Below are 57,671 nucleotides of genomic sequence, written 5' to 3' on the forward strand. Positions count from 1 at the left end.
TTTGGTTGAAATGAATAAAGGAAAAAATTATATCAATAATGCCGAAGTTGACAACATCATAGAAAAGTTATTTGAAAAGGCAGAGCAAGCTATTTATCCTTTAAAAATAACAGTTGACAAGACAGGAAGCTTTTCCAAAATTGAAAATGAAGCGGAAATACAAGAAAGATGGGAAAAAGATTATTTCCCAAAACTGAAGGAATATTATGTGGGAGAAACAGCAGAGGAAATTCTGAAGAAGATGGATTTAACCTTTAGGAATTTGAAGTCGAAACAGACTTATTTTTCTCAAAGTATTTTTTTTAAACTTTTTTTTCTTCCAGTTTATCAATCGTATTTCAATTATAGTAAAGATGGAAGTTTTTATTTTTATTTTGCTAATATACAGAGTAATATAGCGTTTAATGTAAAATATACTTTAGATAAAAAATATACTCGAGGAAATAAGATCGCTTTACGGATTGTAGGCAATGAAGGAGACCATGAATGGGTTAAAAAAGAACAAAAAGGAAGTGTCAATTGGTTGTATAAATTCCATAAAGATACACACGATTTATTCTCTATAACAGGTTCTGTTTCCACTTTTGACAAAGGAAAAGAACTAAAGACTGAAGTACAGATATTTGAAATTTAATATTCTGAATTAATCAGAATAAGTACCAAAAAACAATATTATGAGTGAGAAACATCTGGTTTGCCAAGGCGCACTTTGCCGCTGCAATTTCGGGACAGCTCCTGATAAATTGAAAGTCTTAACTCAGAGCAAACGTTACATCAATGATAAAGGTGGTGGTCAAAAACTGATGGCTACCAACAAAGATATCAACAAAACTTTCGAGAAAAATATGTTCGGAAACTGTTCCAAACTCAATAATAATCCTTGTCAGGTTACTGTAACACAATGGAGTGGCTTTTATGAAAAAATAACCCTCGAGGAAAATAGCGGCAAAGCATTATTGGAAAGCAGCAAAGCGACTTGTCCAATCGGAAGTACAGATTGTATCACGATTATCAACCACGGACAAACTGCCGAAGTTTCCCAGCAGAATGTGAAAAATGCGGATAAAGAAGTATTGATGGAGTTGTTTCCCTTTATCAGTGTCGGAAAATATATTAGGAAAACAGATCAGTTAGAACTATAAAATCAGTAAAAATGGAACAAAAGACTTTAACTGCAATTGTTTTAAAACCTGAGAATGCTGATTTTAATGAGCAGTATCGCGCACTCACAACTCAGGAAGGCCAGGGATTTACTATCGGGATCAAAGAATATATTGATGGCAAAAAAGGGATTGATGATAAAATCGCAAATCTTGAGAATGAAAAGCGAAATATAGACATTGAGTTGCAGAATGAAGAAAAAAGGCTTTTTGAACAAGCGCAACAGAGATTCAATGAAGGAGGTAAATGGACCGAAGCTGAAACCCATAACGGTAAACAAGTAAGTCACGCTCAAGTAAGTTTAGACGAAAATGTAAGACTTGCGAGAAACAGAGCAGAAAGGCTTAAAAAAGCAAAAGACGATCAACTGAAGGCTGCTAAAGAGGAATTAAAAAACTTTGATAAAGATTATGCTTCAGTTGTCTGGGCGTGGAATCTAGCCCATAAAAGAAGCGACAAACCCAATGGCAGAAATGAAATAATCCAAACCGGAACTAAGGAAGTTAGTTTGGTTTTAGGACAACATTTGTATGGTGGCGGTTTTGCTTGGATTGAGCCGTTTTTTGACGGGGCACAACCAACAGGAAGTACTAAAAATGGTTTGTTCATTCATACAGCAGGTGCTTCTATGCAAATCATTACGGCTGAGTGGTACGGTTTTGATAAAGATCAGAATCCTGTGAAGATTGATAAGCCAGTTGCGCCGGGATCTCAAGTCCAATTACATATTTATACCAAAAGTATGTATGGTCATAACATTAGAGTTGAACTGAAATCTAATGGCAAAACACTCAAAGCCAATACATATGGAACTTCAGTTGTTATTAATCCTGATAAAAAAGACGAAGATCCCAAGACTGAATACGGGATTACAGATTCTAAAGATTTATTTTTAACCGAGGTAGAAATCCACGACTATTCTGATCCGAAAAGCGTGCAGCCACCATCCGGAACGCAGACTGGAACTATGGTAGGCTCTGATGGTAACGATCCTCCTATTCCTAATGTTCAGAAAGCATTAGTAAATTTATATATCGATCCGGCTTGGTGCGCTGGTCAAACACAAATCCTCATTAAGCCTACCATTCATTTCAGCAATCAAAAACAAGATTTGGATGTTGGTTTGTTGGTTAATTGTAGAGCTGCGGTAGATGTTAAAATTCCTGATATGGGTAACATGCCTGTATTTGTAGATAAAATTGAGACAAATATTGAATCATTTCATCCTTGTGGATATAGCAAATTTGAAATTAATGATGGATCACGTACTGTTGATTTATTGGGAGAAAAATCTCTGCCTCCATTAAATCTTTTTGAATTAGTTGCCGGACCAGAAAGTAATACACAAGATATCACTATTGATCTTGATACAGATACTACAGAATGCTCATTTGATGGTACTGAAAATGACCACGAAAAACATGCATTATCCCTAATTGAATATCCTGAAAAAGAAGTTGAAAAGGATGCTAAAAAAGAGGAGGAAAAAAGCAGTACTTCCAGAGATCATAAGGTTAAAGTTCAAATTGGAGATAAGACCAATGTAAGCCATGAGCAGCTTGTAGCCTTTAGTGGAAAATTGGAAAAGTACACTGCAGACGGCAATGATAAACAACTAAAGTTTAAAGCCCGTTATATTTATAATTATGCGCCTATTAATCTGATGGGTGTTGCTGTACATCCCATTTTCAGATATTTCTGGTTAGGAAACGGAGTTCCTACGAACACTTATATGGTAAAAACAAATACTTGCCGTTACCAACAGAATGTGGCTGTCAAAACTTACCCCGATGTTGCGTGGAGTTTAAAATTATCTTACACCAATACGACTATTGAAAAGGAGCTCTGGGGAAACCAAAGATATGCTAATACAAGCGCTGCTAGATTTCAGAGACAACCTCAGAAATGGATTGCTGCAGGAGATGGTAAAAACATTGGGATTTCTTTGGGTGCAAAATGGGACAAAGACAATCAGTTTGATGCCACAGCAGATATCACAAAGCAAATCAAAGCCTTAATTGATAAATTTGGTGTTATTGGCAGATTTGTAAATTCTGTTTTTTTAGGACAGGAAAATAGCGCCAACAGTAATCAAAGGCAGCCAAGTGCAGAAGATCGGGCGGCATTGGAGAGTGTTGCCCAACAAAGGGAAGCGAGAGAGAACCGCGAGCTGGCTAGGACTAGAGATTTTCTCAACGACGCAAGAACACGTTACAGAAACGCTGATAACGATGCTGATAGACGTAGAGCTCAGAAAGACATCGATAATCTGCAACGTAGGATGGATCGTCAATCTCAGACATTTAATCGCAAATTAACACGATCTGTTGCTTCTATTAGCGTGCAATGGCCACAGATAGAAGCTCAGTTTGAGTGGAGTCTGGAAAATATAGACCAGGTTGGTCCTTATCATAATCAAGTTGGTGTTATTTTACAAGGCGTTTTGGAATTGACGCCATTAATTGGACTTACTGCAACTTTGGATTTTCTTGCATTGGCTCAACGTGCGCATCCTGTGGCTTTAGCAGTTATAGCCGCTGCAGATATCACAATGGCTCTCATTGGAGATGGTAGTAAGATTACTTGTGATCTGAGTGCTACTGGAAATTTTGGTGGAAAATTGCAGGGTTTTCTTAATACAAAAACAGGCGAGAATAGTTTCAATAGAAACGATCGGAACGCTAATGATAAGCAAGTAGCGGAACTGAAATGTGATCTGGAATTCAAATTGCAAATCTCTATCAAAATTAAAATCGAAAAGAAAAGATTATTTGTAAAGGTGACGCTAACAGGCGATGTTGGAGCAGAAGCAACTGCAAAATGGGAAGGTAAAGCCCCTATTGATGCGGATGATTTTGGCTGGTATCTTGCTCCGGAATTAACTTTTGAAGGATTAGAAGTAAAAGCTTATGCTAATTTTGAAGGGCAAATTGGAGACAAAGATGACACTTGGGGATCAGCAAAATCCACCAATGAATTTACCTGGCAAGCAATTGATGCCTGGAAAGAACCAAAAAAATGGGGAAAATTCTATTTTTCCAAAAAGGATTAAAAATATAAAAAATGATTAAGTATTTCATTGTAATAATCAGCTTAATAAGTCTGCAAAGTTGTGGTCAAAACAAAGAAACTATGGATGCAAAAGCAACAGAAAAATTAGGAAATTTATATAAAGATGTTAAATTTCGAGAACAGGAAATCAATTACCATGCGGACATTTTTATTGGCGGCTGTAATTATGAGGTTTTGATTAATGATCTTCCTGTAGATTCTTATTACGGACCAGGAAACGGCGCTATGAATACCAGCATTCCAATCAATACAGCCATTATGAATAAAGGCGAACAAACCTGGAAGATCAGGGTTTATCCGGTGCACGACAGTAAAGAAATCAATGGTGTTGCTACAATGGTTCCCAGACCTGCAATACAGGATGGTGCAAGAGTTGAAATCAAAATCGAAGGTTTTAAGTTTTCTGACAATGGTGATATCGAAAAAAGCTTCGGGAATGTTGTCGATTTTAAAGCTCCGACTAAGAAGGATGAGAATTCTGGGAAAAATATCTTTGCGGATGAAGGCAAACCTTACGTTGAGTACTCCGGAAAATTCAAAACTGACACGCCTTATACTTTGGAAGGCTGGAAAAATGGACAGGATCTTACGAAATTAGATCAATCATCGCTTCAGCAAAAATTAATCAAAGAATATGAGAAGTTCCGTCAATGGATCAAAGATGGCAATATGGATGCGATTGCTAATGCTACTTTAAAAGAGAAAAAAGAATATGCTCAGGCTCTTTTATTTGATGAGAAAGATAATAAAGCTTTAGTCAAAAGTTTTGAAAATGGTTGGGGGCAAAAAGGTCTCACAATGTATCCGCTGGAAAATTACAAGATGAAATTCTATGGTGATGGAAAATTAGTAACCCTCGAAAGAAAAGATCACGTGGGAGATCCGGCTTTGGCAGGCTGGTATGTGAATGAAAACGGCCAACGCAAAATGAAAACCTTTACTCTATATTTTCAAATTCCGAAAGGAAAAACAGAGTTAGAAGTCATTAGATAAAATTTAATGTCAATAAAAAATTAATTCAGGATTTAATATTTTTCCAAATCGGAGAATGTTAGATCCTGAATTTTTGGTAGTGGTTTAGGTGTCGTTTTCTGTTTGAGTTTATATTTTTTGGTTGTTCCAAAATCCTGATCAAAAACAACTTTGGTTCCTTCCAGCAAGTCAATTTCGGTTTCCGTAGTTATCTCTCTTCCGTCCGAAATAACCCTCGAAATGTGGGTCAATTCAAAATTACCGTCTTTAAATCTGAAGATGTAACGGCTTTTCAATTCGTTGACGTCTGTTAGTATGACCAATTTTCCTTTTTCAATAAAAAAATCCGGGATTCTAAAATTTCTTTGTTTTCCTGAAGTTTCAACAGGATATTGATTTTCAAAAATCTGGGTTGAAGAAACTTGTAACTTCAGATTTTTGCTATTGGGCTGTGACAAAAATATCTGCAGTCTAAAAGGTTTGATTTCTCCGGTTTTAGTCGTAGTTACAACAACCCGATCAGGTTTTTTATCGTTGTTAAGATCGCCTTTTTCTTCGCCAACTATTTCGCTGAAATTATCTTGATTCCTAATGTTTTGGGAAAATAAGTCTGTATGCGCAAAAAGTAAAAATAAAATATAGAGAAATGATTTTTTCATCTTTTTATAAAATTTTAGAAATGGAGTAGAGCTGATTTTAAAGATACTTATTTCATCAACGGATTATCAAGCAAAGCACCTGATATCAGGTATATAGAAAAAAACAAGCTGACAAAGTACATTATGGCAAAAAAAACAACGCATCTGGTGAGGTGAAGAATCCATTTTGTCTTTATTTTTTGAATCAGAATATCAATCAGGAAAAACAATATAGTTGTTGGAATACTGATTATTAATCCAAATTGTTTTATGATTTTGAAGATCACTGTCAGATTAACAGATTCCGATGAACTGCTGAAGAAGAATATAAAATACAGCGTAACAAATAAATTCGATAAAACAAATATTATCAGGAATTTAAGGGATATTTCAGATGCACTTTTCATGATTAAGTTGGTTTGTAACGTGCACTTTTTGGAGAACTAAAAGCTTCTTTCAATCCATTTTCTACTTCTTTCCAAAATTGGGTGTGGCTCAAGCTGTGAGATGTTTTTGCCAAGTAAACGAGTGAGCCAGGTTTTTTGTCTAATTCTTTTATACCCTTATCCTGCTCTGCAACCAGTTCCGCATTATATTTGGTAACCAGTTCAGAGTATATTTCAAAGTTTTTTCTTAATGTAGTGACTTGGGTATCTAACTTACCAAAGACTAGAGGCTCTATTCCCCAATCTATCACTTTTGTTACTGTTGAAAAATTCTCAGGATCTATAAACTGACTGAATAATCTCATCAATAAGTCTTCCAAATTATTGGCATTTGCAGCATCCTGAGCACCTTTTAAGAAGGTTTTAAATTTACTTTTTTTATTTCGTGAGTTGTAAATGTCTTTATCAAATATAGGAACTTGCAGTATAGACAATCCTTTCGTTTGTTTTGCAGGTGTCCAGGCTGTAGAATCTATAGTATCTGTAATTCCTCTGCTTTCTTCAAAAACATTAGCCAATAAACTCAGTAAGTAACTGTCTTTTGGGCCGCTTTTTATAGCAAACAGAATATTTAAAACTGTTAATCCTTGTGTTAAATTTAGGTTTGAAACAAATGTTGCTTTAGCATAACTTTTACTTCCACTGGCGTAATTTTTATGGACATCAACTGTCCACTGTAAAAAGTTTGTCAACAGATTGATAAACGAGGCCTTTTCTTTCTGGAGACTAGAATTATTAATTTTTATCGAATTAATATAATTGATTATTTCATGTGTTATCATATTAATTGCCAAAGAAGCATTTGCCATTTCCTGCCACGCTTTTCTCCCTTTGTTTGCAAAATCCTGCCAGATCAAACTTTTCAGATAAGTTAATATGACATCTGTCTTAACATTTTTAAGCATTGTGATACCGCGCTCAAATTTATCTTTAGAAAAAGCTTGCAATAATCCTTCGAGATTCAATAAACTAAAATGGGCAACAAGCTGTTGTGTCAAATCGTACTCATTATGAACATTGATGATTTTACATTTTGGATGTAGTTTACCGTGATTGAGCTGATGTTTCTTCTGAAAAAAAGGAGTTGATAGATAGGTGATACTTTTTATTTTCCAATGTTCAGGAAACTCTGTGATTTTTCTGGACTTCAAAAACTCAGATTTCGCAATCATCTCTTTGTTGGTAATCAATTCTGTAAATTGATTAATGACATTGCCGCCGTGTGAATGCCCAATCAGATGCAGACTGACTTCCTGATTTTTTTTAAATTTGTAAACGCGCGACAGCAGGTCTAATAAACGTTCTGCTGCGAGATTTCTTTCTTTAGTATCATTATCTCCGGACCAGCTAAAAAATTGCCCTTCGATATATAGGTTTTGAAACTGAGGGCCTAGCTCTTTCAGTTTTGCCCAAAAATTAGCTTTGCTTACATTATTTTTTTCGTCTTTACCTTGCCAATAATCCGTATTTGCTTCGTGTTTTTTACCTGTTATATTCACTGGATCTGTTGTCCCTGCAACGAACATCACGACATCATATATTTTATCGTTGGTTTTTGGAGGTGATTTTGGTGAACCCCAATATAAGCCTTTCTCAGTACCTTCTTCGGTAACAGTTCTTGTTGCATTCGTAACAATGTTTTCGTTAGAATACATACTGTGCCCTTTTTCAGATACTTTAGTGTAGGTGCCTTTTACAATTCTGGTTCTGCTCATTGTTATTTGGTTTTTATTACATCACATTTCTGTCAATGAATCATTTAAAACTTAATTATTAACATATTGCGATTCTCTTTTCGATAAAACCTTACCGGAAATACCATCCAAAATAATTGTTTCCAAAACATCAGGTTTCTTTTTCCATTGTATTTCCCAGATTGGTTTTTCTTTTTCTATTCTTCTTCTGATAGTGGTATGATAGCCTGTGCTTTGTAATACCGGACCTTTGGAAAGTTTTATGTTTTCTGCTTTACAGAATGCCAAAACCTCTTCAAATGTAAATTTGTAAGGTTCATCATAATCTGTTTTTTTTATAAGTTTCCCATCTTTATCAAATTCATACCAGATTCCTAACGGAAATGTAGTCCAAGGCAAATTGAGTGTAATGCCTTTATTGTAAATCATATGATTGAGATGATAAACTTTCACAATTTTATATAAAGAATCATTTGGGGTGAACTGATAAGAGATATTAGTTTGATTTCGCATAATCTGGATGTAACCGGAGTCTGTTTTTTTACTAAAGCTTTCCAATTGATTAATATTACCAAATAGACTGGTGTCCAAAGTCTCCATTTTATCATCTAAGTAAAGTGTCATAGTATTTTTTTTTTGCGAGTGACAGGAAATTAAAATCAAGAAGTTAATAAAAAGAATCAGCTTTTTCATAATTTTATTTTACGTTGTTATTAGCAATCATCCATTGCCACTTCCACAGATTGAATCGATCCTGTGGAATATGATGGGAATAATCCATTATGTTTTCTGTCTTAGCATATTCGTAAGTATATTCTGCTTTGGGGTCTGCTTCAGAATTGGTAAAACTATGAGGCAATTCGAAACTGTGTAAAAATTCGTGTGCTGCAGTTTGATCATTTTTAGTTGGAAATAGAACTACAAACTTTCCTGAACTGTAGCCATTTAATCCATTGATGTTTCCGGAAGAATCTACACTTCCACCGGGTTCAGGCAGATAGACTGCAATATAATGATTGTCATATTTCGTTTCAGCTATCTTTTTGGATTTTAATGTTTTTTTTAATTCGCTGTACACGTATTCTTGTAAACTTATAAATCCTGCAGGAGTATTGGATCTTGATGAATAATAGGCTGCAATCTGTCCGCCTACAACATATCTTCCGCTTGGTTGAAAATGGCTGTCGCCAGACACATCTACAATTTCTGTTTCTACTGTTGCTTCTATCAGTGCTTGTCTCAAATAGTTCTCAAATAATTCCTTTTGTCCGGTAGAATTTCCTTTGATTTCACTGCCAGGAATTCCGGATATATTTGTTTTTAATTCAATAATTAGGAATTTGGTTTTCTTTCTTCTCGGTTTGTGATTTGCCCAGACTTTTAATCTTCCAGCAACTTCAGAAACTTCTACACCTGCTGAATTTTTTTTAGTTGCAATCACTTCTATAATTTGATCTGTGGAAAATTCTTCCAGACATTCTATCGTAACAAAATCTTTGAGAGTATGCTTTCCTTTTGTTTTGGTAGTGATTTCTATTGGCGAAATGCTGAAAAGCTTATTTTCTTTAAATTTAAGTGTGTCCGGTTCTTCATCTACTTCAATATTGAGAGTCAATAAGGCTTTTGTATTTTTATAATTCGAAGCTTCTAATTTTTGTGTTCTCGTATTTTTAATTTTGGCGGGATACAAAGAAACCCAAGGACAGTAATATTTTTCCGCTGTTCCGTCTGCTTTCTTTTTCCACGGAATGCTGTAAACACCATAAACTCTTCCTAAATTGGAATATAAAGTAGGGGATTTTTGAAAACTTCCGTTGTAAGCATTAATATCAGTTACTAGAGTAGTATGAGTAGAATCTGTATACTGTTTAGCGATGATATCTTCATAATTTTTATCTCCGAAAACCGAAGTTTCTCCAAGTCTCATCCAATCAAATCCGTAATCTTCGCCTTTCCAGCCATCCTTACTGCGAAAATGAACAACACATTTTGCTTTTATTTCGGTTGGAGGAGGATTAGCGGGAGTTCCATAAGATATGCCAAGTTTTTCTCCAACTTCTGAAATCCATTTCACGGCATTGGAGATGATACTTTCATTAGAGTACATCGTATGACCTTTCTCCGACACTTTGGTATATGTTCCTTTGACGAATCTGGTTCTGCTCATTTTAATTGGCTTTAGATTTCTCTCCGCTGTTGTTCTGAACTTCTTTTTGTGCGTGCTTGTGAATGGATTCGTTGGATTGGATATTCATAGATTTCTCACTCACTTCCGTTCTTTCCATTTTTGTTTCGCTGTGAACGTCGCCATCAATCATTTCGGTTAATTTTCCTGTGATGAACATGCTGGCGTCACCAGCAACAGATGTCAGTTTCATAGCACCGACAGTTTGAGTTGAGTTCATTCCGATACTTTGGGTGTTATTCATACCGATAGTTTCAGAAGCATTTTGTCCCACACTAGTGGTCATATTTTCTGTAACATTGATGTTCATATTCTTACAATTCAATGTCATTGTTTCCGGAGCAGTAATGTTGATGTTGCTTCCTGTAGTATCCAGATGAATTTCGTTACCACTTTTATCGGTAATGATAATACTTTCATCTTCCGTAAAAACCACTTTGTGTCCGCTTCTGGTCATAATGGATTTGACACGGTTATCAACACCACCACCAAGTCCAACACCGCCGTGGAACATTCCGCCCATTACGAAAGGTCTGTCGGGATGGTTATGGACAAAACCGACCATTACCTGATCTCCAACTTCTGGAATAGCAACGTAGCCTCTGTTTTGAGTAATCTGATCTGTCCCACCAGCATCAGGACTCATCATTCTGATAAAGTTAGTAGTGTCGTGCAATTGCCAGTCAAATTTAACTGTGATTCTGCCTTGTCCCTGTGGATCTGTATTGCTGATAACAGTAGCAATTTGAGGTTGTGCTGTCGGAACTGTAAACTCCGGTTTTGGAAGGAATCCCGTATCGCTGGCAATGGCTTTGAAAGTGCCTTTATAATTCCCTAATGTATCGACATCGTGCGAAGCCTCAATAACCATTATTCTGGTAAAATAACTGGTTTGATTGCTGTCTGGTTTTCTCATTTCCAAATCTGCAACACAGCCTGGATATAAGAAAGGAATCGAGATATTTCCTGTAACGGTAAAAACTTCTACAGCTTTGCTTCCTGCCGCACTTTCTTGAGAATTAACTACATCTTTATCCGTAACCGCTTTTATTGGTGAAACCTGTAAAGATCTTGTGTTGAAAATCCCGTTTTGGGTCTGACTATAAGCATTTTTTGCCAGATCACTTTTATGTTTAATCGGCGTTTCTCCGGAAGTCAGTTTGCTGTTCTGACTGCTGTTGTAGCCGTAGAATTCGGGTTTGGTATGAACCGCTTTGAGTTCTACACGGATGTCGCTGACATTACTTCCATAGATTAATTTGAGCGGTGGATTTTGTGGTGGCAGTTTACCAAAATGTAATACTTCACCATCGTAATAGAATTGTTCCCCATAAGCTTCCGCCATTCTTGCAAGGTAATTGTAATGGGTTTCGTTATACTGAACACTGAAAGGAATTTCAGAGAAATCATTCGCATCCACACGTACATCATACTTGCTGCTTCCCAAACCTTCCTTGATTAATTGTGAGGCAATAATACTCATATTCACTGGAGATTCTCCACCAAAGCTCTGGATTGTTGGGGCTGCATCCAGCAAAATCGTTGGACTGAAACCGCCAAGAACAATATTCGGAAGACCACCTTTTTCCTGACTGTATCCAACTCTGGTAATAACGCCTACAAAAGTCCTTTCCGGACTATCCTGGATGTCTTTGTATTTTTGGACAATTGTAATTCTTTTTCCTAAAAACTCCTGACTGGATTCCAGATTATGGTTTTCCTTATTTCCTAAAGTGTCGTGCGCCAGAATCAGTTCAAACTCGTGATGTTTAGAGCTGTTTTGTGAAAGCGTGAAATGTTTGTAATGCGAGATTACTTTCCCTTCAATCACAATAATAAGTTTGACAAGACGGTTAATTCCAAAAATCTGGCTTGATGAGATGGAATTGGCGCTATTGTCCGGTTTGAAACTTTTGGTAGGAGTATTGGAAGTAGCCATATTTTGTGATTTTTTAGTATTAAATATCTATTACTTTGTTTAAACTAAACTTGGTCTATGCTTCTATGAAGGCTTTTTTTTGAATATGGAATTTAAAATCAATAATATCAAATCGATAAAAAATTATCATTCGCAATTATTTATTGATAATTAATTCGCAACAATCTTCCTGAAATCATAGCAATAATAATGCAATTGTCATCCAAAAGATTGTTAATTAATCAAAAATCCTGATGAGTGTGTCCGAAAAGGATGTTCATCAGGATTATTTTTTATTTTAAAGAGAAATAATCAGATGATTATTTAGCACCTGGCCAAACTCCATCGTAAGCTGAGTTACCATAATCTATTTTCTCTGCACTTACTACAAAGCTGATGAACATATTATCTTCGTTCAAAGCATCATAATCTACTTCGTGCTGGATAACGTATCCGTTTTCCCACTTCAATGTCGTTAAAGTTCCTTCTTCGTGAGACTTGTTGAAAGTGACTTCACCACTAGTTGGCTTGTACTTTCCATTTAATAAACTTTCCAAAATTCCTGAATCTTCAGTTGCTTCTACAGTGATTTTGATCAATGCGTTAGAAGGATCTGACGCAACTCTACCGGAAACGTCTGTGTTTCTTGATACACCGTAATTCAGTTTAAGGATTTTTTGTTCTGCACCGCCGTTGAATTTTAATACGGCTCTTGAATTGTTTGCCATGATTTCTAAAATTTAATTGTTAATATATTGTATTGTGTATTAGTGTGTTCATTAACTTTTGTATACCAAAGATAGAACCACCTTCCAAAAAAATCAGTAGTAGAATTACTACAGTTTTAGAAAATATTCGAAAGGAAAAAATAATTTATTATCAATTTTATTGAGAAATCTGAGCGGGTAAAGTCTGATAATCAACTCCCATATCTTTTACTAATAACTTATAGGATTGCGGATTGATAAGGTAAACAGCCATCGAGTCTTTATCAGAATCATTAATCTTCAAATCATAATTCGAAATAATCCTGATTGGAAACCGAAGAGTGTCTTTTGCGGATTTTACGATTGTGCCAGAATTGATTTTATAGACATTAACATTTTTATCTTCGATTTTAAAATTGTTAATCAACTCAATTGTGTTAGTTTTTATAACAAATAAACTTTTGTCTGAAGCTTCTTGTGGAGTTAATGTTTTTTTAGGCTGTTCATTTCTTTGATTTTCAAAAAGATCTATCGAATAATGATCGGGTCTTTCATATTTTTTCTTGCAGGAAATTGTGAACGATAATAAAATTATCATGTAAAGAATGTAAAAGTGCGCTGTTCTCATCTCGGTAGATTTTAAATGAAAAAGGGAATTCATAACTTATTGTTGCAAATTCCCTTTGTTGTTAATTTTTGTTGGGTTTATTCCTGTTGGTATTCAGCATCCCATTCGTTACCGTCGTCTCCTTTGTGTCCATCCAGCTTTATGACAAAACTTTTTGTTGGGAAGTAAGGTGTCATTCTGATATCCAACCAAACGCGGTCTTTATTCACTCTGTCTTGTTCAAATCTTACAATTTTGAATTTCTCAATCAATTTGTCCGGACCTTTGATTCCGTCAAGGAAAGTTACGATTTGTCTTCTCAAATCATCTTCGTTTCTCGGGTTCCAGTTTTCAAATGCCCTTCTGTTAAGGAAATCGAGTAGAACCTTGGTTACATAATCGAAAACTCTTACAACGGAATAAGTTTGTAAACCAATGTTATCTCCTGTAAATAATGTTTTTGCGGAGAAAGCCATAATTTTTCCGTACTCATTCACCATTGGAACTAATCCCATTTTTTCAAGTTGAGAAATTTCACTTTTCTTAAGGTCAAATTTCACGGCATCCACTTCATTGATATTTCCGTGTTTTTTACCAGCGGCAACTTGTGACATCAATGTTTTATAGATTTTTCCAGCCATAGAAGTAGAAGGCGGAAGATCCACATTTTCCTCTTCACCCACTTCCTCAGCTCTGCCTCTTCCTACAAGCCAGTTGGTCGTCATAATCACATTACTTCTGTGAAGTTCGCCACCAGTAAGATTGGCTGAATGGAAAAGATCCACAACATCATCTGGTTTGTCAAGATTAGCAAAATCTGTTATCAACATTACTTTGTTCTCGTTACAGATTTTCGCCCATTTTTCAACGACTTTATTAGAACCCAAATATCCTGGAATTGCTAGGATAGAGTAGTTGTCTCTCAAATCCAGGCGGTCATAATTTTGCTTGAATTCATCCGCAATAGCATCGATGAAAATCGGATTATCCAAATCTTTCATTTGCTCCAAAGATGCATTCACGATACTTACGTTATCGACTTTGTCCAATTCTGTATTCTTGAAGAACTGAGCCATCGTTCTGTACGACGTTTCCAATTCGCGAATCGCAGCAAGACTATTTTTGAGGTTGGTTTTAAGGTTTTTTTCTGCACTCTGCGCTTTTGTTTTACAGGCTTCTGCCATTTCTTCAGCGGTAGCATTATTTTCCAAAAGTGAAATCCATAAATTCAGTTTTTGAGCTAAATCTTTTCTTTCGGTTTGTTTATTAGTATCATTTAAGAAGATTTCTTTACGTGCTTTTCTCGTCGGATTCATATTGGCAATCCCGTCTACAACGGTTTCTATAAAATTGAATCCCCCAACTTTGTTGAGATCGTTAATCGCTGAACCTCTTCTTTGATCTTGCTGTTGTTCTGCAGCCTGCTGATTTTGCGGTGCTGCTTGTTGTCTATTGTCCATAGTTTTTGTGTTTATTATTTTTCAAGTTCACCTGCTACTTCTTTCAAAACTTCTATCAAAGCATTTTTGGTTTGAGGATTTTCAAGAATATTTTTTAGAATTTTATTATTCTTCAGTTGTCTCAGTATTTTATTGTACTGTTCTTGTTCGATGCTTAGAGTTTTCAGATATTCTGAGTTTTGAGTCAGATTTTTCGGAGTGAAATCTCCCAATTGCTGAAACCTGAATTCTTCATCTATGTAAGTTCCGTCTTCTGTCTCATGCTGAACAGAAATAGAAGGTTGAAAGTGTTTGAAGACATCGTCTACCGATTTCAGACCTTTTACAATTTCCGGAACAAATGGTTCATCTGCTGTAAGTTGACTTACAATCAGCGATCTGTTTTCCTGAATTTCTTGGATTGCTTCGTTGGCGTCAACTTTTACTTCGTTTCCCCCAACACCATAATTAAACATTGCCATATTATTTATTTTTTGTGATTGATTTTCTGATTTTTTACTGAAATATTTTAAAATCTTATTGAATGAAAACATTACAGAGATTCTACTGGTTCGATGGTTGGCATAAAGAATCTGTTAAGCCAATAAAACTTTTCTCCGTTCTGATCTATGATGATCTTTGGGTTACTTTTATTATTTAGCAATCTGTCTGCCAATGTTTTATATTGTTTGAAATAGTTTCTTACAATCTCATTGGAAACGACTTTCGGTTGTTTCCATCCACTCAGCTTATATGTAGAAAGTGTTTCTTCCGCTGAGTTATCAAATCCTGTACTGACAGCGACAGAATAAGCCATAGACTGATTTCTCAGTTTTGATTTATCAAATTTTGTATCGCCGGAGTAATACTTTTTAAGTGTTTTCAGGTAAGAGTTAATTGCTGATTCCTGACTGAAAGTAGGTGTGAAACTTTTTGTTTCCTGATAAATTTCCTGATAAAAAGCTCTTAGTTTATCGTATTCGGTTTCAGACAAAAGAATTCCTTTTTCAACGGCCGGATAACTTTCCTTTAACTCATTGGAAAAAGTCCCTTTGGTTATAAACGGATTGTTATAAGTAATCAACTGCGTTGTAGTTTCCGTTGGGATAGGTGTTGGTGCATTAGAAAACTGATTTCTGAAATCTGGCTTCACAACCGTTTTGGAACTTCCGACAGCTGATTTGAAATAGTTAGTCAAAGAAGTATTGACTGTTTTATTATAATCAATAACCTGAGTAATTAAACTATCTAATGATTTAACAAGCAGATTACTGGAATTAATTTCGCCTTTTCTAGGATAAACAACAAAACCCTGAGCCATACTTGCTTTCGGATAATCCAAAGAATAAACGCCGCCTTCTCCCATTACAAGGTTGTAATTGTTCTTATCCATAATCATTTTTTGATCAACGATTCTGGCTTTGTCCAATTCTGCAATATTTCTGGCTGTACCTGTTAAAACATTTTCTGAGAATAATACGAAGTTGTTGTAATAATCAGAAGAGCCTGAAGCGGATTGAAAGAATAGCATTTTTGCACGTGCTTTAGTTAGGTTTCGCATAGCCTCGCTAAGTCCTCCAAAGCTGGAAGCTGTAGATCCCACAACAATAACGATATTGGTTTCGTCTGAATTATTTTTGATTAATTCTCCAGTAGTTGAAAGTGCTTCTAACAGAGGTTGTGCGCCGCTATTACTACAATTTTGATTAGATGTTTGCAAGTCTATAAAAGAATTGATTTCCTCAAAATTATTGCTCAAAGCTGATGGTAAAATATCTTCTCCACAGTTGTTATTTTTGTAAAGAACAGCACCGTATTTGATGCTTTTAAAATATTTTAATTGGTCTAATTTCAACTGGATATCCTGAAAAACAGATTTAGCCAAAGCAGAATTCTGAATATTATCCCGGCTGATATCAACAGTGAAGACAATGTTCAGATTTTTGCTTCTGTTAGTTATTTCTTTGAATCTGTCATAATAAACAGGTTGTCCCAAAACATTATAAACAAAGTTTTTGCTGTAATCCAAAGCATTTGTGAAGAATCTTGCTTTGTTAGAATTATCAACCGTGGAAGGCGAAACCGAAACCAAATTTTCTATAGCGGTTCTGTTGATTCCGTCAGAAAGTGGAAAGTTGGTTTCTGTAAAAGATCCATCCGGATTTTGTTTATTGATAGCTAAATTATTTTCATCAGCATAATTGAAATCTGATGAAACTTTCAAAGCAGTTCTGTCGCCCCAATTGGCAATCATATTGGAACTAATCCAACCGTAAACATCTTTGGAAATGCTATCGATTTTTAGATTTGGTGATTTTCCGATTAAGAATCTGTTATTAGCTTCGGATTGTTTGTAGATGTAAACTAATTGTCCAACGGCAATTTTTTTGCTGATAGGTTTTGTGAGATCCGGCGATGAGAAAATCAAGGCAGAATCGCCTTTCATATATTTTGAACCGTTTTTCAAAACATCAGAATTATTTGGAGAAATAACCGCTTTTACGTTAAAACCATTATCACTTCTTTTCAAAGAATTGGTCCAAAGCAATAACTGGTCTTTCGGGATCCAACCATAAGTTTTAACTGACTTGGAAGGGATTTTTTTCATCAAAGCATCAGGATTATATTCTGCAACTTTGATCAGATTTTTAGATTCTTTTTGCTTAACAACTAATAAGGGTTCCAAGAATTTGATTTCTTTAGGTGATTTTTCTTCACCCTTATCCATAAAAACAGTGTTGTTGGCACGATCAGAAATTACCACCCAAGGTTCAGCTTTTTTAGGAAATCCGTCATTCACTTTTACTTGATCTACGTAGCCGTAAAAATCAGAATCTGGTGTTTCCTGAGAAGGAATCCTGACTTGACATCCAATCAAAATATATACAGAACCAAAAAGGTAGGCAGCGCTAAGGAAGTTATTTTTCATAATTTATTTTTTTAGTTTATTTACTTGCTTTGCTTTACTTCTACTTTGACAACGCAATTTTGATTGGTGTCCAAAGTGGTTTTCACTTCCTGTATAGAATTATTTTTATCGAACTGCAAACCCATGCAATAGTTGTAGAATGAGTTGTTTTTATCATTCACAGTTAGTCCAATGTTATCTTTATTACATAGATAAGTACTGAGAAGATAATTGTAATGACTGTTGAAATTGTTGCCATTGGCAATTTGCTGAAGGTGATATTTGAAATCATCATTGATTTTGCTGTAGATATCCGTCACTGTTGGCGCTGTAGCAACTTCGTCATCCAAATCTTCATAAGCCGGAAGAATTTTTATCATATGCTGAATAGGCTCATTATCAATATCAGTATATAAAGTCACAATATAATTTCCCGGATTTTTGAAGGCGTAAGTTGCCATTTTTTCTTTAGCATCAATGTTTCCGGTTTCTCCAAATTTCCAAGTAAATATTTTAGCATCGGGAGAATCTGCACGGAAAAACACATTTTCCAATTGCATTGCCTGGGTCGGAGCATCTATTCTGGTAGCCGCTTTTGCAGTGTCTGCAGGTTTGGAATAACCTCCTGAAACCAAAACAGGAAAAGACTTGGTGTACTTGTTGTCGATAATTACAGAAACTTGATAATATCCAGGTTTTTTGAAAAAGTGAGAACCTTTGTTTTTGTCAGAATTAAATCCATCTCCAAAATCCCATTTTCTTGTTTTTCCGAAAGTGGTTTTGTCTTCAAATGTCAATGTATCGCCCACATTGAGAGATGTTGGATAAACTGCTGCAACAATATCGTCTGAGCTATGGATGACTTTTCTCTGTAACCACAAAATAATAATGGCCGCTAAAAGCAAAAGACTTATTACTGCAATAATAATGTTCTTCCTGTTTTTTTGGATGTAATTCATAATTAAAAGTTGTTAGTTATTTTTCATAAGTAATGCGTTATCTCTTTGCAATTTTTGATTTTTTCTTTCCTTGAAACCAATAGAACAATCTTCAAACTGTTTGGTGAAAATCTTGATGTTTTCATTTTTTTTACCCGCGATATTTTTGTCTTCCACATACATTTTGTAGAACTGGGCAATCTGCTTGTAAGATTCTTTTCTTGGATCCGTGATATTCACAGTTTCGAAAATGTTAGCAATATCATTAATGCTATATCTGATTTCGTTTTCCAAGAGAGGATTTTGATTCTCTACAGACACTTTTTCGATTTTGTTAAAAGTGCTGTCGATAACAGGTTGCGCAATTTTTTGACGATCATCGAATTTTACTTTTTCTTCCAAGGTCTGGATTGCCAGAATATCAGAATTGTTGAAGGGCGACTCATAACGGTACAGAATAATTACTGAAAGCAGCAAGACTGCAAAAAAGAGTAGTCCCAAAAGGTACAAGAAGTAGTATCTTTTTTCTTTGTTAGAAAGGATAATTTTGGCTTGCATAGTTTTTTAGTTTATTTTAATCGTCTTGCTATTTTTCCACCTGGCTCATTATTTTTGATTTGGGTATTGATTTTTTCTACTTTCCCCATACATTCATTTAGGTTTCTTATGGCATTTCTTTCTTTAGCAGTTACGTTAATGAGTTCATTTTTGAAAATGGTCATTTTTCCAATGTTTTTAGTCAGCGTAGAATATTGTTTGAAAGCTTTGCTGCTATCCGCTCCCATAATATTTTTAGTGTCCTGAAGATCTTCCAGAATTGAGTTTCTAAGGAAAATGTCATTCTGTACCCTGTCTGTATTTAGCAAAGCCATTTTATAGTAAATGGTATCCATTTTAATTTTCAGAAGTTCATTCCTGCTGAGAACATTTTTATAGTCATTCAGTTCTTTTTGAATTTGTTCTCTCTGAATTGTTGAGCTTTTGAAAAACAGAAAAACAGTTGTTAAGCTGATCGATATTAAAACAATGAATGAAAATATGAATCGGATAATTCCGTTTCTTACATCATCTGAGTTCAGTCTTTTTTGTCCTTGTGTAGCCATGATTTCTAAATACTTGAATTGTAATATCCGTTTTCTACACAAAATCGGGCAAGATCCAATTTGCTTTTAAGTCCCAGTTTTTCAGTCAATCTATTAATATAAGTATCAATTGTTCTTGTGCTTAAGCTTATTCGGTCGCCGATTTCTTTATTGCTGAATCCTTCATAGCACAGCTTAATGATATGAATCTCCGTAACGTTCAGTTCGTCTTGTTGTTTTTTCTGGCGATCCATGTAGCTTTTCACAACTTCTTCCTGCGACGCCCATTCTTTTTTATACTCCTCATAATCAGAATTTTTACTCAGAATACAATTTCTAAGAATATCTTTTATAATAATGCTGTTTTTTTGACAATAGAAAGTGTTAGGAATTTCGCTAAGAGTAGCGGCCATGTCATCCTGATAAGTTGTGGAGTAAGTAAGAATTGGAACATCCTTATTGTGTTGACGAATATATTTTATCGCTTCGATTCCGCTTAGGATTGGCATAAACAAGTTGATGATGAATACATCTTCTTGCTTTCTGTAAAGCCTGTTAATTAATTCGTTACCATTATTACAATCATTAACAATAGAAAACAAAGGGTTTTCCAAAAGCATTTTAACCAAAAACTGCTTAAAATAGAAATCGTTTTCTGCGATTGAAAAGCGTATCGCTTTTGTAGAAGTATTGTACATATTGAATATTCAGGGATTTTAGTTTTTAAAAAGGAGACCAAAAAGTTCAAAATATTTAAATCAATCGATTTAATAAAAAGCTAAATCAGAAGAATATTCTGCTGGGAGGAATTTTCCTTTTTGCAGAGCAGCAAGAGGAAATGATAAAGTGATAAAGTAAGCTATTCGATATAATCATTAAATAATTTTTAATAGAGTTTTACCCAAATTCTAAATCCGTTAATATTATTATTTGAAATAGTATCGAAAAATTAAACATCAAATATGTTGCCAATAAATTGTTAATAACTCAAATATGTTATGTATTGGTTAATTGTATTGTACTATTGTTGACTAATTAATATTTAGTTAAGATTATGTAAAATACAGATATAATGGGAGTTTTGAAGTTATTTTGCTTCCTAAGTAGTGACTTATTTTTTTCTAAATATTATGCATAATGATTTTTTTAATATTCAAAAACCAGAATAGAGTGTTTAGAGCCTGTTTAAAATATGAATTTTAGGATTTAAAAAAATAAGTTTATATAGACACAGATTTATTTTATTAATTTTATCTGATACAATTTTTAAATGGCAAGAGAAATTCTTTATCAGAAAATCGCAAAAATTATAGAAGAACAGATTCTTTCCGAAACCCTTCGGATTGGAGACAAATTACCTTCGATACGTTCGATACAAAAGAATTACAACGTTGGACTGAACACTGCGAAACAAGTATTTTTGGAGTTGGAAAGCAAATCGTTGGTAGAATCCCGACCAAGATCTGGATATTACGTAAGCAGAACTTTTCAGAGAAAAATGGCGCTTCCTTCTGTTAGTGAACCAAGGCTTGCTAAGAAAGAAAATACTCCGGAAGAGTTAACCCGAAAGGTTTTCGACTCACTTCAAGATAAAGATATTACAAGATTTTCATTAGGAATCCCAGATCAAAATTTGTTGCCGGTTGCCAAGTTAAATAAAGGGATTGTAAGAGCAATGCGAAGTCTTCCTGAAAGCGGAACCGAAATAGAGCCTGCACAAGGAAGCATTAATCTTCGCAGAAATATTGCCAAATGGTCGTTGGTTCTAGAAGGGAAGTTGACGGAAGATGATATTGTCACAACACATGGAACAATGAGTGCCATTTATTACTGTCTGCTTGCAGTTACAAAGCCCGGTGATACCATTGCTACAGAAAGTCCGATGTATTTTGGGATTTTACAGTTAGCAAAATCGATGGGGTTGAATGTTATTGAACTTCCGACACATCCTGTCACCGGAGTCGATTTGGATGCTCTGAAAAAAAATATTCATAAAATTAATGCTTGCTGTTTTGTAACCAATTTCAGTAATCCTTTGGGAAGCCTGATGCCGGATGAAAATAAAAAATTGCTTGTAGAGTTGCTGACTTACCACAATATCCCTTTGATCGAAGATGATTTGTTGGGAAACCTTTTCTTTGGAAATTCTCGCCCAAAGCCTTGTAAAGTATATGATGAGGCAGGAATTGTGATGTGGTGTGGCGGAGTTTCCAAGACTTTGTCTCCCGGTTATCGTGTAGGCTGGGTTGCTCCGGGAAAATTTAAAGAAAAAATTATTTGGCAGAAATTGGTACAGACCGTTTCAATGCCTTCACTGTTTCAGGAAGTGATTGCTGATTTTATGGAGTTTGGAAGATACGATCATCATTTGAGAGGCTTGCGACAGACTTTACATACTAATTGTCTGAAATTTCAGCGAACTATTGAAGATTATTTTCCGGAAAATACAAAAATTTCTCAGCCTCAAGGTGGTTTCTTTCTTTGGCTTGAGCTGGATGGAAAAATGGATACTTCTGAGCTTTATGAGATTGCTATGGCGCAGAAAATCAGCTTTGCGCCAGGAAGATTATTCACTCAGCACAATCAGTTTAATAATTGTATGAGGCTAAGTTTTGCATTGAATTGGAATGAAAAAGTTGAATCAGATTTAATCAAATTAGGAAATATTATTAAACAGAATTTCTAAAATCTGTATCCATAAAAATATTAAAAACTATGTCTGTGTTCATTCGGAAATTGTAAGGAGATTTGTTCTTATAATTTTTACTAATGTCAACTTCAACCAATCTTACAACAAAACATCTGCTTTTAGCTTTACTTACTGTTTTTATCTGGGGAACCAACTTTATTGCAATCTATATTGGGCTAAAAGAATTTCCGCCATTCTTATTGTGTGCTGCAAGATTTGGATTGGCAGCCTTCCCTTGGATTTTTATTTTACCGAGACCTAAAGCGTCTTTCAAATTGATTTTAGGCTTCGGAGTTTTTAATTTTGCGATGCAATTTGGATTGATGTTTACAGGAATTCATTTAGGATTATCTCCCGGATTATCATCATTGGTCTTACAAGTCCAGGTCTTTTTCTCAATGGCTTTAGCCTATATGTTTTTCCGTGAAAAACCAAGTTTATTCAAAATAATAGGTTCTTTGATTTCATTTATAGGAATTGGTATTGTAGCATCTCATATCAATGGTTCAGCAACTTTGATCGGATTGATTCTTACATTATTTGCTGCTTTATCTTGGGCTTTTGGGAATATATATACTAAGAAAATCAATTCAGATTCTCCGCTTTCATTAGTCGTTTGGGGTAATCTTGTGGCATTTCCGTTTATGATGATTTTATCATTTATTTTTGAAGGACCAACTGTGATTATAGATTCGGTACAAAATGTTTCCTGGCCAACTATTGCTGCTGTTTTCTATATCGTTTACCTTTCCACGCATTTAGGATACGGACTCTGGGGTTATTTGATTAAAACTTATTCTACTTCTGCTGTAGTTCCTTTTACTTTATTGGTGCCTGTGGTTGGTTTTATTACTTCGGCTTTAGTGTTGAATGAAGAATTGACTTCCTGGAAAATCATTGCATCATTATTTATTATGGGAGGATTGGTTTTTAATTTATTTGAAAAGAGCATTCGAAAAATCTTAAATAAAATTACGAGAAAGGGATAAAACTAGAAAAACTGGTTTGTAAACTAATTCTGAATCTATTCCAAAACATTGAAATTACAACGTTTCATTTGCGTATAAACAGAATTATTTATCTTTGCGCTAGTAAAATTATGACAATACAAAGAGCACATATCAATGCAAATCTATGCGATAGCCCTTCAACAAAGGGACTATTCGGATATGAATGGGTGATGTGGAATGAGGCAAAATGTGCTTGGTTTGAAAATTATTTACTTTAAAACCGTAAAAATTTAATCAAAATACAATCTAAACGCCTCGATAATCGGGGCGTTTTTTGTGTTTTTAGAGTGGAAATTATTTAGAATGAAAAAAAATAACCATAAAAGTGAAAATAATTTAATTAAAGATGAACAACTAATTAGAAAATAAGACGTGATAGAAAAACCAATGAGAGACAGTCATTTAGGTAAAATAGATATCTGTAAAATATTACGGACAGGATTTCCTTGTTTTTAATTTAATGTATAATTGATTGGTAATCAGTAATTTAATTCGAAAATAAATTTGCGGATTCGAAAAAATCATATTTACTTTGCAACCGAAAATTGAAAGCAACAAGTTTTCAATCTTTAAAAAAAGATATTTTAAAACAACAAGAATATAATGAAACAATTACATCACATAGCTAATCAATATTCAAGACTGCTCGGAGAAGAGCCGAAAGGATTGCTATGTATTCTTGGGAGTGAATTGGTGTATAAAAGGTGCTTATATAAATGGGTCAGCTAATAAACTGACACGTCAAAAAAATATAAAAGCGCCTCCCAAAAAGAGGCGTTTTTTTTATGGTTTCTTTAGCTTATTTGGTAAAGCATCGGTTTGTGGCACCGAAGAACAGGGTTCGATTCCCGAAGAAACCCAAAGTTAATCTCATAGCTCAAAAGGTTAGAGCATCGACCTGATACGTCGAAGGTTGAAAGTTCGATTCTTTCTGAGATTACAAAAGATTCACGGAAAAAATTTGGCTCCGACTGTCTCTCGGAAAAGAATTTTGAAGTGAGTCTGAAAACTGGAAAGATAACGGTGGTTGTTTACCCGCCTTGGACGCGGGAGGTCATAGGTTCGAATCCTATTTTCCAGACAATTGCTCCATTCGTCTAACGGTTAGGACGTCTGCCTTTCGAGCAGGGAACAAGGGTTCGATTCCCTTATGGAGTACAATTAATTAATGTTAATTGTTTCAAAGAGAGAAAGAAAAGGTTTGTCAAGAGCAGGAGTTCTTTAAACAAAACACAAATTACAATAGACAGACTTTTTCTTAACTCGAAATTAAAATATAATTGAGAAATCTATTATCGTTCATCGATTATCATTTATAAAACTGATGGTTCGCCGAAGTGGGAGAGTCGGGACAGTCTGCAACACCGTTGTGAAAACTGAGTGGGTTCGAATCCCATAGCCATCTCAAATAACTAAAATGAGATTAGTTCCGAAGAAAAAAAAGTTTGTCGAGCGCAGAAGTTCTTACATCATACCAAAAATTAAAGACAGGCTTTGTTTTTCTTCAAAAAAATAGTTGGATAAAATTATTTATCAACTTTCAATATGTGGAGGTGGCGGAACTGGCAGACGCACTTGATTTAGGCTCAAGAAATTGAGGGTTCGACTCCCTCTCTCCGTACAATTTTGTTGAAATAGAAAATAATAATTAAAAATTTAAATTTAAAATTAAACAAAAACAAATTCAAAAAATGTAGAAAAATGGAAACGCAACAACAAAAATGGCAGAATATGAATGGAAAAATCTTCCGAAATTCTATCACCAATTTGGTAGAAGAAGCCATCATCCGCGAACTAGCCAACGGACACCGACTGAAAGTTTGTGTGGGTTCAGATTCCCACGTTTACGGCGATACAATCAGTTATGCAACGGCAGTCGTTGTTATTCGTGAGGGAAAAGGAGCGTTTACATTTATCAGAAAACAAAGAGAGTTTCAAACAATCAGTATCAAAGAACGAATGCTGAACGAGGTTAACAAATCTGTAGAAATCGCTTATGCAATCTGTTCTATTTTGGAAACTTATAATGTGGAAATGGAAGTTCACGCCGATATCAATACGGATCCGGATTTCAAATCCAATATCGCTTTGAAAGATGCAATGGGCTACATTTTGGGAATGGGCTACACTTTTAAGGCAAAACCATTTGCATTCGCAAGTTCCAACTGTGCTGATATGATGGTGTAAATAATTCAAAATATTTTTTTTCTACGCAAAAACATTGCGCACTAACGTTTTTAATTTGCATCAGAAATTAGAGAGGCGATAATCTTCCTAATGTTTAACTAAAAAAACAGTAATTATGAAATTTAATTTTTTAAGAAAATCAAATAGAGTAGTAACCAACTACGAAGGTGCAAAAGCTTACACGATGACACCTGCAGAAGAATTGTACAGTGCTGTTGTTACAACAGGATTATCCAATACTTCTTATGAAAAAGGAAATGAGAGATTGACGAGAATTCAGTCCTTAATCCAAAAAAACGACCCGGATTTCGTGGCGAAATTAGCAGTTTATGCAAGAAAAGATATGTATTTGCGTTCGATTCCGCTGGTTTTGACAACCGAATTGGCAAAGCAGACTTCAGGTACAGACTTGGTAAGTAGAACCGTTGACGGTGTTATCCAAAGAGCGGATGAAATCACAGAATTGTTGGCATATTACCAATTAGCAAACGAAAGAACAGATGCTAAAAAGTTGAACATGCTTTCAAAACAAATCCAGAAAGGTTTGGTAAAATCATTCAACAAATTTGATGAATACCAATTCGCAAAATACAACAGAAAAGCGGAAGTAACTTTGAAAGATGCTTTGTTCCTGGTTCATCCAAAAGCAAAAGATGAAAATCAACAGGCTATCTTCAACAAAATTGTAAACGACTCGTTGGAAACACCTTACACTTGGGAAGTTGAACTTTCGGTTTTGGGTCAGACTAAATTTGCGGATGATGCGCAAAGAAAATCAGCTTTCAAAAGCAAATGGGAAGAATTGATTTTCAGTAACAAATTGGGTTATATGGCGACATTAAGAAACCTTAGAAATATCTTGGAAGCCAACGTTTCTTCTGAAGCAATGTACAAAGTTTGCAATTATTTGTCGGATGAAAAAGCGGTTAGAAACTCAAAACAATTGCCATTCAGATTTTTGTCAGCGTACAGAGAATTGAAAAACATTGATTCAAAGTACATCTCATCAATCTTGGAAGCATTGGAAGATGCAGTGATGGTGAGTGCAATAAACATCAAAGGTTTTGGTTTCGAAACTTCGGTTGTGATTGCGGCAGACGTTTCCGGTTCTATGCAAAAACCGGTTTCTCCGAAGTCCAAAGTTTTGCTTTATGATATCGGTTTACTGATGGCGATGATGTTACAGTCGCAATGCAAAAACGTGATTACGGGTATGTTTGGTGACATTTGGAAAAGAGTTCCGATGCCGAAAAATGGTATTCTGAGAAACGTAGATGCTTTCTACAAAAGGGAAGGTGAAGTTGGTTATTCCACAAACGGTTATCTTGTGATTGAGGATTTAATCAGAAGAAACGAAAAAGTGGACAAAGTAATGTTGTTTACCGATACTCAATTGTGGAACAGCAATGTAACCAATGATTCTTTTGAATATTCCTGGAATCGATATAAAAAAATCAATCCAAATGCGAAATTGTATATTTTTGATTTGGCCGGCTACGGAAAACAACCGTTGGATATCAGAAAAAATGATGTCTATCTTATCGCAGGCTGGTCCGACAAAATCTTCGATGTACTGAATGCTTTGGAAGACCGAAAATCTGCAGTAGAAATGATTAAAAAAGTAGTGCTGTAAAAAGCACTGCTTTAATAATGATCAATTATAAGTGATAAATGATGAATGATTTTATGCTGAATATTACTTTAGTTTAGGAGCTATTTCCCGTTTTCCACTATATCTTTTTCTTTTTTGAGAAAAAAGAAAAAGGATGCCGTTGCAATCGGGGCTAGTGAGCAATTCTCTGTTTAATAATTATTTAAAAACTTAAAAATAACCGATGCCGTAAGAAAAGAAATCCTTCGACTTCCAATTGAAAAAAATGAGTCTTTTCGCAAATTGCTCGGTTTGAACTAACCAATGTCGTATATAAGAGTTCCATCGTCAAACTCGTAACTTGAATATTAAAAGCTCTTATAGCTTATTACTTGGTTTTAATTAAAATACAAATTATGGGAACTATTTTCTATAGAATAGATGAAGACCTAAAAGCAGGAAGAAAGAAAAAAGCCTGTGATAGACTGAGAAATCTGATTAATGAATTTCCTGATGATATTTCTTTAAGAGAAAAACTAGGACAAATTTACTATGATTCAGGATTTAAAGATGAAGCTGGAAAGTTTTGGATTTTATCTGAAATTCAGGGCTTTGAAATGAAAGAAGCTGTTGATATTTACAGAAATTCTTTAAGCAATTCGGGAAATGCTATTTTAAAAGATATTGTTTTCCGTGGAGATAAAAATCAACTTTCAGAATACTCAAAAAATATTTTAAATGAATTAGAATCTGACAGTTTTAGAAAAACAAGACACATTCCTGAATTTAAAAGAAAAGATAGAGAAAAAAGGAAATTATATAGAATCTAAAGAAAGCTTTTTAAGTACAGTGGGATTTTATCTGCTTATTGGAGGACTTATTTTACTGCCATTTTTAGGACTTATTAAGCTCTACGATATTATCCATTGCTTCTTTAAATAATTTTCAATTGCGCAAATAGAATGCGTACAATACAATAAATTTGTAACATCAAAAAAACAATAACCATAAAAAACTTAAAAAAGTAAGTGTCGTAAAAACAGAGTTACTTCGTTGGATGATAAAGCAGGTTCGAATCCTGTAGGTCTCTGTTTGATTTTTCACCTTACTTATAATCGATGCCGTAAGAAAGAGTTACTTCGTATCCAAATTGTTAAGCCTCTTTCAAATTTGTTGCTCGATTTTTAAAAAAAATAAAAAATAATCAAGTGTCGTCTTAGAATCATACTTCGTATCCAAACATTGTGTCGCAGGTTCGATTCCTGCCTTTTCTTCGGGAAAGTAGCTCAGCTGGTAGAGCAAATGAAGATTCTTAACTTATTACCTTGATTTAATTTAAAAAGACTTAGAAATAATTTCCTGTAAATATTCCAACAGATTAGTGTTATAAATTGAAATTATTTTGAAGCTGGTAAAAGTGGAGCAGTCGTTTGTATTAATTCCCTAGGTTCATCTTTTTTCTCGTATTCTATAAAACCGTTGTATTTATAAGATTTTTCAGAACCTTCCCCACAAGTTGTAAAAAAAATGCTTTTTGTTGAAATGTTATTTTTATTGACGTTTTTATCAATATTGTTCTGTCCTTCAACTTTCAGATATTGTCTTAAATATCGGTCGTCATTGTATTGGTTGTCTCTGAAATAAGCTTCATTGTCACTCGCATTTTTACTGATAAACTGATTGGATTTCTTATCAAAAATATAAGCTGATTGATCCGCCATTGGGAAATTATGATAATGTTTGTTGAAGAAAACTCCGGTTTTGTTGATGTCTTTAGATTTGTCGTACTCGGCTTTCATCTCAAGAATTTCTCTCCAGTTGGTATCGTTTTTATCCTCATTACTTTTTTTGAAGCCTCTGTCAAACATAGAGATTGTGAGAACCTTTGTTTTGCCTTCAGATTTTATCATTCCAGAGAAGTTTTCCTCATACTCACTTGGTTTGTTATAAACAATGGCGAGATCATTATAATCCTTTGGAATAGTAAATTTACTTTGATTCCAATGATCATTCACCAATGCTGAAAGTATAATTTGCGCAGGTTTTGTCTTCGTTTCAAAAACATAAGGAGCACCGAAGCAATTTGCATTGTCATTGAAAACGGGTTGCGGTTGTGATTCATCAAATTGAATCAAAGTTCCACCATCTTCAAAACCAGAAAAATACATTCTAGAAGAGTTACCAACTGTAGGATTCTGACTTCCAAAAATCATAAATAATTCCTGCTTGTCTGGATAAAAATTGATGTAATCTTTCTCAAACGTATAAGTTCCAAAAAGAGCAGTTGCATAGCCGTAAAGCATATATTTTCCGTCTTCAAAAAGACAAATTCCATCGTTTCCGCCGTATCTTCCTGCGACTTCTTGATAACGTTTGTCAGCATTTTGTTTTTGTGAAAATAGAAATGAACCCGCAAATAATAGTAGCATCAAATATTTTTTCATAGTTTTTGTTTTATTCAATTTTTATAAAATCACTGTTTAAAGCTTGATTCAATTGGTATCTATTGTCAGTCTTGCTTTTTATTAGCTTCAAACCTTTTTCGTTTTTAATGAATTTCAAACCCGTAAAATCAAAATAGTTACCATAAGCTCTTGTGAAAAAATGAAAAGCCGAATATGGGATTTTATTAAGATCAAAGTAAAAACTTTCACCTCTTTCACCAGTGATAATTAATTGGTTGTTTGCAGGTTTTTCAATAATTAAATAATGAAAGAGAAAGAAATTGTCATTTTTTGTTTCAATTAATTTTGGTTCTTCCAATTTCTTTCTTTCGAGTATTTTTAAGGATTTTAATTGATTGTTTATTATGGTAAAAGCTTTATAATCTTCAATTTCCGCAATATTATCAAAGTAGATTTTGACTTGATTATCATTTAATTGTTCATCAATCGGGTAGATGTAAGAGAATTTGTTTTTAAGAATTTCTTCATCTGTTAAATTAAGGATTGTGAAAGATCCGTTATCAGGCATTTCAGAATAGAAAATTACCGTGTCTTTTTCAATTTTGAATTGACCTTTGGATTCTATGTCATAGCCAACATCGTCACCTGGCTTCATCAGATATTCTTCGGAATAAGTATAGGTAGAATCTGAATAATTGAGTTTGATTTCTGTGATTGTGTTCTTGTCTTTGCTTTTGTAATGTTCGATTTTGCTAAATATTGTTTTCAAATGATCTGTTGAGCTTTTTAATTCGGATTTTGATAATAATGCGGTGAAAGATAATGTCCCAATAAAGATGAGCACAAGAACTAAAATACTTAATAAAATCAATTTTTTTTTCATCTCAGGAGTTTGTTTATTTATATTCTTTTCCGTTGTACTTCAAAAATTTGGTGCTGTTTTTTGTAGTTACTTTTTCTTGGCAATCTTCTTTGTTTTGAAAACTTTTGGTGTGTTGTATTTTGCTCTTGATGATGAGATTGTTGAAACTGTTTGTTTTATTTTTATCTATATCAACTACTCCGTCAATATCAGTAAATTCTCCGGAACATCTTGTATCCCATTCTCCGCTGGATCTTGAGATTTGATAATTGTTAAGAACTTTTTTCAAAATATTATTCTGAGCCAAAAACAGTGATAAATCTGTGTAGGAATAAGGGTTGGGATTACTGCTTCCTCTGTAGCTCACACGGATTCCAAATGCCCGATTTTTGTCATTCAGCTGATAGAGACCTGTATCTATTCCGATATCTGTAAGAACCATTGCATCAGAAGTCCACGCACTTTCTTCAACATATTTGTTGATAATTTTTCCGGTAGCATTGTCTGCAACTATGATGTAAGCATCGAGCTCAAAAAATTCGTGACCATATTCATCGGTTTCATTCACCCTGTATTTTGGAATAACCAAAACACTTTGCGAGGTTTTGTTGGGAAGAACTTTCGCTCCGTACAATTCTTCATGAATGTCTTTTTTATTAATGTTCAGCTGTTTCAGAACTTTCATTAATAGAACATCATTCTGCCCGGTTTGAGCATAGAAATTTGCAAAGAAAAGCATCAGTAATAAGAAGGTAAATCGTTTTTTCATCATCAATTATTAATTTTAAAATTCAAATCAAAACATATGCCCATCAACTTCCAACGAATAGATTTCATAAGTTTCTATGTTGGGAAGAGTTGTCAGCTTTTTCACGCCTTCTTTTTTGCTGGATTTGGGTAAATCTTTGTTGTCTTCGGAATTGTCATAAATCGAAATATATTTTCCGGTACTCAGATTATAATCTATGCTTGAATAATAAGAAGCGTCACCTGTTCTGCTTTCTGCACCAATTAAATAAAAACCACCGTTCTGAAATCTGTATTTGTGCACAGAACCACCCCGAATATATTCGTGATTGATAATCAACAAACCTTTCTTTATTTCCAAACCGGAGAAAAAAGTATTGTTCATATTTTCACCAACAACAGCGCCCTTGCTTTCTGCAGCCAATTGATAATTACCGTCATTTTGTTTTAATAAAATCCTGAGTGTTCTCACAGTATTATTCTCCTGCTTCAAGAGTTTTTCAGATTGGTAAACCATTACCAAATCTTCCAGGCCGTCTTTGTTGAGGTCGCCTGTTGTAATGGTATCAGATTTTTGTCCTTTTGGTAAGAAATCTTTCCAGTTTTTGGATCGAAGTGTTTTGTAATTGGTTTTGTCTGCAGGTGTATTTTCCTTTTTAGATTTTGCAAGATTATAATTCTCAAATTGTTTTTCAGCAATGGGTTTATACGCTCTCAGTTCTTTTAGATATTGATTGTAAACAACTTCTGACAGGGAATTTGTTAATTCAGATTCATCAGGTTTGTAATATATGAATTTTCGTTTGATTGTACTTCCCGAACCGTCAGAAAAGATGGATGTTTGGCTGGTCCAGTTTTTATTCTCGTCGTAGGTATATTTGTAATTGATGATGTAGGTTTTCTCATTTTCCGCATCGCTGGTTTCTTTTATACAATCACCATTTTCATTGTAGGTATAAAGTTTTCTCTGTAAAAAATTATTAGGTAATTGATTGAAATAACCGTAATGATCGCTTTTCAGTTTTCCATCTGTGTTGTAAACGTAGCGATGACCAAAATCTGAAATTTCTGAAGCTCCGTAGATATAGCGTTCTTCAATCATTCTGTCATTCTCAAAACGGTGCCAATAGCCTTTTCCGGCATCATAAACATCGTTCCCATGGTATTGAAAAGTTACTCTGTTTTTTGGATTTCCTTTTTCTACAAATTCAAAAACGACATCGTGGTCGTATCTGTCGGAAGTGTATTCTTTACTTTTTTTAATAATTCCTGATGACAGTTTTCTGTCCCAGTCAAAAGGAACAAATCCTGCGGGAATATCAAATTGATCCAAATTTATTTTCTCCTCCGTTTTCACAAGATAGATTTCGCCATCAGTAAACCAACGGACTTTCTCTAAATTTGATGTATAATCGTGGATGAAATAATAATCCCATTTTCCGGATTTCAAAGTACCACTCAGGAGCATTTTTCCGGTTTTGTTTTTATCCTCAATCTCGATACTTGTTTCTCTGGAATTATCCGTTCCATACCATTTTGTAAAGGTTGGTTTTGTATCTGATTTATTGAGATAAAAATAGTCTGTGTTTGAATTATAAGGCGAGATTTCTTTTAATTTTCGTTGGTTTTTATCGTATTCGAAAATAGTAACCAGTTTTTGTTTTTTGTCACTGTCATTTTGTTTTTCCAAAGTCAGTGTTTTTACAGAACCTTTGAAATTAAGTTCCTGATCAAAAGCCTGACCTTGTACAAAGCCTGATAAAACGGATGCTACAACAAATACTGTTTTTAAGAATCGTTTGTGTTTTTTCATAAGATAATTTCAAGATTTGGGTTTCTGAAGTCTGTTAATTTTTTAGTTATTTAAATCTAGTCATTCTATTTTTAATTGGAAATAAAAGATATTCATTAAAATTTAATTCAAATATTTTTCATATTAAAATGAATAATAACAACAGTTAGTTTAATTAAGCTTCGATTATAAAATCTGGGCTTATTCTCTAAAATTTCAATGAGCTTTTCTATTATAATTCCAATAAATTATAATTAAATTTGCTCTATAACCATTAGTAAATGTTCGAGATTTTCCTAAAATACCTTACCGACAAAATAGAACTTTCCGATCCGGAAATGCAATTAATAGAATCTGTCTGCAAAACCAAAAAACTCCGCAAGAAACAATTTCTTTTTCAGGAAGGAGAAGTTTGGCATTATAACGCATTTATTTGCAGAGGCTTGGTAAAAACATTTTCTATTGCTGAAAACGGAACAGAACACATCATCAACTTCGCTCCCGAAAATTATTGGACTGGCGACCGTGAAAGTTTAATTAATGGAACCCCTTCTCGTTTGAATATTGATGCTATCGAACCTACAGAATTGATTTTAATAGAAAAAGCAGATTTTGAAAAGCTCTGCGCAGAAATACCTCAACTGAATCAAATGGTCAATCAGATTATCCAGAAAAGCTTTATTGTTTCACAGGATAGAATTTTGGCTACTATCAGTTTTACGGCAGAAGAAAAATATCAGAGTTTCCTCAATAAATATCCTGATATTGTCAATCGTATTCCTCAACATATGATTGCTTCTTATATTGGAATTACTCCCGAAACTCTTACCAGACTGCGTAGGAATAGGGTTAAGAAATAGAACCCTTGACATTTGTCTGTTTTATTTTGAAGCTTTTGTCAATGGAAAAGAATTCGATATTGTTACATCATTACCTTTAAAAATAACAATAAAAAAAATATTTGTTTTTGAAGACGGACTTAATTATGATGTTTTCAATTACTCTTTTGTTCCTCTAAACTGACTTGGTGAAATCCGCAACCGCTTTTTAAAAAATGTACTAAAATGCGATGGCCCTTCAAAACCTAGACTGTATGCAATGTCAGAAATCGCCCACGAGCTGTGTTTAAGCATAATCTTAGCCTCACGAAGTATCCGGTCTGAAATAAGGTCTGAAGTGGTTTTTTGGGTAACTTCCTTCACCGACTTATTGAGATGATTGACGTGTAAAGCCATTTGCGCAGCAAATTCGGATGCAGTTCGTAAACGTAATCCGTTGAGGGTGTTGCGAATTGGAAATTGATTTTCCAGAAGCTCTAAAAAAAGTGTTGTAATCCTGTTTGCGGCTGTATTTTTTTCTACCATTAAATGAGGAGATGGTCGCATTTTCAGAGCCGAATGAATCAATTGTAAAATATTGTTCCGGATAACATCATCCTTAAATTCGAAATCTGAATTCTTTTCACTCATAATCTCAGTGAAAATTTTTGTCAGGGTATTTTTTTCTGACTCTTCCAATTCAAAAACGGGATATCCATCTGGCTGAAAAACAGGATACTTTTTTAAATGTCCAAATTCATTGAAAAACGATTCGGTAAAAATGCAGCTGAATCCCTCTTGCTTTTTTTCTAAAGGCTCCCAGCTGTAAGGGATGAGAGGATTGGCAAATAAAAGTCCGTTTTGAAGAATTTCGAAACTCTTATCGGCATAGTGAATTTTACTCTTTCCTGTAACCAAACAAATTTTAAAATAATCTTTCCGTCCGTATGTGATTGTATTGGCGTATTCCGGAGAAAGCACTTCAATTTTAAAAACATTAAAATGTCCCTCTTCTCTGCTTAAGTCAGGGGTTTTAATGAAATTATACTTCGCATAATATTCTTCTAATGTTTCTGGTTTTGTCATTTTTAAAAGCATCAACCTTTTCAGTAAATATTTTACAGTAACAAAACTAATAATTTTTCCCATACAGATATTTTAAGGAGAAAAAGATAAATAGTCCGAAATAGGATTCGGACTATTTACTGGGATTAATTTAATCTTGTACAAATTCACTCAAAGGAGCATCGATGGCTTCCAGAGCAACCATAGGATTCCAGAAATCTACATACTTTAAAATATTGCCTTCTGTATCGGTGGTTACCACAGAAATATATTTCTGATTATAAGGCTTACCTGTAGATATTGCATTTCCCTCACTTGTAAATTCTGCAATTACCAGCGTAGGGTCTTCTGTAGCGTGGAAATGAAGATTTTGAAACTCTACTTTAAAATGTTTAGGAAAATTTTTCATATACTCAAATAATTCTTGTTTTCCTTTTACTTTTTTAGGAAAATCTTTCGGACCATAGGGAAACTCCAGTTCGCCATCATTATCAAACAGCTCTACCCATTTTTCGATTTGGCCGGTAGATAAAAATTCAAGATGATTTTTAAATGCATTTTGCGCTGCAACTTTAATTTGTTCTTTAGTTTTCATTTTAAAATAATTTTAAGATTAAATAATGTTAACCTGATTCTCAGGTAAATTTTCTATGACAAAATTAGTTTGCAGTGGTAAAGGGATGTTTTAAAAAATCAAAGCATTCCTTTAAAAAATCAATCATTATTGGCTTTTTCAATTTGTAATGTATCGAATAGTGAAACCTCAGCTATTCAAGCCTTTCATTTCATTGACATTTGTTTGCTTTTTTTTCAAGCTTTTGTCAATGGAAAGAGGCCTTATCTTGTAACATCTTTGCCTTATTAAAATAACAATTAAAAATAAGACAAAATGAACAAAACAGTTTTTATCACAGGAACAAGCACAGGATTTGGAAAATTAACAGCAATCACTTTAGCAAAAGCAGGATACACCGTAATTGCAGGAATGCGCGGCGTGTCAGGAAAGAATGAAGCCGTAGCTAAAGAATTGGGAGCACTGCCTAATTTAGAAGTCGTTGAAATCGATGTAATCGACGATGTCTCAGTAACCAATGCTTTTGAAAAAGTACTTCAGAAATACGGTAAAATTGATGTGCTAGTCAATAACGCCGCTGTTTCAGGTTTCGGATTGTTGGAAGCTTATAGCCTGGACAGAATCCGCCAAATGTTTGAAGTGAATTTCTATGGAGTTATCCGGACTTATCAGGCTGTATTGCCTTCTATGAGGGAGAATAAGAGCGGTCTGATTATCAACATCACTTCCGGAGCAAGCGCTCATACCTCTCCTTTTATGATTCCCTATTTTGCATCGAAATTCGGTGTTGAAAGCATTACAGAAGGTTTGCAGGACGAATTGAAACAATTCAATATCGACAACGTTTCCATCCAGCCCGGAGTTTATCCCACAGAAATGAATACGGGCGAAAAAGCAGGAGTTAATGCCGATAAACCAGAAATTGCGACACTTTACGATCCCGTTGCGACAGAACAATTCAATACGATTGGTGCAGCATTATTCGGTAAAATGAAAGAATTTAATATGAATCCTCAAACCATTGCAGACGGAATTTTGGAACTAATTCAGATGAAAGAAGGTTCTCGTCCGTTACGTTTTCCGTTGGACGCTGTTGCGCAGGGAACAGATTTGGAATTCATCAATGCCAGAGCCGAATTGAAAGCAAAATGGTTGGCAAAATATAGCGAATAATTAGAGTTTTTAAATCATAACTAATAAGGTTGGAATATTTCGTTCCAGCCTTTTTTGATTTTTTATTTGGAGCTATTTCCCGCTTTCGCTATTCGCTTTTTCAGGTTTAGGCTCGGCGGCGAAGCCGCCGAGCCTAAACCTGAAAAAGAGCTCAAACATACCGCTCAATCTGGGCTAGGATGAAAGTTTGGTATTCAAATCATCATTTTCATTGACATTTGTTTGCTTTTTTTTCAAGCTTTTGTCAATGGAAGAAGGCTTCTGAATGTTGGAAATTTGCTTCATAAATAATAACAAAAAATGATCACAATGAGCAATTTAAAAAAACAAATCAAAGCCAACGCAACAGCAGTAGCAAGTGCACTTTTATTATCAGCAGCAGTTTCAAACACTTCAGCACAGGAAAAAACTGGAATTATTGGAATTGATCACGTTGGAATCAACGTTCCGAATACGAAACAGGCGGTGAATTTCTTTACAGACGTTTTGGGATTTTCAGCAGTTACAACTTTAGGTCCGATTCCTTTGGATGACGCTTGGAAAAAGAACAATCATATGAATGCGAAAACCGGTCCCGTAACCATCAAAATGGTAAAAGCAGGAACAGGAGCCAACATCGAATTATTCGAATATCAAGACAACAAAGGAAATTCTCAACAACCAGGAGGAGACGATATAGGAGCAAGCCACATTGCTTTTTATACCAATGACATCAGCAAAAGTGTAACGTATCTTAAAAGCAAAGGCGTTCAATTTTTAGGAGAACCGTTTTTGATGCCGTCTGGAGATACAGAAGGAGAAACTTGGGTGTATTTCGTAACACCGTGGGGTTCTAAAATGGAATTGGTTTCTTATCCAAACGGAAAAGGTTATGAAAAGAAAAATCCGGCAACAATTTTATGGTCACCTAAAAATGTTGTAAAAAATCAAACCGAAAAATCAGATTCTAAACCACTTTCTGAAGCAGAAATTAAATCTTTAGTAGAAGGACATTTAGCAATCTGGAACGAGAGAGATCTTAAAAAACGTGAAAAATTAATGTCAAAAATCTATGCTGATGATATTGAAATGGTGGACAGTCATTTTATCGCAGTTGGTCACAAAGAAATCAATGGTTTTGTGGATGGATTGCAGCAGAAAAGTCCAAATTCTAAGTTTTCCCATATCAAAGCAATAGACGTTAATCACAACATTGCAAGACTCTACTGGCAAAACGGAACTCCCGAAAAACCAGATGCTGTAACAGGAATGGATTTATTCGTTTTCGAAAACGGTAAAGCTGTGAAACTATATGTTTTTGTAGATAACAAAAATTAAATCCTCTTAAATTTTTAATTTCAATTTTACAGACTGTCATTTTGAGCGAAACGAAATGAAGTCGAAAAATCTCAAATTATTAAAAGATTCTTCATTCCATAATGCTACGCAAAATTCCATTCAGAATGACAAAAAGAACTTTTGAAAAAATTAATCAAACTTAATCTTTAACATTTAAAATAAATATTATGAAAGCATCAGTAATCAATCAAAATTCAGCCAACGAAACATTAATCCGTGAATTGTACAGAATCGCAGAAGAACAGGATACACAAGGTTTTGTAGATCTTTTTGCAGAAGACGGCTATTTCTGGGACGTATCCGCAGGAAAAAAGTATTATGGACAAGACATCGGGAAAACGGTGGATGTTTATGCAACAGCTTTTCCGGATATGCACAGGGAATTGTATGATCTTTACGTATTGGAAAATGAGAACACAGTAGTAGTAGAATTATCTTTAAACGGAACTCATAAAGGCCCGCTTGAGTTACCTTCCGGAACTATTCCTGCGACAAATAAAACCATACAAACCCCTTGTTGTGATGTTTTCAAAATCGAGAATGGAAAAATAAAATCATTTCATTGTTACACGGCTGCAACGATACTTTTAAGTCAATTGGGCATCTTCTAAATACTTTAAAATTATCAAGGCAAGTGATACCTCATCATTTGCCTTGATGTTAAAATCAAATCAAATGAAAAATATCATAGAATTACTGAAATGGAGATATGCCACAAAAAAAATGACAGGCGAGAAAATCTCTTCAGAAAAAATCAATAACATATTGGAAGTGGCTCATTTGGCACCTTCCGGAGTTGGATTACAGCCTTACGAAATCATCGTTATCAGCAATCCCAAAATTAAAAAGAAAATATTACCGATAGCAATGAATCAGCCTCAAATAGTAGAGTCATCGCATCTTTTAGTTTTCGCTGTTTGGGACGAATATTCCAAAGAAAGAATTGATAACGTATTCGATTATATTACAGAAAAACGCAGTGTAGATTCTGCTCATTATGATAAACAAAGAGCATTTTCAAAACAGTTTTTCGGAAATATGAGCATCGAAGAAAACTTTCATCACGCAGCAAAACAGGCGAACATCGCGCTGGGTTTGGCTATTATTGCGGCGGCTTCCGAAGGAATAGATTCGACACCAATGGAAGGTTTTGACCCGTTTGGACTTGATGAATTTTTGCAACTTTCATCCAAAGGTTTACGAAGTTCAATGCTGTTGGCTTTAGGCTACAGAGACACAAAAAACGACTGGAATCTTAATCAGAAAAAAGTACGCAAACCATTTGAGGAGTTTGTGACTTTTCTTTAGTCATTGATTTTAAAATAATTATAACAAAAGCTTACTGTAATTCAGTAAGCTTTTGCTGTTGTAATCACATTTTATTGTTATTCTGCTTTAGACATTGCAATCCAAGATGTCCAGAAATTAACATGATGTATTTTGAGTATAAATACAGATTATTGAATATATTTTATTTCTGAATCATAAAATGGAGATTTATATCTAATTATTTAACTGTAATTATTTGTTTTTTAATGTTTTAAGTTAAGTTAGTCAGATTCCTTTTTTTTGATATATTTGAAACCAGACCTTAAAACCATATTTCCATTTTGGAATCTCAATTTGAAAAACTATATTCTGATTATAAACATCAGGTCTTCTTTTTCGTGAAAAAATATGTTCACGGACAGGATGATATTGAGGATATCGTTCAGGATATTTTTGTTCATTTATGGAAACATAAGGATTCTTTAGAGAAAAATAAAGAAGCAATTGTTTTTAAAACTGCTAAACAAGAGATTGCCAATTTTTACAGAAAGAATAAACTGTCTTTTTCAGATTTCAAAGAAGAATCTCATCTCAGCATTGTGAAAGAAGAATATGATGAAGAGCAATTCAAATCTTATTCTGAACAAGCAGAAAAATTACTTAAATTAATTCCTGAAAAAAGTAAATCTTTTTTTCTCAAACATAAAATTGACGGACTAAGCTATTCCGAAATTGCAAAAGAAAATAGTATTTCCAAAAATGCTGTGGCTAAGCACGTTAATAAGGTGCTTCATATTCTAAAAACAAATATTCACTTATTTTTTCTGTTATTGATTTTCATTAAAAAAATTTTTTAAGGTTGACGATTTCAATAGGTCTGCGTAATTAAATTATAAGACAGAAATCAATCTGAAACTAAAATAAGTTTATAATGAAGAAATCATTTTCAATTCTGCTAATTGCAGTTTCCTTTTTTTATCAAGGACAAACTACCAAAGAAGAAATCCTCTCAAATTTAAATCAAACCGGCGGTGTTTACTACGCTTATCCAACTCCGACAAAAAAACTGACTGCTGTTCCATCCGGATATCAGCCATTTTACATCAGTCATTACGGAAGACACGGCTCAAGATGGCTTATCAATGATAAAGATTTTTCCGGTGTGATGGACATTCTGAAAAAAGCTAATGAGAATAATGCCTTGACAGAAAACGGAAAATCAGCGTTACAACGATTGGAGAAAATTTGGGAAATTGCTGAGGGTCATAATGGCGATTTGACGGAATTAGGAGGATTGCAGCATAAACAGATTTCTCAAAGAATGTTCAAGAACAATCCGCAGGCTTTTGGAAATAATGCGATTGTGACAGCCAAATCAACGGTTGTTCCAAGATGCATCATCAGTATGGCGTATTTTACAAACGAATTAACAGCGAACAATCCAAAACTGAACATCATTATAGAATCTTCCGATAAGTATATGAAGTACTTGAACCATCATACCAAAGAATCCATCGATTTCAAAAGCCAAGATAGTTTTTGGCAGGAAGAAAAGAGAAAATTCAAGCAAGATGGGCTTCGTTTGGACAGATTTATCAAAAACCTGTTTAACAATGACGATTACATCTACAAAAATGTAAACCCTGAAAAAGTGGTGGAGTCATTCTATTGGATAGCCAGCGATATGCAGAATCTTGAAACTGATATTTCATTCTATGATTTGTTCACAAAAGATGAAATATTCAATATCTATCAGGCTATCAATTATCAATTTTATGTCAATGATGCAGCGTCGCCATTGAGCAAAGGATTGGTGAAGAATAATGCCATTCCGTTGGTGAAAAATATTTTGGAAGAGGCAGAAGACTATATTAAAAACAATAAAAAAGGAGCGTCTCTCAGATTCGGTCACGATGGGAATATTGCGCCATTGCTTGCTCTTTGGGATGTTGAAAATATGGGTGCGGAAGAAATCAATCCACGAGAAGTTTACAAAGTCTGGAATGCCTATGAAGTTGCTCCAATGGCCGCGAATCTTCAAATGATTTTTTACAGGAATAAGAAAAATGATGTTTTGGTAAAATTCCTTCATAACGAAAATGAAGTTCACATTCCCATCAAAACCAATAGTTTTCCTTACTATCAATGGAATGATGTGAAAGTTTATCTTGAGAATTTGACAAGTTTTCAGAAATAATTTGAGTTAAATTTTTAAGATAGAATAATTTTTAAAAAAATTTTGATTCAAAGGTTGACGATTTAAAATTCCTGCGTAATACTAAATATGAATCACACAGAAGACGAAAATTTTAAAAGAAACTGGGAAGAAGTTGCCGAAGAAAATCAGCAAATGGACTCGCAAACTGATGAACGAATCCGAGCGGGAATTCAACGGAAGATAAAATCCGGGAACAAGTTCAAAAAATTATATTGGGTTGCTGCAGCTGCAGTAATCACAGGATTTGGCGTTCTTTTATATACGCCTCCTTCGCCAGCTTCTGTGGAGAAAACTCAGTCTCAATATTATTCCAGTACAGATTTCACCAAACAGATAAGCCTTCCTGATGGAAGTAAGATTGTTTTGGAACCTCACAGTACGCTTGAACTGGCAAAGGATTTTGGGAAAGCTGACAGGAAAATCACCTTTACAGGAAAGGCAACTTTTGATATTGCAAAAGATAAGACCAAGCCTTTTAGAATCAATGCTAAAGATTTTACAGTACAGGTTTTAGGAACTAAATTCTTCCTGGATCAAACGAGCGGAAAAGAAAAAGTAGAGCTTTTTGAAGGAAAAGTGAAGGTGGATCATCAAGGAAAAATCACCTATCTGCTTCCAAACGAATCTTGGAACAAAAACGTAGAAGAGAAAGCTCAAACATATGTGGTCGCCAATGTGAAAAGAAATTTCTCTTTCGAAGATGAAAATTTTGAAAATATCATCCAAGAGTTGGAAGTGGTTTATAATGTTAAAATCGATTATCCACAGGAATATTCCAAAAAGAAAATCAAAGGTTCATTCTCGGGCGATATGAACGAGGTCTTGTTCGCCATCTGTTATCCATTCAATCTTAAAGCTGAAAAAAAATCTGATAATCAATTACAATTAAAATAAAAAAGCACCGATAATGACGGTTATCGATGCAATAAATGATTCGACTCGCTAAAGTATAATCAAATTAATCCCCAAATTTATGAAAAAAACAGTAATGTCTGTAATCTTATTGGTTGCCACAGGTCTTCCAATCGCTTACGGACAAGCCGGACAAACACCGCCGGTTGCTATGAAAAAAGAGAATCGGGTGTCCATTATCAAAGTTTTTGATAAGCTCAGCAAATCTTCCAAGATTCCGTTTCTCTATTCTAGCACAGACTTCAAAGATGTTTTTGTGAATGATAGCGCTATCAATTATTCATCTTTGGAATCATCATTAAAATATCTCAAAAAATTCTATCCGATAGAATATGAAATAAAAAATAATACGGTTGTTCTTAGGAAAACCAATGTCAAATTAATTTCCCAATCAGAAAATTTTCCCATTCCCAAAGACACTATTTCGGTGCAGGAGAAGAAGATTGATGAGGTGGTGATTATCGGTTATGGTAAAGTTAAAAAGTCCGATGCTACAGGTTCTCTCACGACCGTGAAAATCGATAGTGAGAATGACGGAAGTCCGGTTTCGGCACAGGAAGCTTTGACGGGAAAAGCGGCTGGCGTTAATATTATTTCTCCTGGTGGAGCACCAGGTGCTGGTTCAACTATCAGAATCAGAGGTGGTTCTTCTTTGTCTGCCAGTAATGATCCATTGATTGTTATCGACGGGATTGCGATTGATAATTCCTCAACATCAGGTTCAAGCAATATTTTGGGGATGATTAATCCAAACGATATCGAAACTTACACGGTTCTGAAAGATGCTTCTTCAACAGCAATCTACGGTTCCAGAGCTTCGAATGGTGTGATTATCATCACAACTAAAAAAGGCAGTAAAAAAACAAGATTCCAATATTCTTCCAATACAAAAGTGAGTTACAATCCTAAAATGTTGGACGTTTTGAGTGGCGATGAATATAGAAGTTTTATTAAGGATTATTACGCTGGAAACAATACTATAATCAATGGTCTTGGAACGGGAAATACCGATTGGCAAAAAGAGATCTACAGAACTTCTGTCAGTAATGACCAGAACTTCAGTATGACCGGAGCTGTAAAAGATATTCCTTATCGTTTATCTTTAGGATATACAGATCAGCAAGGGATTATCAGGAAAAATTCTTATGAGAGAATGAATGCGAGTTTGGCAATTAACCCTTCATTTTTTGATAAGCATTTGAACATTAATCTTAATTATAAACCAAGTATTGAGAATAATGATTTCATTTCCAATCCGGCAAGTTCGGCTGTGGGATTTGACCCGACTCGTCCGGTTTACGACAATTCTTCTCAATATGGTTTAGGTTATTTTATATGGAAAGATGCGTCTGGAAAACCGATTACAATCGCAAGTGCCAATCCTATTTCTGTCCTTAATCTAAGAAAAGATGAGTCAAAAGTTGTACGTCATATTGGGAACATTCAGTTGGATTATAAAATTCACGGTTTTGAAGATTTGAAATTGAATGCCAATGCAGGTTTTGATATTTTGAAAAGTAACGGCGATATCTTCGTTCCGGATAATGCGCCTTTGGCCTGGACTTCTATTGGAAACGATGGACAAGGTTTGATTGAGAATTATACTCAGAAGAAAAATAATACCCAGTTGGACTTATATGCGAATTATACCAAAACACTTTCCGATCATAAAATTGATGTGATGGGAGGTTATTCCTGGCAAAAATTCTGGCAAAGTTATGATGATAATCAAACCAATGTTTCTGGAAATAAAGTCTATCAGAATATCATTTCGAAGTCAGAATATTATCTGGTTTCATTTTATGGGCGTTTGAATTATACTTTCAAAGACCGTTATCTTTTCACGGCAACACTTAGAAACGACGGTTCTTCGCGGTTTTCAAAAGATAATCATTGGGGACTTTTCCCGTCGGCAGCATTTGCCTGGAAAATCAATGAAGAAAGTTTTCTGAAAGACAGTAGTTTTTTCTCTGATCTGAAATTAAGATTAAGTTATGGAAAAACCGGTCAGCAGGATATTGGTGGAGATTATGAATGGATGCAGACTTATACCTTTAGTCAGTCCAATGCTTTGTATCAATTGGGAAACCAGTATTATCAGACCATTCGACCAAACGGTTATGACCCGAATCTGAAGTGGGAAACAACTTCTACTTATAACGTGGGTTTGGATTTCGGAATTCTTAAGAACAGAGTTTCCGGTTCTATCGAAGTTTATAAGAGAACAACAGATGATTTGTTGAATAAAATTTCAGTAGCGGCGGGTTCCAATCTTACCAATATGATTTTTACGAATATCGGTTCAATGGAAAATAAAGGTGTTGAAGTCTCATTGAATACAATTCCAATCAAAACAACCGATTGGCAATGGTCTTTGGATGTAAATATTACATTCAACGAATCAAAAATTACTAAACTAACACTTGTAGATAGTCCAAATTACGGTGTGAACATCGGGAATGTTTCCGGTTCAACAGCAGGAACAATTCAGACACATTCTGTTGGATATTCTCCATATACTTTTTATTTGTATCAGCAGGAATATGATGAAGCAGGAAAACCGATTGAAGGAAAATACAAAGGCGGACTAGTAAAAGATAAAAACCCAATGCCAAAATCTTTCCTTGGAATCTCTTCCAAGTTGAGTTATAAGAATTGGTATTTAGGCTTCAATGGTCACGCTAATTTTGGGAACTATGTTTATAACAACGTGAAATCCAAAGATTATAAGACCAAAGCGACCTTAGGAAACGGAACTTATTCCAATCTTTTGAGTTATACAGCGGAACAAGGTTTTGATAATTTGCAGCTTTACTCAGATTTCTTCCTTGAAAAAGCTTCTTTTTTCAGAATGGACAATATCACGCTAGGACATAATTTCAAGAATATCAGCGACAAGTTCGATTTAGGTGTAAATCTCTCCGTTCAAAATGTTTTTGTCATTACCAAATACAGCGGACTTGACCCCGAAGTTTATCTGGGAATTGATAATAATATGTATTCCAGACCACGTTCTTTCTTGTTTGGACTTAATGTTAACTTTAAATAATTCAACTATGAAACGTATATATATAACTTTTATATTTTCTCTTTTCACATTAAGTTCTTGTGTTAATGACCTTGACACAGTTCCTATTGACCCAAATATCGTAACGACGGAACAGGTTTATTCAAGCCCGGAAAACTACAAAGGTGTTTTGGCAAAATGTTATGCTGCATTAAGTCTTAGTGGACAACAAGGTCCAACCGGAGATCCGGATATCAGTAATTTTGATGAAGGTTACAGTTCTTTTGTTAGATTGGCTTTCTATGTTCAGATTCTGACAACCGATGAGGCTATTATGGGTTCCCAAACCAATGGCTTAAGACAAATGGCGACTAATACTTGGGACTCCAACACCGCAATTCTGAATGGTTATTATGCCAGATTGTATCAGATTATTGGCTATTCTAATGAGTTTCTCAGACAAACGACTGATGCTAAACTCGAGGAAAGAGGTCATACAGATGCCAGCTTCAAACAGCAAGTCTCATATTTTCGGGCAGAAGCCAGATTTTTGAGAGCCTATTCTTATTGGGTTTTATTGGATACTTTTGGAAAAGTGCCATTTGTAACAGATGCTGATAAACAAGATCCTCAGTTTTTACCAAAGCAAATTTCCAGAACTGATCTTTATTCTTACATAGAAAATGAATTGAAAGAAATTGAAACAACACTTCCTGAAACTAATGAATACGGAAGAGTTGATAAAACAGCAGCCAATTTTCTATTATCAAGACTTTATCTGAATGCTGAAGTTTACACCAAAAGTCCACAATGGGCAAAAGCGGCGGAATATGCAGAAAAAGTAATCCAAAGTCATTATAGCCTTGCTCCGAAATATCTTTACAATTTCCTTGCAGACAATCACACTTCTCCGGAAATTATCTGGTCGCTGAATTTGGATGGCGTACAATCCAAAACGTATGGAGGAACAACATTCTTTGTTTTAGCCCAAACAGGAGGAGTGATGCTAAATTATCTGAACTTGGGAATTGCCGGAGGTTGGGGCAATATCCGTCTTCGTCCGGAATTTGTCAATAAGTTTCAAACGCCAGATCAAAATTTTGTAACTACGGATCCTAATGCGTTCACGAAAAATGACAGTAGAGCTTTATTCTTCAACATTGGGCATAAGAAAGAAATTGCAGCACTTCCGGGAACTTTTCAGGATGGTTATGCTTTTACCAAGTGGAGAAATGTAACCAAGAATGGAGTAGCAGGTTCAGATGCGGCTTATGTGGATACAGATTTTCCAATGTTCCGTCTTTCTGAAGCTTATTTGACGGCAGCTGAAGCGTATGTTAGATTAGGTAAAAATTCTGATGCGCTTAATTATGTGAACATCATTAGAACCAGAGCTTATAACAATGGAAGTGGCGCTGTTTCCCTGTCGGATATGAATTTGAATTTCATTTTAGATGAGAGATCAAGAGAGTTATCCTGGGAACTTCTGAGAAGAACAGACCTGATCCGTTTCAATAAGTTTACGACTGCAGATTATCTATGGAGCTGGAAAGGTAATGCTCAGTCCGGAAAAGCTGTAGACGCTAAGTTTAATATATTTCCTATTCCGTCATCTGATATCACAGCTAATCCTAATTTGATTCAAAACGATGGCTATTAAAAAGAACTGATCTCACAATCAAGTTTATATATTATTTTCTTTAAGCTTTCTGTACCAACAGGAAGCTTTTTTTATTAGATGATGGTTTTTATTTATAGATGATGAAAAATAGAGGGCTAATTTTATGATTAGTCTTGTACAAATTTTAGTGTCATTTATTTGCGACCAATTCATTATATCATTCAAATCATAAAATTATAATGAAAAAAATGCGCATGTTTGCAGCCTGAAATTTTATTAGCCAAGACAGTCACAATTCTGTTTATTAATAATTTTATAAAATGTAATTATCAAGATGGATTTGTTTAATCATTTAGAAAATAATCAGGCATTGTTTAATGCAATTGTAATGTCCAGCGCTGATGCAATTGTAAGTAAAACACTGGATGGCATTATAACAAGCTGGAATCCTGCGGCGGAAAAAATGTTTGGTTATTTGCAGACAGAAGCTGTGGGAAAACATATTTCTTTAATTATTCCCGAGGATAGACTAAGTGAGGAAGATTACATCATAGGACAGATAAAGGCAGGGAAGAAGGTTGATCATTTTGAAACCATTAGAAAAACCAAAAATGGCCAGAACTTTCCCATTTCTGTAACAGTATCTCCGGTTGTTGATAAAGAGGGCAATATCATAGGAGCATCAAAGATTGCACGAGACATTAGTGATCGCCATATTGCTCAACAAGAAAAAGCAGAACTTCTTGAAAAATTAAAAGAACTGAATATCCGGAAAGATGAGTTTATAGCTTTGGCAAGTCATGAATTGAGGACTCCGCTGACAAGTATGGATGCTTATCTGCAGATCTTAAAGAGGTATATTGATGATGAGAAAGTAAAAGTATTTTTAGAAAAAGCGTTGGCACAATCAAAAAAATTGAATCATCTTATTTCTGACCTTTTAGATGTTTCCAAAATTGAATCAGGTAAATTGGTCTTGCGAATTGAGAAATTCGACATTCATCAATTGGTTGAAGATACGATTGACCTCATCAGCAAGGCTAACGAGTTTTTTGAGATTACTTTACATTCTGAGATAGATTCTATTCAAATTGAAGGAGATCATTATAAGATTGAGCAAGTTATTACCAATCTATTGACCAATGCTATACGATATTCAGCTGGAAGTAAGCAAATTGATGTTTTTATCAAAGCAGAAAATGGAATCGTAATTATTGGTGTCAAAGATTACGGTGCTGGGATTGATTCTAACCATTTCGAAGATATTTTCTCAAGGTTCTATCAGGTTCATCAGTCCAATAATGTTTCAGGATTGGGGTTAGGACTTTATTTATGTAAGCAGATTATTTCTCAGCATCAGGGAAAAATATGGGTAGAAAGTGAACTGAAAAAGGGGAGTACATTCTGGATAGAATTACCAGTTAGTCAATGTTGATAATTAAATTCATAATATTCCTTTATTAGAAATTTTTATAAAAACTATTCCCAAGAAACTAGATGGCAGAAGATTTGATTACGCTTGGCAAATCAAATCTATTTCTATGAATTTTTCAACTATTTTATTGGAGCGTATTAGCTATCATCTTTTAAGAAGAGGAGAAACGATATCCATTTGCGAAAGTGCAACATCAGGAGCTTTGCAGCTAGCTTTTTCCCAAATGCCCGATGCACAAAATTTTTATAAGGGTGGCCTTACTATTTTCAACAATAATCAATTGAAACTGCTTGATATCAATAACAATGATAAAGACCAAATCTTCGTATCCCGCAAAGGAGCAGAAGAACTATCCATAGAAATTGGAAAACAGTTTTCTTCAGATTGGGCAATCGCAATAACGGGTTGTATAACACCAACAGAAGAATTTAATAACCAAATTTTTGCTCATTACAGTATCTCATACAAAAACGTAATTATCCGTAGTGATAAAATCGAATTACATCCTTTGACAAAGGCTTGGGATGCACAAAAATATTTTGCAGAATATGTTTTATCGTGTTTAAGATGTGAGTTAAAACACGAGCATATGACTAAAGACAGAACATACGCTTAATCAATTTCCTAAATAAATATAAAACACCTGTGATGAAAATCTCAGGTGTTTTTTTTGCTGTCAATCGCAGTTATCTTGAATTTGTATGATGCAGAACCACATAATCCCAAGGTGCCATTTCGATAACAAGGGTGTCATCCACTTGTAGTTCTGAATTGGAAAAAAGGTTCACATAATTGCTTTTATCAAAGGAAGTGTCGAACTGTGCAACGACTGTATCTTTACTTAGATTAATAAATACTAATACTTTATCGCCATTTTTCTCACGGACGAATGAAATTACATTATCCATCTTATCATTCATTATTCTCACAATCTCGCCACCATATTGTCCGTTCCATAAGGCTTCGTTTTGATGTTTTAAATTGAATAGAGTAGAGTAAAGCTTTTCATTGTCGTGCGCCTGCCACGGGATTGGATCTTTTTCAAAGAATGCCAATGAGTGATTTAGCCCAGCTTCCTGGCCATTGTAAACCAGCGGAATCCCGTCCATCAAAAAAGTGAATACTGTTACAGCTTTCAATGCTTCTCCAAAATTGGTATAAGGCGTTCCTTCCCAAGAATTTTTATCGTGATTGTCGATAAAATTCATTCGTATGCCCTTCTTGGGAAATATGGAAACGTGTTCAGCTAAGTAAGCTTCGCTTAATGTCTTAACACTGTAATGATTGGTAGCAATCTGATGAAGAATATTCCACAAAGTCCAATTGTAAGTCGAATCAAATGCTCTTCTGTGCAAATCTTTATCTTCCGCCTCAGCCAACATAAATACTGGCTTCAAAACATCAAGTTCAGCTCTTGTATTCTCCCAAAAATCTATCGGGACAAAACTCGCAATATCGCAACGGTAGCCATCTATATCAAATTCTTTTACCCAATATTTTAAGGCATCGGTCATATATTGTCGAAGCTCAGGATGGCTGTAATCCAATTCAATAATATCGTCATAATCCCGCCATCTTGTGGACTGAAAAGTATTTTTTCTCGACTTTCTGTACCATTCCGGATGTTCTTCTACAAGATTGTTATCCCAGCTTGTATGGTTTGCGACCCAATCCAAAATGACAAACATTCCCTCATCGTGAATGGCTTTTACCAGTTTTCTGAAATCTTCTTCTGTACCAAATTCGGGATTAACTTCAAGATAATTACGCACGGAATAATAACTTCCGAGATTGCCTTTTCTATGAACTTTACCAATTGGATGGATCGGCATCAGCCAAATAATATCGATTCCCAATTTCTTAAGCCGAGGTAACTCTCTTTCAACTGCCGCAAACGTACCTTCCTCAGAAAATTGTCTGATGTTGAGTTCATAAAGTGTTGCATTTTTAACCCATTCGGGTGTAGTGATTTCAACATAAGATTTGGGCTGGTATCGTTTATCGTTGGCTTGTTCCATATGAATAGTTTATTAACAAAATATGTATCGAATATCATACCTACACAACATTTAATATTAATAATTAGCATAAAATTAAAATGATAAATACCAAAATTCTCTCAAAAAAATCAAGAATGTCCCATCACAATGCTACAAAGGTTTGATGTTTGTATGGCTATAAAACTCAAACACCAATTTAGATAAAATATTAAGTTATGATACCAAAAAAGATTCATTACTGCTGGTTTGGAGGCCAGCCCAAAGACGAATTAGCTGAACATTGTATAGCCACTTGGAAAAAAATCCATCCCGATTACGAGATTATCGAATGGAATGAAAGCAATGCGCCGCTAGAAGATAATAATTATGTTAAAGAAGCTTTTGCACAGAAAAAATGGGCTTTTGTTTCCGATTATGTCCGGTCAAAAGTGATGTATGAACACGGCGGAATCTATATGGATACCGATATGGAACTCAAGCTTCCTCTGGATGAATTCCTAACTGAAAAAGCAGTCTGCGGTTTTGAAGTAAAAGGTGTACCATATTCAGCATTCTGGATGGCTGAACCGAAACATCAATTATCAAAGGACTTTGTGGATTATTACAACAAACAAAATGGTTTCGAAGAACGCATCAATACAGATATTTTCTCAGAAATGCTGGAGAAAGATTACGGAGCAGATCGTTATAGTGACACGATTCAGAAATTAAATCGTAATGTTACATTATATCCGTCGGTATATTTTTCACAAGATCTGCCTAAAAATTATGTTAGCCATCATTTTAATGGATCTTGGTTTGGCGGTGATGAAGAAAATACACATAAAAAGATGGTCAATGTTTATGGTTTGCTAGAGAGACTAACCACTTATCCGGGAGCAGCTAAAGCTGTGAATAGTATTATTGATGATCATAAAACGATCAATGTTGATGATTTGCTTGATTTAATTCCGATAGATCATATAAGTACATACGTTCAGAAAAAAATATATAATGATAAAAAATAATAAATACCAATCATTGTGATTCAAGTCATAAAATGAAAAGTAATCTAATTATATATTTGAAATACTAAAGTTCCTAATAAATAGGTCTTGAAATTTAATTTCAGTTTCATAGTTGTCCGGTTGTAATTTTTACAACCGGATTTTTTTATTTTTTTACAAAAAAAGAAATTGAAAGCTTCCAATTAAATTGGTACACAACTTGAAATCATCAATTATTTAATATAACTATGATTTACGAATTATACCGCGAACAACAGCTCCATTGCAGTCTTGACGAAGCCTGGGAATTTTTTACTTCACCCAATAATTTACCATTAATTGCACCGCAGGAAATGGATTTTACTGTTCTTACAGAAGTTAATAATGGTATTATTTATAACGGAATGCAAATTGATTACAGGTTGAAGCCTCTATTTGGAATTCCAATCCGCTGGAAGTCAGAAGTCCGATCGTTGGAAAATAAAAGATGTTTTGTTGATTACCAACTGGAAGGGCCTTACAAGATGTGGCATCATTATCACGAATTTGTACAGAACGAAAAAGGCGTATTGATGAAAGACCATTTAAAATATGAAATGAAGTATGGTTTCTTTGGGAAAATTGTCAATCATTTGATTGTTAGGGATAAATTGGAGTATATTTTTAATAACAGACGAACTGTTATAGAAGGATTATTTAATCAAAAATTCTCAGTTAATCAGGGGCTGGCGATTGTCAATTTGTAGAGTCTCGAAAAATCGAACTATCATTGGGTTTATTACCAGAAAATATAGAAAGACAAATCATCAGAATAATGGACTGTAATATATACCAGGAGAAGTAAGTTAATATTACTGTTAATATGACGTCAATAAGTGATGATGCATAATTAAAATTGAAATAGTAACAAAATAAGATTACTGAAAATTATTTTTCATCAGCTAATTTTTTAATCATTCCTTTAAATATATAACCATGGAAAGGTAAAACAGCATACCAGTAAAGTCGTCCCCAAAGTCCAAGCGGTCTAAAGGTTGCTTCCTGTATCAAGATATCATTGATGATTTTAAATTCCAGCCAGGCTTCACCAGGCAGCTTCATCTCCGCAAATAGAAGTAATTTTTTCTCTTCTCTGCTTGCGTATAAAACTCTCCAAAAATCCAGAGAATCACCAGCTCCCAAATTATTACTGTTCTTTCTCCCTCTCTTAAGTCCGACACCACCAAAAAGTTTATCAATACTTCCACGAAGGCTCCATAGAAAATTGGCGTGGTACCAACCGTTCTTCCCTCCAATACCAAATATTTTGTCCAGTGTCTTTTTCTCATTTTTAATTCTTACAGATTGCCGATCTTTGAAAACGCCCATTTTTGGTACTTCTAGAAAGTTCCAGACATCTTTGGAATAACGGTAATTGCCAAAAGAATCATACCACGTTGACAAAACATCATTCTGTTCTATTTTATCAAAACTTAATCTCAAGCTTTCTCGGTAAGTGAGGAGCTGCAAACCTAGTTCTTCTGCCAGACTGTTTTTTTCTGCAACGACATTAATCTTCATACTATCAACTAGATTTTTGGCTAATACATAAGATGTCGAAGTTATGAAGTAAAGCCAATAAGAAGATAATCTTGGACTGAGAACCGGCACCGAAATAATGGTTCTTTTAAGACCACGTTCATCTGCATAAATCTTTAGCATTTGTTTGTAAGATAGGACATCTGGTCCGGCAATGTCAAAATGCTTATTGTAAGTTGATTTTTTACCCATCACACCTATTAAAAATTCGATAACATTTCGGATGGCGATTGGCTGGCATAATGTTTTGAGCCATTTCGGAGCGACCATCAAAGGTAATTTCTCGACCAGATCTCTGATAATCTCAAATGATGCAGAACCAGAACCTATAATAATTCCAGCTCTTAGAACTGTAAGTGCATACGCATCAGACTTCAATTTATCTTCTACATCCTTTCGGGACTGCAGATGTTTTGATAAGTCTTTTTCATTAACAATACCTGTGAGATAAATGACTTGTTTACAATTGGTTTTTTCAACAGCCTTTGCAAAATTTCCGGCACTAATTTTTTCTGCCTTACTAAAGTCCGCATTAGATGACATGGAATGAATAAGATAAAATGCAATGTCGATGTCTTTCGGGATGTTCTCCAAAGTAGAATCCTCATTAAAATCATTTTCGAGTACACTTATCTGATTTTTAAAGGTTTTGTATGGCGATAAATCAAAACGTTTTTTATCTCTTACAGAACAAATCACACGATGCCCGTTATTAAGAAGTTGTATTAATAATCTCTTTCCGATGTATCCTGTAGCGCCTGTTAAAAAAATCGTCATAAATATTTATTATGCTTTAGGTTAATTAATAACTTCCTCAACCACACTTGCCAGCTGTACCATATCAAATGGTTTTGAAAGAAAAGCATTGGCATTGGCTCGTTCAGCAATTTCAGCACCGTCCATACTGGCTGAAAAAATGATAACAGGTAAGTCATTAAAATCTGAACTTGACCTTAAAGATTTTAAAATTTGTTCTCCCGAGATAATTGGCATCCATAGATCCAACAATAAGAGATCAGGACGGCTATTTTGCAGTTTTTCCTGCAACGTTGTACTGTCAATTACTTTGATAACATGATAACCTTCGATCTCAAGCATCAATTCAACAACATCCAAAATTCCTTGGTCATCGTCGCAGACCATTATTACTTTATTCTTCATTATCATATATTTTCATAATTGGCAGAGTGAAATTAAAAGTTGCGCCGCTGCCTTCTTCGCTCTCAACCCATAATGTACCGTCGTGTGCCGTAATAATCTGCTGACAGATGTACAAGCCTATTCCTAACCCTGCAAACTTTTGCTGGATATCCTTTGCACGATAAAAACGGGCAAATATTTTTGCTTGATCACTATGATTGATTCCAATACCATAATCTGTAACTGATACTTTTACATAATTTGATACTTTGTCCGACTGTACATCAATCACCTTATCTTCAGGCGAATATTTGATAGCATTAGACAAAAGATTGTTAATGACTTGAGTAATCTGTAAATCATCGCCAAGAATAACCGCATTGGTTTTTCCCCTGAGATTGATCTGATGATTGGAACCGGCATAATTAAAATTGCTGACCGCATCATTTAATAATTTATCAATTTCAAAAGGTTCTTTGTGCAATTCTATATGACCAGACTGAATTTTAGAGGTGTCCAGAAGCTGATTAATCAAAAGATTAAGTCGGTCTGTCTGGTTTGCAATCTTATCTAAAATGGTGTTAAATTTCTCCGAAGAATTTTCAGGCTTTATACGCTGTAAAACTTGTATCAGACCTTTGATGCTGGTTAATGGCGTTTTTAATTCGTGACTCGCCACCGATAAAAAATCATCCTTTCTCTGTTCAATCTCTTTTTGGTCTGTGATATCTTCAATCGCTATCAGTATTCGGTCTTTGAACTGACCTTCGAACTCAACACGGTAAGCGTTGACCAGCATTACTTTTCTACCGATATATGGAAAATCGTGCGATACTTCAAAATCAATAACAGGATTGTTGGTTGGAAGAATTTTGGTCAATAATTGTTTTAAAGCTTCTATATCCCATTGATGATTTCCTAGTTCAAATAATATTTTACCAACTGTATTAGCTTCTGTTACTTTAAAAGATGAAAGAAAGTGTTTGTTGGCACTCAGAACACGATAGTTAGAATCCAAAACCAACAGACTTTCACGTACCGTCTGAATAATACTGGAAAGAAACGCTTCGCTGTCCTGCAGCTCTTTTGTTCTTGCCACTATTTTTTCTTCAGTGGATGCTTTTTCTTCTATAAGCTCTATTTCAGCATTCTTGCGCTCCGAGATATCATTTTGTACACCAATGAAGTGCGTGATTTCTCCGGCATTGTTTTTTACTGGTGAAACAAATAATTCGTTCCAGAACAAGGTACCATCTTTTTTGTAATTTCTGATTTCTACTCTGCATTCGTAACCATTTTCGATCGCTTCTTTAAGCTGTTGTCTCTGTGGTTGCGAGCGATCCTGAGCTTGTAGAAACCGGCAGTTGTGACCTATTATTTCGTTATGGCTGTAGCCTGTAATATTTTCGAAGGCTTTATTACAATAGATGATAGGATTGTCTGGAATACCATTATCCGTAATAATAATTCCGGAATTAGAAGAATTAAGTGCCTGTAAGTAGATTTCATAATCCAGGCTTTCATTTCGGCTAATATGATTTGATTGGTTCACAGTTTTCAATTTTATGATGATTTATTATAAATTGAATTAAAACTTCAATACTGAATTTTATAATTAGATTGGTCTAATCTAAAATCATGCCTAGAAATTTTTTTGACTGTTATATTGTATCAAATTAACAGAACACTATGAATTATCAAACAAAAGTATCTTATGTTAAAATAACTTTGTGGGATTACTAATAAAACTGTGACATTATATAAAAAGAAAGACTGCATTGCAGTCTCATTAAAAATTTTCAAGTAAATATATTTGTGTAGATCAGATCATAAAGTAGAGTAACAAATAAAATTGTTATATTATAATTAAACTAAATTATAATTTGTTCTGATACCGTATTAGTAACAAATCATTTACATTGTATGCAACAACTTAATCATAATTAAAGCTGATAATGACCAACCATTCTGCTCAGAATAAAGTTGATAAAGTCATCATCTATTTTCTTTCGATCAACCAGCTTGTTTCGGTACTCATAGGATGTTAAAGCTCTTGCCAACTGACCATAGGCTTGATAATCTGATTCTTTAAGTTTTATTCTTCCGGCGCCATCTTTAGTATTGATAATCTCGTCCTCCATCGTTCTGAGTTTAATAACAATATGATAGAATTTGGATGTAGTCTTTCCACTATATCTCTCAATAATATTGATCTTAAACGCGTTAAAATATATCGTTTTAAAGCCGAGATTTGATCCGCTTTCAGGCTTAGTGATTTCTAATGTAAATTTCATAACTGATGTTGCAAATATAGATAATGAATATCAAAAATTCATACCATAAGGCAGAATAAAAATGAAATTTAAAATTAATTTTTAACTGTTAAATATTTTTTATTAATTATGATTTGAATCATAAACTTGTATAAATTCAATGATTATGTTATTCATTTTTCTATTAAAATAGTATTGAATAAAGGGTTTCTTATTACAAACCAAATATAAAATTTATATACTAATCATAACCTATTATATTTACAACCATATTTTTTTTATTATCTCGCTGTAAGATTAAGTGAAACTGTTTGCATATTACCGCTACCTTCATAACGCTCAGCCCAGATTTCAATATAATCATCTTTTTTCAGCTGGACCGTTCCAATAATTGGCAAAGCCAATATCCCTGACGTTGTAAAAAGGCCAGACGTTCCTCTGCCATAAACTTTTGTCTCTGTTATGACCACACCATTTTTAGCAATATATAAAATTATCGTCAGATCGCTATTACCTTGGTAGGAGACGGAACCTGCCACCTGAAAATACCTTGTTTTGTTACCTCTATAGGTGATGATGTTATCACCATCTCTTGTAAAGCGGAATAAGTTGTTAGATGTTGTAGTTCCTGTGATTTTTTTACGTCCTGCAGTACCTGTAGTTGTAAAGGAAGTCGTAAAGCCAGTACCTACCGCAGCAGATAAATTGATATCACCCGTAGCAGCGTCATCACTTTCACGGGGCGTTCCAGGGGCATCTACTGTCCAGGCATTGCTAAAATAATATCCGGGGTATGCTCCTGTTGTATAGCCTTTAATCATTCCTGATGACGCTGAAGTTGTTCCCGAAAAAACAGTTCCCTGCAAAATGCCTGTTCCAACATTTAACGTGTTGCTGCTGACGTCCAGAGCAATGTCACTTCCGTTAACCGTACTGAAACCACTAGCTTTCTGTATATGACCAAAAGTTCCTGTAAAAGTTTCAAAAGTACCATTATTGCTGTCTTGCCACGCCTGTGTATTGAGTAATAGGTTTCCAATATTTGAGTAGGTAATCCCATTCGCATTATTAATAAAGTTGACTATATTGCCAAAATATAAACCATATCCGGAAATGTTTCCGACGCTTGTGCCAGTGTTCTGAACAATAGTGTTCTGAACCAGAAGTGATGTATTGGATGTAGCACCAGGACCTGTCAAATCAAAAGCTCTAGC

General features: G+C 34.6%; 49 protein-coding genes and 6 tRNA genes (2 of these 55 running past the window's edge). 29 read left to right on the top strand and 26 right to left on the bottom strand.

The genetic code is table 11. From position 1 onward, the window contains the following. The 4 genes in view from KI430_RS01855 to KI430_RS01870 are tightly spaced (at most 40 nt apart) and all read left to right on the top strand, a layout consistent with a single transcriptional unit that may run on beyond the window. Positions 1-634, top strand: partial view of a hypothetical protein gene (locus KI430_RS01855; RefSeq protein WP_248876593.1) — the 3' portion only. Its footprint begins 335 nt before the window's first position; 634 of the gene's 969 nt are visible here — the last part of the coding sequence; the start codon falls outside the window, past its left edge; the stop codon is at positions 632-634. Between the two features lie 40 nt (positions 635-674). Next, complete coding sequence (locus KI430_RS01860) at positions 675-1,142, top strand: DUF4280 domain-containing protein (RefSeq protein ID WP_248876594.1); 468 nt, start codon at positions 675-677, stop codon at positions 1,140-1,142. Positions 1,143-1,153: 11 nt separating this feature from the next. Continuing rightward, the gene (locus KI430_RS01865; protein ID WP_248876595.1) at positions 1,154-4,213 is read left to right on the top strand and encodes a hypothetical protein; all 3,060 of its coding nucleotides are present in this window, start codon (positions 1,154-1,156) and stop codon (positions 4,211-4,213) included. 11 nt (positions 4,214-4,224) lie between these two features. Further along, positions 4,225-5,226, top strand: a complete 1,002-nt coding sequence (locus KI430_RS01870) for a hypothetical protein (RefSeq protein ID WP_248876596.1) — start codon at positions 4,225-4,227, stop codon at positions 5,224-5,226. Between the two features lie 32 nt (positions 5,227-5,258). Here KI430_RS01870 and KI430_RS01875 read toward each other — a convergent pair whose 3' ends face one another. The 14 genes from KI430_RS01875 to KI430_RS01940 all read right to left on the bottom strand — a co-directional run bounded on the left by KI430_RS01875 (position 5,259) and on the right by KI430_RS01940 (position 20,465). Then, positions 5,259-5,864 carry a hypothetical protein gene (locus KI430_RS01875; protein ID WP_248876597.1) on the bottom strand — a complete coding sequence of 202 codons (606 nt, stop codon included), beginning with the start codon at positions 5,862-5,864 and terminating at the stop codon, positions 5,259-5,261. A 388-nt stretch (positions 5,865-6,252) separates the two neighbouring features. Continuing rightward, entirely contained in the window at positions 6,253-8,004 is a 1,752-nt protein-coding gene (locus tag KI430_RS01880; protein ID WP_248876598.1) for a hypothetical protein, read from the bottom strand. A 51-nt stretch (positions 8,005-8,055) separates the two neighbouring features. Beyond that, entirely contained in the window at positions 8,056-8,607 is a 552-nt protein-coding gene (locus KI430_RS01885; RefSeq protein ID WP_248876599.1) for a hypothetical protein, read from the bottom strand. A gap of 73 nt (positions 8,608-8,680) precedes the next feature. Beyond that, entirely contained in the window at positions 8,681-10,150 is a 1,470-nt protein-coding gene (locus tag KI430_RS01890) for a reprolysin-like metallopeptidase (protein WP_248876600.1), read from the bottom strand. A 1-nt stretch (position 10,151) separates the two neighbouring features. Then, a complete protein-coding gene (locus KI430_RS01895) occupies positions 10,152-12,107 on the bottom strand; it encodes a type VI secretion system Vgr family protein (RefSeq protein ID WP_248876601.1) in 1,956 nt (651 codons plus the stop codon). A gap of 299 nt (positions 12,108-12,406) precedes the next feature. Next, positions 12,407-12,814 (bottom strand): type VI secretion system tube protein TssD, encoded by a 408-nt coding sequence (gene tssD / locus KI430_RS01900; protein ID WP_074233857.1) that lies wholly within the window; start codon positions 12,812-12,814, stop codon positions 12,407-12,409. Between the two features lie 157 nt (positions 12,815-12,971). Continuing rightward, entirely contained in the window at positions 12,972-13,454 is a 483-nt protein-coding gene (locus KI430_RS01905) for a hypothetical protein (protein WP_248876602.1), read from the bottom strand. 44 nt (positions 13,455-13,498) lie between these two features. Next, entirely contained in the window at positions 13,499-14,860 is a 1,362-nt protein-coding gene (locus KI430_RS01910) for a DUF5458 family protein (protein WP_248876603.1), read from the bottom strand. Between the two features lie 14 nt (positions 14,861-14,874). Next, complete coding sequence (locus tag KI430_RS01915; protein ID WP_074235563.1) at positions 14,875-15,321, bottom strand: type VI secretion system contractile sheath small subunit; 447 nt, start codon at positions 15,319-15,321, stop codon at positions 14,875-14,877. A gap of 71 nt (positions 15,322-15,392) precedes the next feature. Next, positions 15,393-17,768: a type VI secretion system protein TssR domain-containing protein gene (tssR, locus tag KI430_RS01920; RefSeq protein WP_248876604.1), complete on the bottom strand. Its 2,376-nt coding sequence runs from the start codon at positions 17,766-17,768 to the stop codon at positions 15,393-15,395. Positions 17,769-17,788: 20 nt separating this feature from the next. Then, positions 17,789-18,706: a PKD domain-containing protein gene (locus tag KI430_RS01925; RefSeq protein ID WP_248876605.1), complete on the bottom strand. Its 918-nt coding sequence runs from the start codon at positions 18,704-18,706 to the stop codon at positions 17,789-17,791. Positions 18,707-18,718: 12 nt separating this feature from the next. Then, positions 18,719-19,243 (bottom strand): type VI secretion system TssO, encoded by a 525-nt coding sequence (gene tssO, locus KI430_RS01930; protein WP_248876606.1) that lies wholly within the window; start codon positions 19,241-19,243, stop codon positions 18,719-18,721. 11 nt (positions 19,244-19,254) lie between these two features. Continuing rightward, positions 19,255-19,788 (bottom strand): type VI secretion system TssO, encoded by a 534-nt coding sequence (gene tssO, locus KI430_RS01935; RefSeq protein WP_248876607.1) that lies wholly within the window; start codon positions 19,786-19,788, stop codon positions 19,255-19,257. Between the two features lie 5 nt (positions 19,789-19,793). Next, positions 19,794-20,465 carry a response regulator transcription factor gene (locus tag KI430_RS01940; protein WP_248876608.1) on the bottom strand — a complete coding sequence of 224 codons (672 nt, stop codon included), beginning with the start codon at positions 20,463-20,465 and terminating at the stop codon, positions 19,794-19,796. A 572-nt stretch (positions 20,466-21,037) separates the two neighbouring features. Between KI430_RS01940 and KI430_RS01945 the strand changes: the two genes are divergently transcribed. The 11 genes from KI430_RS01945 (at position 21,038) to KI430_RS01995 (ending at position 28,074) form a co-directional block, all read left to right on the top strand. Further along, the gene (locus KI430_RS01945) at positions 21,038-22,453 is read left to right on the top strand and encodes a PLP-dependent aminotransferase family protein (protein ID WP_248876609.1); all 1,416 of its coding nucleotides are present in this window, start codon (positions 21,038-21,040) and stop codon (positions 22,451-22,453) included. A gap of 83 nt (positions 22,454-22,536) precedes the next feature. Then, positions 22,537-23,445, top strand: coding sequence for an EamA family transporter (locus KI430_RS01950; RefSeq protein WP_248876610.1), 909 nt, complete (start codon positions 22,537-22,539; stop codon positions 23,443-23,445). An 809-nt stretch (positions 23,446-24,254) separates the two neighbouring features. Beyond that, a tRNA-His gene (locus KI430_RS01955) sits at positions 24,255-24,325 on the top strand. A 7-nt stretch (positions 24,326-24,332) separates the two neighbouring features. After that, positions 24,333-24,406: transfer RNA gene (locus KI430_RS01960), tRNA-Ile, on the top strand. Positions 24,407-24,475: 69 nt separating this feature from the next. Beyond that, positions 24,476-24,547 (top strand) — tRNA-Pro (locus tag KI430_RS01965). Between the two features lie 5 nt (positions 24,548-24,552). Next, positions 24,553-24,624, top strand: a tRNA-Glu gene (locus tag KI430_RS01970). A gap of 165 nt (positions 24,625-24,789) precedes the next feature. Then, positions 24,790-24,871: transfer RNA gene (locus KI430_RS01975), tRNA-Cys, on the top strand. A gap of 142 nt (positions 24,872-25,013) precedes the next feature. Next, positions 25,014-25,087 (top strand) — tRNA-Leu (locus KI430_RS01980). Positions 25,088-25,167: 80 nt separating this feature from the next. Further along, positions 25,168-25,653, top strand: coding sequence for a ribonuclease H-like YkuK family protein (locus KI430_RS01985; RefSeq protein ID WP_248876611.1), 486 nt, complete (start codon positions 25,168-25,170; stop codon positions 25,651-25,653). 115 nt (positions 25,654-25,768) lie between these two features. Then, positions 25,769-27,286, top strand: coding sequence for a TROVE domain-containing protein (locus tag KI430_RS01990; protein WP_248876612.1), 1,518 nt, complete (start codon positions 25,769-25,771; stop codon positions 27,284-27,286). Positions 27,287-27,660: 374 nt separating this feature from the next. Next, the gene (locus KI430_RS01995) at positions 27,661-28,074 is read left to right on the top strand and encodes a DUF6584 family protein (protein WP_248876613.1); all 414 of its coding nucleotides are present in this window, start codon (positions 27,661-27,663) and stop codon (positions 28,072-28,074) included. Positions 28,075-28,641: 567 nt separating this feature from the next. On the opposite strand, the gene KI430_RS02000 is transcribed toward KI430_RS01995, so the two are convergent. The 4 genes from KI430_RS02000 to KI430_RS02015 all read right to left on the bottom strand — a co-directional run bounded on the left by KI430_RS02000 (position 28,642) and on the right by KI430_RS02015 (position 33,071). Beyond that, a complete protein-coding gene (locus KI430_RS02000) occupies positions 28,642-29,673 on the bottom strand; it encodes a hypothetical protein (RefSeq protein ID WP_248876614.1) in 1,032 nt (343 codons plus the stop codon). Between the two features lie 25 nt (positions 29,674-29,698). Then, positions 29,699-30,418: a hypothetical protein gene (locus tag KI430_RS02005; protein WP_248876615.1), complete on the bottom strand. Its 720-nt coding sequence runs from the start codon at positions 30,416-30,418 to the stop codon at positions 29,699-29,701. A 127-nt stretch (positions 30,419-30,545) separates the two neighbouring features. Next, positions 30,546-31,283 (bottom strand): hypothetical protein, encoded by a 738-nt coding sequence (locus KI430_RS02010; RefSeq protein ID WP_248876616.1) that lies wholly within the window; start codon positions 31,281-31,283, stop codon positions 30,546-30,548. Positions 31,284-31,307: 24 nt separating this feature from the next. Continuing rightward, the gene (locus KI430_RS02015; RefSeq protein WP_248876617.1) at positions 31,308-33,071 is read right to left on the bottom strand and encodes a hypothetical protein; all 1,764 of its coding nucleotides are present in this window, start codon (positions 33,069-33,071) and stop codon (positions 31,308-31,310) included. A 260-nt stretch (positions 33,072-33,331) separates the two neighbouring features. On the opposite strand from KI430_RS02015, the gene KI430_RS02020 reads away from it, so the two are divergent. Further along, positions 33,332-33,910: a Crp/Fnr family transcriptional regulator gene (locus KI430_RS02020; protein WP_248876618.1), complete on the top strand. Its 579-nt coding sequence runs from the start codon at positions 33,332-33,334 to the stop codon at positions 33,908-33,910. 138 nt (positions 33,911-34,048) lie between these two features. Here the strand turns inward: KI430_RS02020 and KI430_RS02025 are convergent, their stop codons facing one another. After that, positions 34,049-35,017, bottom strand: a complete 969-nt coding sequence (locus tag KI430_RS02025; RefSeq protein WP_248876619.1) for a helix-turn-helix domain-containing protein — start codon at positions 35,015-35,017, stop codon at positions 34,049-34,051. A 67-nt stretch (positions 35,018-35,084) separates the two neighbouring features. After that, positions 35,085-35,528 (bottom strand): nuclear transport factor 2 family protein, encoded by a 444-nt coding sequence (locus KI430_RS02030; protein ID WP_248876620.1) that lies wholly within the window; start codon positions 35,526-35,528, stop codon positions 35,085-35,087. 294 nt (positions 35,529-35,822) lie between these two features. Between KI430_RS02030 and KI430_RS02035 the strand changes: the two genes are divergently transcribed. From KI430_RS02035 to KI430_RS02085, 11 genes are all read left to right on the top strand, one after another. Then, a complete protein-coding gene (locus KI430_RS02035; protein ID WP_248876621.1) occupies positions 35,823-36,680 on the top strand; it encodes an SDR family oxidoreductase in 858 nt (285 codons plus the stop codon). Between the two features lie 309 nt (positions 36,681-36,989). Then, positions 36,990-37,997 (top strand): VOC family protein, encoded by a 1,008-nt coding sequence (locus KI430_RS02040; RefSeq protein ID WP_248876622.1) that lies wholly within the window; start codon positions 36,990-36,992, stop codon positions 37,995-37,997. 188 nt (positions 37,998-38,185) lie between these two features. Beyond that, positions 38,186-38,629, top strand: a complete 444-nt coding sequence (locus KI430_RS02045; RefSeq protein WP_248876623.1) for a nuclear transport factor 2 family protein — start codon at positions 38,186-38,188, stop codon at positions 38,627-38,629. A 64-nt stretch (positions 38,630-38,693) separates the two neighbouring features. Beyond that, positions 38,694-39,326 carry a nitroreductase family protein gene (locus KI430_RS02050; protein WP_248876624.1) on the top strand — a complete coding sequence of 211 codons (633 nt, stop codon included), beginning with the start codon at positions 38,694-38,696 and terminating at the stop codon, positions 39,324-39,326. Between the two features lie 302 nt (positions 39,327-39,628). Continuing rightward, on the top strand, positions 39,629-40,144 hold the full coding sequence (locus KI430_RS02055) for an RNA polymerase sigma factor (protein ID WP_248876625.1): 516 nt from the start codon (positions 39,629-39,631) through the stop codon (positions 40,142-40,144). A gap of 74 nt (positions 40,145-40,218) precedes the next feature. After that, positions 40,219-41,484, top strand: coding sequence for a histidine-type phosphatase (locus KI430_RS02060; RefSeq protein ID WP_248876626.1), 1,266 nt, complete (start codon positions 40,219-40,221; stop codon positions 41,482-41,484). Between the two features lie 87 nt (positions 41,485-41,571). Further along, complete coding sequence (locus KI430_RS02065; RefSeq protein WP_248876627.1) at positions 41,572-42,399, top strand: FecR family protein; 828 nt, start codon at positions 41,572-41,574, stop codon at positions 42,397-42,399. 79 nt (positions 42,400-42,478) lie between these two features. Continuing rightward, positions 42,479-45,466 carry a SusC/RagA family TonB-linked outer membrane protein gene (locus KI430_RS02070; RefSeq protein ID WP_248876628.1) on the top strand — a complete coding sequence of 996 codons (2,988 nt, stop codon included), beginning with the start codon at positions 42,479-42,481 and terminating at the stop codon, positions 45,464-45,466. A gap of 7 nt (positions 45,467-45,473) precedes the next feature. Continuing rightward, a complete protein-coding gene (locus KI430_RS02075) occupies positions 45,474-47,084 on the top strand; it encodes a RagB/SusD family nutrient uptake outer membrane protein (RefSeq protein WP_248876629.1) in 1,611 nt (536 codons plus the stop codon). A gap of 295 nt (positions 47,085-47,379) precedes the next feature. Next, positions 47,380-48,480 carry an ATP-binding protein gene (locus KI430_RS02080; protein WP_248876630.1) on the top strand — a complete coding sequence of 367 codons (1,101 nt, stop codon included), beginning with the start codon at positions 47,380-47,382 and terminating at the stop codon, positions 48,478-48,480. A gap of 106 nt (positions 48,481-48,586) precedes the next feature. Then, complete coding sequence (locus tag KI430_RS02085; RefSeq protein WP_248876631.1) at positions 48,587-49,096, top strand: CinA family protein; 510 nt, start codon at positions 48,587-48,589, stop codon at positions 49,094-49,096. A gap of 70 nt (positions 49,097-49,166) precedes the next feature. Here KI430_RS02085 and KI430_RS02090 read toward each other — a convergent pair whose 3' ends face one another. Beyond that, positions 49,167-50,498: an alpha-amylase family glycosyl hydrolase gene (locus tag KI430_RS02090; protein ID WP_248876632.1), complete on the bottom strand. Its 1,332-nt coding sequence runs from the start codon at positions 50,496-50,498 to the stop codon at positions 49,167-49,169. Positions 50,499-50,695: 197 nt separating this feature from the next. Here KI430_RS02090 and KI430_RS02095 point away from each other — a divergent pair, with 197 nt between their 5' ends. Both KI430_RS02095 and KI430_RS02100 read left to right on the top strand, forming a co-directional pair. Next, on the top strand, positions 50,696-51,487 hold the full coding sequence (locus tag KI430_RS02095; RefSeq protein ID WP_248876633.1) for a glycosyltransferase family 32 protein: 792 nt from the start codon (positions 50,696-50,698) through the stop codon (positions 51,485-51,487). Positions 51,488-51,714: 227 nt separating this feature from the next. After that, positions 51,715-52,212 (top strand): SRPBCC family protein, encoded by a 498-nt coding sequence (locus KI430_RS02100; protein WP_248876634.1) that lies wholly within the window; start codon positions 51,715-51,717, stop codon positions 52,210-52,212. A 181-nt stretch (positions 52,213-52,393) separates the two neighbouring features. Here KI430_RS02100 and KI430_RS02105 read toward each other — a convergent pair whose 3' ends face one another. From KI430_RS02105 to KI430_RS02125, 5 genes are all read right to left on the bottom strand, one after another. Further along, positions 52,394-53,821: an SDR family oxidoreductase gene (locus KI430_RS02105; protein ID WP_248876635.1), complete on the bottom strand. Its 1,428-nt coding sequence runs from the start codon at positions 53,819-53,821 to the stop codon at positions 52,394-52,396. A 21-nt stretch (positions 53,822-53,842) separates the two neighbouring features. Beyond that, complete coding sequence (locus KI430_RS02110) at positions 53,843-54,205, bottom strand: response regulator (protein ID WP_175565871.1); 363 nt, start codon at positions 54,203-54,205, stop codon at positions 53,843-53,845. Continuing rightward, positions 54,195-55,736, bottom strand: coding sequence for a sensor histidine kinase (locus tag KI430_RS02115; RefSeq protein ID WP_248876636.1), 1,542 nt, complete (start codon positions 55,734-55,736; stop codon positions 54,195-54,197). Before KI430_RS02115 ends, KI430_RS02110 begins: the two co-directional genes overlap by 11 nt. Before the next feature lie 391 nt (positions 55,737-56,127). Beyond that, entirely contained in the window at positions 56,128-56,478 is a 351-nt protein-coding gene (locus KI430_RS02120; RefSeq protein ID WP_248876637.1) for a prevent-host-death protein, read from the bottom strand. A gap of 260 nt (positions 56,479-56,738) precedes the next feature. Then, positions 56,739-57,671, bottom strand: the 3' portion of a protein-coding gene (locus tag KI430_RS02125; RefSeq protein WP_248876638.1) for a hypothetical protein. The gene runs 537 nt beyond the window's last position; 933 of the gene's 1,470 nt are visible here — the last part of the coding sequence; its start codon lies beyond the right edge, outside the window; it ends in the stop codon at positions 56,739-56,741.

The organism is Epilithonimonas zeae (assembly GCF_023278365.1).
Taxonomy (GTDB): domain Bacteria; phylum Bacteroidota; class Bacteroidia; order Flavobacteriales; family Weeksellaceae; genus Epilithonimonas; species Epilithonimonas zeae_A.

Bases quoted from the DNA above. Each gene is read 5' to 3' on its own strand.
- KI430_RS01860 (WP_248876594.1), top strand. From the start codon at position 675: ATGAGTGAGAAACATCTGGTTTGCCAAGGCGCACTTTGCCGCTGCAAT.
- KI430_RS01865 (WP_248876595.1), top strand. From the start codon at position 1,154: ATGGAACAAAAGACTTTAACTGCAATTGTTTTAAAACCTGAGAATGCT.
- KI430_RS01870 (WP_248876596.1), top strand. From the start codon at position 4,225: ATGATTAAGTATTTCATTGTAATAATCAGCTTAATAAGTCTGCAAAGT.
- KI430_RS01875 (WP_248876597.1), bottom strand. From the start codon at position 5,864: ATGAAAAAATCATTTCTCTATATTTTATTTTTACTTTTTGCGCATACA.
- KI430_RS01880 (WP_248876598.1), bottom strand. From the start codon at position 8,004: ATGAGCAGAACCAGAATTGTAAAAGGCACCTACACTAAAGTATCTGAA.
- KI430_RS01885 (WP_248876599.1), bottom strand. From the start codon at position 8,607: ATGACACTTTACTTAGATGATAAAATGGAGACTTTGGACACCAGTCTA.
- KI430_RS01890 (WP_248876600.1), bottom strand. From the start codon at position 10,150: ATGAGCAGAACCAGATTCGTCAAAGGAACATATACCAAAGTGTCGGAG.
- KI430_RS01895 (WP_248876601.1), bottom strand. From the start codon at position 12,107: ATGGCTACTTCCAATACTCCTACCAAAAGTTTCAAACCGGACAATAGC.
- tssD (WP_074233857.1), bottom strand. From the start codon at position 12,814: ATGGCAAACAATTCAAGAGCCGTATTAAAATTCAACGGCGGTGCAGAA.
- KI430_RS01905 (WP_248876602.1), bottom strand. From the start codon at position 13,454: ATGAATTCCCTTTTTCATTTAAAATCTACCGAGATGAGAACAGCGCAC.
- KI430_RS01910 (WP_248876603.1), bottom strand. From the start codon at position 14,860: ATGGACAATAGACAACAAGCAGCACCGCAAAATCAGCAGGCTGCAGAA.
- KI430_RS01915 (WP_074235563.1), bottom strand. From the start codon at position 15,321: ATGGCAATGTTTAATTATGGTGTTGGGGGAAACGAAGTAAAAGTTGAC.
- tssR (WP_248876604.1), bottom strand. From the start codon at position 17,768: ATGAAAAATAACTTCCTTAGCGCTGCCTACCTTTTTGGTTCTGTATAT.
- KI430_RS01925 (WP_248876605.1), bottom strand. From the start codon at position 18,706: ATGAATTACATCCAAAAAAACAGGAAGAACATTATTATTGCAGTAATA.
- tssO (WP_248876606.1), bottom strand. From the start codon at position 19,243: ATGCAAGCCAAAATTATCCTTTCTAACAAAGAAAAAAGATACTACTTC.
- tssO (WP_248876607.1), bottom strand. From the start codon at position 19,788: ATGGCTACACAAGGACAAAAAAGACTGAACTCAGATGATGTAAGAAAC.
- KI430_RS01940 (WP_248876608.1), bottom strand. From the start codon at position 20,465: ATGTACAATACTTCTACAAAAGCGATACGCTTTTCAATCGCAGAAAAC.
- KI430_RS01945 (WP_248876609.1), top strand. From the start codon at position 21,038: ATGGCAAGAGAAATTCTTTATCAGAAAATCGCAAAAATTATAGAAGAA.
- KI430_RS01950 (WP_248876610.1), top strand. From the start codon at position 22,537: ATGTCAACTTCAACCAATCTTACAACAAAACATCTGCTTTTAGCTTTA.
- KI430_RS01985 (WP_248876611.1), top strand. From the start codon at position 25,168: ATGGAAACGCAACAACAAAAATGGCAGAATATGAATGGAAAAATCTTC.
- KI430_RS01990 (WP_248876612.1), top strand. From the start codon at position 25,769: ATGAAATTTAATTTTTTAAGAAAATCAAATAGAGTAGTAACCAACTAC.
- KI430_RS01995 (WP_248876613.1), top strand. From the start codon at position 27,661: ATGGGAACTATTTTCTATAGAATAGATGAAGACCTAAAAGCAGGAAGA.
- KI430_RS02000 (WP_248876614.1), bottom strand. From the start codon at position 29,673: ATGCTACTATTATTTGCGGGTTCATTTCTATTTTCACAAAAACAAAAT.
- KI430_RS02010 (WP_248876616.1), bottom strand. From the start codon at position 31,283: ATGATGAAAAAACGATTTACCTTCTTATTACTGATGCTTTTCTTTGCA.
- KI430_RS02015 (WP_248876617.1), bottom strand. From the start codon at position 33,071: ATGAAAAAACACAAACGATTCTTAAAAACAGTATTTGTTGTAGCATCC.
- KI430_RS02020 (WP_248876618.1), top strand. From the start codon at position 33,332: ATGTTCGAGATTTTCCTAAAATACCTTACCGACAAAATAGAACTTTCC.
- KI430_RS02025 (WP_248876619.1), bottom strand. From the start codon at position 35,017: ATGGGAAAAATTATTAGTTTTGTTACTGTAAAATATTTACTGAAAAGG.
- KI430_RS02030 (WP_248876620.1), bottom strand. From the start codon at position 35,528: ATGAAAACTAAAGAACAAATTAAAGTTGCAGCGCAAAATGCATTTAAA.
- KI430_RS02035 (WP_248876621.1), top strand. From the start codon at position 35,823: ATGAACAAAACAGTTTTTATCACAGGAACAAGCACAGGATTTGGAAAA.
- KI430_RS02040 (WP_248876622.1), top strand. From the start codon at position 36,990: ATGAGCAATTTAAAAAAACAAATCAAAGCCAACGCAACAGCAGTAGCA.
- KI430_RS02045 (WP_248876623.1), top strand. From the start codon at position 38,186: ATGAAAGCATCAGTAATCAATCAAAATTCAGCCAACGAAACATTAATC.
- KI430_RS02050 (WP_248876624.1), top strand. From the start codon at position 38,694: ATGAAAAATATCATAGAATTACTGAAATGGAGATATGCCACAAAAAAA.
- KI430_RS02060 (WP_248876626.1), top strand. From the start codon at position 40,219: ATGAAGAAATCATTTTCAATTCTGCTAATTGCAGTTTCCTTTTTTTAT.
- KI430_RS02065 (WP_248876627.1), top strand. From the start codon at position 41,572: ATGAATCACACAGAAGACGAAAATTTTAAAAGAAACTGGGAAGAAGTT.
- KI430_RS02070 (WP_248876628.1), top strand. From the start codon at position 42,479: ATGAAAAAAACAGTAATGTCTGTAATCTTATTGGTTGCCACAGGTCTT.
- KI430_RS02075 (WP_248876629.1), top strand. From the start codon at position 45,474: ATGAAACGTATATATATAACTTTTATATTTTCTCTTTTCACATTAAGT.
- KI430_RS02080 (WP_248876630.1), top strand. From the start codon at position 47,380: ATGGATTTGTTTAATCATTTAGAAAATAATCAGGCATTGTTTAATGCA.
- KI430_RS02085 (WP_248876631.1), top strand. From the start codon at position 48,587: ATGAATTTTTCAACTATTTTATTGGAGCGTATTAGCTATCATCTTTTA.
- KI430_RS02090 (WP_248876632.1), bottom strand. From the start codon at position 50,498: ATGGAACAAGCCAACGATAAACGATACCAGCCCAAATCTTATGTTGAA.
- KI430_RS02095 (WP_248876633.1), top strand. From the start codon at position 50,696: ATGATACCAAAAAAGATTCATTACTGCTGGTTTGGAGGCCAGCCCAAA.
- KI430_RS02100 (WP_248876634.1), top strand. From the start codon at position 51,715: ATGATTTACGAATTATACCGCGAACAACAGCTCCATTGCAGTCTTGAC.
- KI430_RS02105 (WP_248876635.1), bottom strand. From the start codon at position 53,821: ATGACGATTTTTTTAACAGGCGCTACAGGATACATCGGAAAGAGATTA.
- KI430_RS02110 (WP_175565871.1), bottom strand. From the start codon at position 54,205: ATGAAGAATAAAGTAATAATGGTCTGCGACGATGACCAAGGAATTTTG.
- KI430_RS02120 (WP_248876637.1), bottom strand. From the start codon at position 56,478: ATGAAATTTACATTAGAAATCACTAAGCCTGAAAGCGGATCAAATCTC.